This window comes from Stutzerimonas nosocomialis, from assembly GCF_005876855.1.
Lineage (GTDB): Bacteria > Pseudomonadota > Gammaproteobacteria > Pseudomonadales > Pseudomonadaceae > Stutzerimonas > Stutzerimonas nosocomialis.
Genome location: NZ_QLAE01000008.1, coordinates 54,847 through 112,319, shown reverse-complemented (window position 1 = coordinate 112,319; position 57,473 = coordinate 54,847). Strand labels below are relative to the sequence as shown.

The window sequence follows — 57,473 nt, the reverse complement described above, 5'->3', positions numbered from 1 at the left end:
AGCGTGCAGCTCGCTGGCCGCATCGTCGAGCTGCCCGGCTTCCACCGCGATCTTGGCCATGAACAGGCTGCCGTACTGGGCGTAGTGAGTGCCGCCGTAGTTGTTCTTCAGTTCGGTGCCCAGGCGCGCCACTTCGGCTGCGTCGACGCTGCCCGTATTGAGCGAGGCATCGAGCAATTGCTGATAGAGGGCCGAGGCGCCCTGGGCCTTGTTGACCTGATGGTTCTGCCAGGCCTGCCAGCCGAAAACCAGGGCCAGCGCCAGTACCGCGCCAACCAGCAGCGGCATTCCGTTACGGCGCCACCATTCCTTGATCTGCGCGATTTGTTCGTCTTCAGTACCCGAGGTCACACCGTCACTCCTTTTGTTCGCTTAGTCTCAGTCTGCTCGAAGCAGACAGCCAGACGCTCGGGTAGAGCATCCCAGGCAATGTTTTCCTGCTCGCTATCGTCGCGCAGCGGCTTGCAACCTACCACGCGACCCGCCAGCTCGTCCTCTCCCAGAATCAGGGCGAAGCGCGCGCCGCTCTTGTCGGCCTTCTTGAACTGGCTCTTGAAACTGCCGCCGCCGGAATTGAGCAGCAGCCGGAGCCCCGGCAACGCATCGCGCAACCGCTCGGCCAGGGCCACCGCAGCGAGCTCCGCCGCCTCCCCAAAGGCGCAGACATAGGCGTGCGCCGGGCGGGTCAGGTGCTCGGGCACCAGCGCCAGGGTTTCGAGCAGCAAGACCAGCCGCTCGACCCCCATCGCGAAGCCGACACTCGGCGTGGGCTTGCCACCGAACTGGGTGATCAGGCCGTCGTAGCGACCACCGGCGCAGACCGTGCCCTGGGCCCCCAGGCGATCGGTGACCCACTCGAAGACCGTTCTGCCGTAGTAGTCCAGACCGCGGACCAGCTTGGGATTGATCTCGTAGGCGATACCGACCGCGTCCAGGCGCGCCTTGAGCCCCTCGAAATGCACCCGCGAGTCGTCGTCCAGGTAATCGTGCAGCGTCGGCGCATCGGCCAGCAGGGCCTGCGTCTGGGCATTCTTGCTGTCGAGGATACGCAGCGGATTGGTGGTCAGACGACGTTGGCTGTCTTCGTCGAGCTGATCGAAGCGCTGCTGAAGATAGACCACCAGGGCGTCCCGGTAGGTCGCGCGGGCTTCGCTGGAGCCCAGGCTGTTGAGCTGCAGGGTCACCGCGTCGGCCAGGCCCAGCTGCTTCCACAGACGGGCCGTAAGGATGATCAGCTCGGCATCGACATCCGGCCCGGGCTGGTTGAACACCTCGACGCCGATCTGGTGGAACTGCCGATAGCGGCCCTTCTGCGGCTTTTCGTAGCGGAACATCGGGCCGGTGTACCAGAGCTTCTGCACCTGCCCGCCGCCGGTCATGCCATGCTCGAGCACCGCGCGCACGCAGCCTGCAGTGCCTTCGGGGCGCAGGGTCAGCGACTCTTCGTTGCGGTCCAGGAAGGTGTACATCTCCTTGTCCACCACGTCGGTGCCTTCACCGATACCACGGGCGAAGAGTTCGGTGAATTCGAGGATGGGAAGGCGGATCTCGCTGTAGCCGTAGGCATCGAGCAATTCGGCGAAGGTGCTTTCCAGGTAGCGCCAGACGGGCGTCTGTCCGGGCAGGATGTCGTTCATGCCACGGATGGCTTGCAGGGACTTGCTCAAGTGTCTTCCTTAGGTCAGCTGCGCAGGATCAGTGCCGCGTCGGCTTCGACCTTTTCGGCGGCCTTGCGCCGGATCAGTTGTTCCAGCTCGTCGACCAGGTTGTCGTTGGTAAGCTTCTGGGCCGGCTTGCCGTCGATATAGATCAGGTTGTTCGGTGTGCCACCGGTCAGGCCGATATGGGCTTCCTTGGCTTCGCCGGGGCCGTTGACCACGCAGCCGATCACCGCCACGTCCAGCGGGACCAGCAGATCGTCGAGCCGGCCCTCCAGCTCGTTCATGGTCTTGACCACATCGAAGTTCTGCCGCGAACAGCTCGGGCAGGCGATGAAGTTGATGCCGCGCGAACGCAGGTGCAGCGACTTGAGAATATCGAAGCCGACCTTGATCTCTTCCACCGGATCGGCAGCAAGCGAGATGCGGATGGTGTCGCCGATGCCCTCGGCCAGCAGCATGCCCAGGCCGACCGAGGATTTCACGGTACCCGAGCGCAGCCCGCCAGCTTCGGTAATGCCCAGGTGCAGCGGCTGCTCGATCTGCCTGGCCAGCAGACGATAGGCTTCGACCGCCATGAACACGTCGGAGGCCTTCACGCTGACCTTGAAATCCGGGAAGTTCAGGCGATCCAGGTGCTCGACGTGACGCAACGCCGACTCGACCAGCGCCTCGGGCGTAGGCTCGCCGTACTTCTTCTGCAGGTCCTTTTCCAGGGAGCCCGCGTTGACGCCGATACGAATCGGAATACCGCGGTCACGCGCCGCTTCGACCACTGCCCGGACACGATCCTCGCGCCCGATGTTGCCGGGGTTGATGCGCAGGCAGTCCACGCCCAGCTCGGCAACCCGCAGCGCGATCTGGTAATCGAAATGGATGTCGGCCACCAGCGGCACGCCGGCACGCTGCTTGATCCGGCCGAACGCCTCGGCGGCATCCATGTCGGGCACCGACACCCGCACGATGTCCGCGCCGGCATCCTGCAGACGTTTGATCTGCGCGACGGTCGCGTCGACGTCGCAGGTATCGGTGTTGGTCATGCTCTGCACGGCGATCGGGGCGTCCCCACCCACGGGCACGGGCCCCACCCAGATCTTGCGCGACAGGCGTCGTTTGATACGAGACTCGGAATGCATGCTCATTGGCCGACCTTGAAGCGCGCCGTCTCGCCACGCATGTAGGACGCGAGGTTGACGGACTCGCCGTTGTAACTGACTTGGGCACCGCGGGCGTATCCCAGATGGACATCCAGCGGCGCACGACCGGTAACGGTACGGGTGGTCCCGGCGCGGATCAGCGCGCTGACCAGTACACGGCCATCGGCATCGATGACCCGCGTCCAGCAATCGGCGGTGAACGACAGCTCCAGCTGCCCTTCCCCCGCAGTGATGGCGGGCGCCGGAGCCTCGGCGGCGGCAACGGGCGCTTCGGGCGCGGCCGCCGGGGCGGCCGGCTCGCCTTGCGAAGGCGATGGCGCTGGTGCGTCGGCGCCTGGGGGCGTCTGCTCCGGCGCAGCAGCCATATCGGGCTCGGAGGCGACCCCTTCGGCCGCCTCGCTGCCCTGATCGAGTTCCGCAGGCGGCTCGCCTTCGACGCCGGGCTGAGGGTCGACCAGCGGCGGCAGCGAAATCTCCTCGCCCTGGCGCCCCGCTACGACCGCCTGGTCCTCGGGCTCGTCAAAGACATGTATCTGGGTCGTGCCGTCGGCACCTTCCACTTCGATGTGCTCGAGCGACGAACTCGTCGGCGACCCGGTATTGCGAGAGGACTGGTCCTGCCACCACATGAACCCGGCGCCGATGAGCACCAGGAGCAGCACGAAGCTGAAGAAGCGCAGCACGTTGTGCGACATCCTGACCGGCTCTTCGATGCGGCCGAGCGCATGCACGCTGCTGCCGCTCGCGTCGGTGCCGGTGTAGCGATCGAACTCGCCGACCAGTTGCGTCTGGTCGAGCCCGACCAGCTTCGCGTACGCCCGCACGTAGCCACGCGCGAAGGTATGGCCCGGTGCCTGGGAGAAATCGCCCGCTTCGATCTGGCCGATCAGCCGTTCCGAAAGATTGAGCTGGGAGGCCACCGCCGCAACGGACCAGCCCCGAGCCTCACGAGCCTGGCGAAGCGTTTCCCCCGGGTTGCCGGCGGCCGGCACAACAGCTTCGGGTTGTGAAACTTTCATCGTTGCTCCGAAAGATATTGCTGATATTCCGGCGAGGCCGGATACAGGCGCCGCAGCTGGAGCGCCAGCGTCGCTGCACGATCGCGGTCGTCGTGGATGTTCGCCAGTCGAATACCCAGCAGCAGGCTGCGCGCGTTCTGCTCGGCCAGTCGGCTGTAACGTTCATAGTAGCTGCGGGCGGGCACGTAGTTCTTCGACTGGTAGGACAGCATCGCCATCTCCAGCAGCGCACCGGGCTGGCGCGCATTGAGCCGCAGGGCGCGCTCGAAATACGCCTCGGCCTGCTGCGGCTGATTCAGCCGCAGCGCCGTCAGCCCCATGTTCTCGAACACACGGGAGCGCTCGGTATAGAGGTTGTCGGCCGACGCCTGGGTGAAGCGCTGCATGGCCTCCTCGTAACGCCCACGCTCGAAGAGGAAGCTGCCGTAGTTGTTGAGAATGCGCGGATCGCTGCGAATCGACAGCGCATCACGGTAATGCTTGTCGGCCAGGTCATATTCCATCTCGGTCTGGAATACCAGGGCCAGAGCGGTGTGTGCATCGGCACTGCGCGAATCGAGATCCAGCGCCTGCCTCAGCGGGACCTTGGCGCGTGCGGTATCGCCCTGCTGCAGGTAACCGATACCGAGCTGAATGTAGGCATCGCGCGCCTCTTCTCGACCGGAGGCGGTCCTCATCGGGTCGACGTTACCCGTGGACACGCAACCGTGGAGCAGACCGGCAAGCAGAAGAAGCAGCGCAACGCGCGAAAACATGGATTTCCCCCTCAGGAACGGTTCGTAGCGAGATGTGTCGCACCTGCCTCGCTCTGCAGCTCACGTACAGCGATGTATCGCTCGCTTCGACGTGTACGGTCCATCACCTGACCGACCAGCTGGCCACAGGCGGCATCGATGTCTTCGCCGCGGGTGGTACGCACCGTCACATTGTGCCCGGCTTTGTGCAGGATGTCCTGAAAACGGCGAATGGCATTGTTGCTGGGCCGCTCATATCCCGAATGAGGGAAGGGATTGAACGGGATCAGATTGATCTTGCAGGGGATGTCCGCCAGCAGCTCGATCATCTGCGCGGCGTGCTCGGGCTGGTCGTTGACGCCCTTGAGCAGGGTGTACTCGATGGTCAGCACCCGCTTTTCGCCGAGCCTCGAGATGTAACGCTGACAGGCCGCCAGCAACATTTCGAGCGGATATTTCTTGTTGATCGGGACCAGGACGTTGCGCAATTCATCGTTGGGCGCGTGCAGCGACAACGCCAGCGACACGTCGATGACCTTGGCCAGCTCGTCGATCATCGGCACCACGCCAGAGGTCGAGAGCGTCACCTTGCGCTTGGAAATGCCATAGCCCAGGTCGTCCATCATGATCTGCATGGCCGACACGACGTTGTCGAAATTGAGCAGCGGCTCGCCCATGCCCATCATCACCACGTTGGTGATGGCGCGGTCGATCTTGGCGGGTACGGAGCCGAACGACTTGTTGGCGATCCACACCTGACCGATGACTTCGGCGGCAGTGAGGTTGCTGTTGAAACCCTGCTTGCCGGTGGAGCAGAAACTGCAGTCCAGCGCGCAGCCCGCCTGGGACGACACGCACAGCGTGCCACGCCCTCCCTGGGGGATGTACACGGTCTCGACGCAACTGCCGGAGGCCACGCGAACCACCCATTTGCGGGTACCGTCGCTCGAGATGTCCTCGCTGACGATCTCGGGGCCGCGGATTTCGGCGCGGGCCTTGAGTTTCTCGCGCAAGGCCTTGCCGACGTTGGTCATGGCGTCGAAGTCATCGACGCCGAAGTGGTGAATCCACTTCATGATCTGACCGGCACGGAAGCGCTTCTCGCCCATGGACTCGAAGAAGCTTTCCAGCTGCGGCTGGGTCAGACCCAGCAGATTAACCTTACCGGTCGATTCACTCATGGATTCACCCTCGCTCGGAGATCAGCGAATGCGGGCACACACTTCGGTGGCAGCGAAGAAGTAGGAGATTTCGCGCGCGGCGGAGGCTTCGGAGTCGGAGCCATGCACGGCGTTCTCGTCGATCGAGACGGCGAAATCGGCGCGGATGGTGCCGGCGTCGGCTTTCTTCGGGTCGGTAGCGCCCATCAGCTCACGGTTCTTGGCGATGGCGCCCTCGCCTTCGAGCACCTGAACGACCACGGGGCCGGAGGTCATGAAGGAAACCAGATCCTTGAAGAACGGACGCTCCGCGTGCTCGGCGTAGAAGCCACCGGCTTCGCGCTCGGACAGCTGGACCATCTTGGCGGCTACGACGCGCAGGCCAGCCTTCTCGAAACGGGTGACGATTTCACCGATCACGTTCTTCGAAACGGCGTCAGGCTTGATGATGGAAAGGGTACGTTCGACAGCCATGAAAAGCTCCAGAATACTGATTGTTAAAGCGGAAAATTAAACCCGCGGATTATACGCGGGTTCAGGTTAAATGCGAGGGCATGCGCCGAACGCGGGGCATACGCCCCGACATGCCGGATGAAACGTCAGTCGGCTTCTTCGATCCACGCCGCCTGAATCGCCTCGAGCACTTTTTCACCGCCTCGCTGCGGCGAATCGGCGAACTCCGGAAGGCCCGTCACCCAGCGGTGCAGCTCGACGAAGTTGACGTAGCGCGGATCGACGTCCGGCTTCTGCTCGGCGAGCTGGATGGCGATTTCCTGTACGTCCGCCCACATGAGAGTCATATCCCTGCTCCTCAATGCCCTTCGGAAACCTGGTTGATGGTGTAGCGAGGGATCTCGACCACCAGATCCGCATCGGCCACCACCGCCTGGCAGGACAGACGCGAACTCGGCTCCAGCCCCCAGGCCTTGTCGAGCATGTCGTCCTCCAGCTCGTCGGACGCCTCCAGCGAGGCGAAACCTTCACGAATCACGACATGACAGGTGGTGCAGGCGCAGGATTTCTCGCAGGCATGCTCGATATCGATGCCATTGCGCAGCGCCGCGTCCAGCACGGTCTCGCCAGCCTGCGCCTCGACTACCGCCCCTTCGGGGCAATGCTCGGCATGGGGAAGAAAAATGATCTGGGGCATCAGGGGTCAATCCTCGAGTTCGTTCAGCCGCCGTCCGGCCAGGGCGGCCTTGACGGTGGTATCCATGCGCCGCGCGGCGAAAGCGTCGGTGATCTGGCTCAGCCGCCTGGTCTGACGCTCCAGCGAATCGACATCCGAGCTGTCCAGCAGCGCACGCAGCTGATCGAGCTGCTCGTCGATGGCGGCACGCTCCTCGGCGTCGAGCAGGCGCTCGCCGTCGGCCTGCAGCGCGGCGTCGACCGCCTCCACCAGGCGCCGGGCGTCGACCTGCTGCTCGCGCAGGGTGCGCGCCGCCATGTCCTCGTCAGCCTTGTGGAAGGAGTCTTCGAGCATCCTGGCGATTTCGCCGTCGGTGAGGCCGTAGGACGGCTTGACCTGGATGCTCGCCTCGACGCCGGAAGCCAGCTCGCGCGCCGATACGCTGAGCAGACCGTCGGCATCGACCTGGAAGGTCACCCGGATCTTGGCCGCACCGGCCACCATCGGCGGAATGCCGCGCAGCTCGAAACGCGCCAGCGAACGGCAGTCGGCGATCAGCTCGCGCTCGCCCTGCAGGACGTGGATCATCATGGCCGTCTGGCCATCCTTGTAGGTGGTGAAGTCCTGGGCGCGAGCCACCGGAATGGTGGTGTTGCGCGGGATGATCTTCTCCATCAGCCCGCCCATGGTTTCCAGACCGAGCGAGAGCGGAATGACGTCCAGCAGCAGCAGCTCGTCGCCACCGCGATTGTTGCCCGCCAGGGTTTCGGCCTGGATCGCCGCACCGATGGCCACGACTTCGTCCGGGTCGATGTTGGTCAGCGGCTCGCGACCGAAGAGCTCGCCAACCTGCTCACGCACCCTGGGCACGCGGGTCGAGCCGCCGACCATCACCACCGCACCGATTTCTTCGAGCTCGATGCCCGAGTCGCGCACCACCCGCCGGCAGGACTTGAGGCTACGGGCGATCAGCGGATCGATCAGCGCATCGAATGCCTCGCGGCTGAGCACGCCCTGCCAGCCGGCATAGGCGACATCCACCTGATCGACCTGGCTCAGTCGCTCCTTGGCATCACAGGCCACCTTGAGCAGAGCGCGCTGGGCACCTGGGTCGAGATCCGCCGAAAGGCCGGCCTGCTGGAGAATCCAGGCCGCCAGCGCATGGTCGAAATCATCGCCGCCAAGGGCGGTATCGCCGCCCGTGGCCAGCACTTCGAACACGCCCTTGGACAGGCGCAGAATGGAAATGTCGAAGGTGCCGCCGCCCAGGTCGTAAATCGCCACGAGCCCTTCGGCCTGGCGGTCGAGCCCGTAGGCGACAGCCGCGGCAGTCGGCTCGTTGAGCAACCGCAGCACGCTCACGCCGGCCAGCCGCGCCGCATCCTTGGTGGCCTGGCGCTGCGCGTCGTCGAAGTACGCCGGCACCGTGATGACCGCCCCGACGAGCTCTCCACCCAACGCCGCCTCGGCACGCTCGCGCAGGCTGCGCAGGATTTCGGCGGACACTTCGACCGGGCTCTTGGGTCCCTGCACGGTTTCGATGAAGGGCATTTGCGATTGCCCTTCGCTGAAGCGATAGGGAAGCTGCTCACCCAGCTGGATGACATCCTTGATGCCGCGCCCCATCAACCGCTTGACCGACAGGATGGTGTTGAGCGGATCGCTCGCGGCGGCCGACTTGGCCTCCCGCCCCACGATGACCGACGCCTGCGTATAGCGAACGGCAGATGGCAGGATGACGTCGCCGTTTTCATCGGGCAACGGCGCGGTGATCCCGCTGCGCAAGGCAGCGACGAGGGAATTGGTGGTGCCCAGGTCAATCCCGACCGCCAGGCGACGCTGGTGTGGCTGGGGGCTTTGCCCGGGTTCGGCTATCTGGAGTAAGGCCATGTCTGTCTGATGTCGGGCGCGACGCCGAGGCGCAGCGCGAGGTTAATCGTCGAGGCGCTCTTCCAACTGGCGCACTTCATGGGACAGCTTGTCGAGAAACTGCATGCGACGCACCAGGCGCTCGGCCTCGTGGTGAGCCTGCTGGTCCTGCCAGCACCGGGCAAACGCGTCGTTGAGCTGCTGCTGAGCACGCTTGAGGCGCGACTTGAACGCGGCAACCCCGTCGAGATCGGCGCTGTCCTGCAGCTCCTCGAGCTCTTCGCGCCACTGCATCTGCTGCATCAGAAACTCGGGGTCCTGGACGGTCGCCTCGAGCGGCATGTCATGACCGCGCAGCGTCAGCAGGTAACGCGCTCGCCGAGTAGGGCTGCGCAACACCTGATACGCCTCATTGAGATTGGCGGACTGTTCGATCGCCTGACGCTGTTCGCGCTCGCCGGCATCGGCGAAACGATCCGGATGGACCGTGCGAGCCAGCTCCCGGTAACGCGCCGAGAGCTTTTCCAGATCGAGCTCGAAGGCCGGCTGCAGGTCGAACAGCGCAAAATGACAGGGATTACCCACAGCAACCTCAGATATTGAAGCTTTCGCCGCAACCGCATTCGCCGCGTACGTTCGGGTTATTGAACTTGAAGCCTTCGTTCAAGCCCTCGCGCACGAAATCGAGCTCGGTGCCGTCGAGATAGACCAGGCTCTTGGGATCGATGATGACCTTCACACCGTGGTTCTCGAATACCTTGTCCTCGGCAGCCGTCTCGTCGACGAACTCCAGAACATAGGCCAGCCCCGAACAACCCGTGGTGCGCACACCCAGGCGAATACCCTCGCCCCGCCCGCGCCCCTCCAGGGAGCGACGGATGTGCTGGGCCGCGGCGGGTGTCATGGTGATAGCCATCTAGACCTCCTTCAGAGCAGCCCTTTCTTCTCACGGTAATCGCGAACCGCCGCCTTGATCGCATCTTCGGCGAGCACCGAGCAGTGGATCTTCACCGGCGGCAGCGCCAGCTCTTCGGCCAACTGGGTGTTCTTGATGGTTTCGGCCTCTTCCAGCGTCTTGCCCTTCATCCACTCGGTGGCCAGAGAGCTGGACGCGATCGCCGAACCGCAGCCGTAGGTCTTGAACTTGGCGTCTTCGATGATGCCCTGCTCGTTGACCTTGATCTGCAGGCGCATCACGTCGCCACAGGCGGGCGCGCCGACCATGCCGGTGCCGATGCTCGGGTCCTCGGCGTCGAACTTGCCGACGTTGCGCGGGTTCTCGTAGTGGTCGATGACCTTTTCACTGTATGCCATGGTGCAATCCTCTTTAATTCAGGCGATGCGGCTTCGCGACAGGAGGGATCAGTGGGCTTGCCACTCGACCTTGGAAATGTCGACGCCGTCTTTGAACATGTCCCACAGGGGTGAAAGCTCGCGCAGCTTGTTCACCGCCTCGCTGATCTTCTGTGCGGCGTAATCGACCTCTTCCTCGGTGGTGAAACGACCGAAGGTGAAGCGGATCGAGCTGTGCGCCAACTCGTCGTTGCGGCCCAGCGCGCGCAGCACGTAGGACGGCTCCAGCGAGGCCGAGGTACAGGCCGAACCGGACGAAACCGCCAGATCCTTGAGCGCCATGATCAGCGACTCGCCTTCCACGTAGTTGAAGCTCAGGTTCAGGTTGTGCGGAACACGGGCGGTCATGCTGCCGTTGACGTACAGCTCTTCGAGGTGCTCGACCTGCTTGAAGAAGCGATCACGCAGCGCGCGGATGCGCTCGTTTTCCTCGGCCATTTCCAGCTTGGCGAGGCGGAAGGCCTCACCCATGCCGACCAGCTGATGGGTCGCGAGGGTGCCCGAACGCATGCCCCGCTCGTGGCCGCCACCATGCATCTGCGCTTCGATGCGCACGCGCGGCTTGCGGCGAACGTAGAGGGCGCCGACGCCCTTGGGGCCGTAGGTCTTGTGCGCCGAGAACGACATCAGGTCGACCTTCATCTTGTCCAGGTCGATTTCGACCTTGCCGGTCGACTGCGCGGCGTCGACATGGAACAGCACGCCCTTGGAGCGCGTCAGTTCACCGATCGCGGCGATGTCGTTGATGGTGCCGATCTCGTTGTTGACGTGCATCACCGAGACCAGAATGGTGTCCTCGCGCAGCGCCGCCTCGACCATGGCCGGCGTGACGATGCCGTCTTCGCCGGGCTCGAGATAGGTCACTTCGAAGCCTTCACGCTCCAGCTGACGGGCCGTATCCAGGACCGCCTTGTGCTCGATCTTGGTGGTGATGATGTGCTTGCCCTTGGAGGCATAGAAATGCGCGACACCCTTGATCGCCAGGTTGTCGGACTCGGTGGCACCGGAGGTCCAGACGATTTCGCGCGGGTCGGCGTTGACCAGATCGGCCACCTGCCGGCGGGCATTCTCGGCGGCTTCTTCAGCGCGCCAGCCGAAGGCGTGGGAACGCGAGGCCGGGTTGCCGAAATTGCCTTCCTGGGTCAGGCATTCGATCATTTTTTCAGCGACGCGCGGATCTACCGGTGTGGTAGCGGAATAGTCGAGATAAATCGGTAATTTCATCAGATGCTCCTAATCAGGCGATCGCCCGTCTCACTCGATGGCGGACGTTTCGATCTTATCCAGTTGCGGTGCGTGGCCGTTCGCGCGGCGCAGGTCCTGCCGCATGGCGACCTCCTGCACCTCACGGCGCTGCACGAGGTCGGCCAGACTGATACCACTGAGAAACTCGTGGATCTGCTGGCTCAGATCGCACCACAAATGGTGGGTCAGGCAGGTATCGCCGGAATGACAATCGCCGAGCCCCTGACAGCGGGTAGCATCGACGGATTCGTTGACTGCATCGATCACTTCCGCCACCTGGATGCCGGACATCGACCGGGACAGCTGATAGCCGCCCCCCGGCCCTCGCACACTGGTGACCAGACTGCCACGGCGCAGCTTGGCAAATAGCTGTTCGAGATAGGACAGGGAAATACCCTGTCGCTCGGAGATATCGGCCAGCGAAACCGGTCCGCGCTGGGCATGCAGCGCCAGATCGAGCATCGCGGTTACGGCATAGCGGCCTTTAGTAGTCAATCGCATCGGCTTGCACCAAAGCATTACGGTCGTGGTGCAATTATGCTATTTCCGAGTATTTATATCAACTATAAGACCTATTGAATTACTAGGTCTTTACCAGGACGGATGCACAGCCAGGACCGACAGCCGCCCATGATACATCAAGCTTTGCCGTCTGATCCCTGATCCTTCACTTCGGCGAAGTCTTCCTCGCGCAAGGCCGGCAGCTCCTTGGCGCAATAGTCGCTGCCGAGCGCCTTCAGCGCGCCGCACATGCCCTCGAGCCGCTCTTCCACCGCCTGGACATGATCCAGCAGCTGGCCGATCGCCCGCGCGACGGGATCGGGCATGTCCTGGGTGACCCCGTAGGCGTCGAATCCGATCTTCTCGGCAATCGCCTTGCGGCGCGCCTCCTGTTCGTCGTCGGACTTGACGATGATGCGCCCGGGAATACCGACTGCCGTCGCGCCCGCCGGCACCGCCTTGGTGACCACTGCGTTGGAACCGATCTTCGCTCCGGCGCCCACGGTAAAGGGACCGAGCACCTTGGCGCCGGCACCCACCACCACGCCGTCCTCCAGCGTGGGGTGACGCTTGCCCTTGTTCCAGCTCGTGCCGCCAAGGGTGACGCCCTGGTAGATGGTCACGTCGTTGCCGATTTCCGCCGTCTCGCCAATGACGATGCCCAGACCGTGATCGATGAAGAAGCGGCGACCGATGCGGGCACCCGGATGAATCTCGATGCCGGTCAGCCAGCGTCCCAGATTGGAGAACATCCGCCCCAGCCACTTGAAACCGTTGCTCCACAGCCAGTGAGCCAGGCGGTGAATCCAGATCGCATGCAACCCCGGGTAGCAGGTCAGCACCTCGAAGGCGTTACGCGCCGCCGGATCGCGATGGAATACGCTCTGGATGTCTTCGCGCATGCGTTCGAACATCAATCCTTTCTCCGCTTGTGGGGTTCGCCGCGAGCAGCCTTCTGCGTCTCGGTGAGAATGCCCCGCAGGATGTTCATTTCAAGCTTGGTGATGCCGCTGCGGCCATAGAGCCGACGCAACCGCGGCATCAGGTGGCGCGGCTTTTCCGGATCGAGAAAGCCGATCTCCACCAACGTATGTTCCAGATGCCCGTAATAGAGCTCGAGCTCTTCGCTGGTCACAGGCTTGGTATCGAGAATCGCCGTCGTTTCCAGCTTTTCCATCTTGGTCGGCTGCCCCTGGGCCGCCAGCCAGGCCATACGGACTTCATAGACCAGCACCTGGACGGCCGCCGCGAGGTTGAGCGAGGCGAACTCCGGGTCCGATGGAATATGCACATGGTACTGGCAGCGCTGCAGTTCTTCGTTGGTCAGCCCGGCATACTCGCGACCGAACACCAGCGCCACCTCGCCACCTGCCGCGACCTGATCGAGACAGAGCGACGCGCATTCGCGCGGATCGACCAGCGGCCAGGGTATGCGACGATCCCGGGCGCTCGTCCCCAGCGCGACGGTGCAGCCCACCAGCGCCTCCTCCAGCGTCCCGACCACCTGGGCGGCATCCAGGATATCGGTCGCACCCGAGGCACGGGCAATGGCATCCGAGCTGGGGAAGTCCATCGGATCGACCAGGACCAGCTTGCTCAGCCCCATGTTTTTCATGGCGCGGGCAGCGCCGCCGATGTTGCCCGGGTGACTGGTGTTGACCAGTACCACGCGTATATTCCCAAGCAAGTGCAAAGTCTCGAAGCAAAAAAGAAACGAAAGCTTACAGGAACGCCGTCGGCCTGCGCCACGAGCCCGATTCGCTGCCACAGCCAGGCTTCATGAATCAACGCTTTCTGCTAGAATTGCCGGCTTTCTTTAACGACCAGGTAAACACATCCATGCAGCCCATGCTGAATATCGCGCTGCGCGCCGCCCGCGGCGCCGGCGAACTGATTCTTCGTTCCATCGAGCGCCTGGACGTGATCTCGGTCAACGAGAAAGAAGCGAAGGACTACGTCACCGAAATCGACCGCGCCGCAGAGCAGAGCATCGTCAACGCGCTGCGCAAGGCCTACCCGAATCACGGCATCCTCGGCGAAGAAAGCGGCCTGAGCGAAGGCAGCGGCGAAGGCACCGACTACCTCTGGATCATCGACCCGCTCGACGGCACCACCAACTTCGTACGGGGCGTGCCGCACTTCGCGGTGAGCATCGCCTGCAAGTATCGCGGACGCCTGGAGCACGCCGTGGTGCTCGACCCGATCCGCCAGGAAGAATTCACCGCCAGCCGCGGCCGTGGGGCGGCGCTCAACGGCCGCCGCCTGCGCGTGAGCAGCCGCAAGAGCCTCGAAGGCGCCCTGCTCGGCACCGGCTTCCCGTTCCGCGACGGGCAGATGGACAACCTCGACAGCTACCTGAACATGTTCCGCAGCCTGGTGGGCCAGACCGCCGGCCTGCGCCGCGCCGGTGCAGCCAGCCTGGACCTGGCCTACGTCGCCGCCGGTCGCTACGACGCGTTCTGGGAGTTCGGCCTGTCGGAATGGGACATGGCAGCGGGCGCCCTGCTCATCCAGGAAGCCGGCGGCCTGGTCAGCGACTTCAACGGCGGCCACGACTTCCTCGAGAAAGGCCAGATCGTCGCGGGCAACACCAAGTGCTTCAAGGCCGTCCTGACGGCCATCCAGCCGCACCTGACGCCGTCGCTCAAGCGCTGAGACAAGCGACAAGCCAATAAAAAGCCCCGGCATGCCGGGGCTTTTTATTGGGCGGAATCGATTGCCACAAACGAAGCGCCCCGCATAAGCGGGGCGCCGGGGCGATGCCGAGGCGATTACTGCGCGGCAGGCGCCTCTTCTTCCTGATCAGCCGACTCGTCGCCGTCCTGACCCTGGATGCCGAGCAGCTCCAGGTCGAACACCAGCACCGAGTTGGCCGGAATCATCGGGCTCGGGCTCTGCTCGCCATAGGCCAGCTCGCTCGGGATGTAGAGCTTGTACTTCTCACCGACATGCATCAGCTGCAGGCCTTCGACCCAGCCCGGGATCACGCCGCCGACCGGCAGATCGATCGGGCTGCCGCGCTTGATCGAGGAGTCGAACACGGTGCCGTCGGTCAGACGACCTTCGTAGTGCACGGTGACCACGTCGTCAGCGGTCGGCTGAGGGCCTTCGGCCTTCTCCACCACTTCGTACTGCAAGCCGGATTCGGTGGTGATCACGCCGTCGCGCTTGCCGTTTTCCTCGAGGAACTTGCGACCCGCTTCGGCGGCTTCCTTGTTCATCGCAGCCATGCGCTCTTCCGCGCGCGTCTGCAGGTAGGTGAAGGCTTCCATCAGCTCTTCGTCGGTGATGCGCTGGTCCTTCTTGGCGATGGCGTCTTCGATGCCCTGGGCAACAGCCTTGGAATCGAGATCATCCATGCCCTCCTGCGAAAGGCTCTTGCCCATGTTCAGACCGATCCCGTAGGAAGCCTTCTGCGCGGGAGTGTCCAGTTTGACACTGGTCTGAGAATCGCAGCCGGCCAGTACCAGACCGACCAAAGCGACCGCAGGCGCCAAACGATGATGTCTCAACTTCATGCTGTTTCCTTATTACGCTGGAGGGACGCGCCCTTAAAGGTTTCGAGCTTAGCAGCCGTTCCGGAACCATGGCTACCGCACGCTGCGCCCGGAAGCGTAAAGACATTGCAAAGAAAACGAAGTGCGGCAGCGCGCGAAATAAACATCGCGCACAGGACGAACAGCACAAAACATGACGGGAAAAGGCAGGAGGGGCTTGAAACGAAAAAAAGCGGCCATTGGCCGCTTTTTCGTGCTTCCGAGCGTTCAGTGGACTCAGGAAGCGAATGTGGCGCAGCGGACGGGACTCGAACCCGCGACCCCCGGCGTGACAGGCCGGTATTCTAACCGACTGAACTACCGCTGCGCGTAACCTCAAGATGGTGGGTGATGACGGGATCGAACCGCCGACCCTCTGCTTGTAAGGCAGATGCTCTCCCAGCTGAGCTAATCACCCTTCACTCTCGAAGTGGGGCGCATTCTAGAGAGCCTTCCTGACCTTGGCAACCCCCAGATGAAAAAAAATTTTGAGAAGTTCCAAAGACTTAGGAAACGCACCTTTGTAATGAGGACGAAACAGGGATTCATTCGGCTTTGAAGGACTCCAGGGTTGGCCTATGCCGCCCCGATAGCAATAATGCGCGCTTTGCTTTCTCCGGAGTTTCCCAAGCCATGTGGTTTCGCAACCTGCTCGTCTACCGCCTCACTCAGAATGTCCCGTTCGATGTCGAGGCACTCGAAACCGCGCTGGCCGCCAAGCCTGCCCGCCCCTGCGCCAGCCAGGAGCTGAGCACCTATGGTTTCGTCGCGCCGTTCGGCAAGGGCGAGGATGCGCCGCTGGTCCATGCCAGCCAGGGCTTCCTGCTGATCGCCACCCGCAAGGAAGAACGCATCCTGCCGGGCAGCGTGGTCAAGGACGCCGTGAAGGAAAAGGTCGACGAGATCGAGGCCGAGCAGATGCGCAAGGTCTACAAGAAGGAGCGCGACCAGATCAAGGACGAGATCGTCCAGGCCTTTCTCCCGCGCGCCTTCATCCGCAAGTCGGGCACCTTCGCCGCCATCGACGCCGAGCGCGGCCTGATTCTGGTCAACTCCGCCAGCCCCAAGCGCGCCGAGGACCTCCTTTCCACCCTGCGCGAAGCGATCGGCTCGCTGCCGGTGCGTCCGCTGACCGTGAAGATCGCGCCCGCCGCGACACTGACCGAGTGGGTCAAGGCGCAGAAGGCGGCCGATGACTTCTTCGTGCTCGACGAATGCGAACTGCGCGACACCCATGAAGATGGCGGCGTGGTGCGCTGCAAGCGCCAGGACCTGACCAGCGACGAGATCCAGCAGCACCTGGACGCCGGCAAGCAGGTCACGCAGCTGTCCCTGGGCTGGCAGGACAAGCTGTCCTTCGTCCTGGATGACAAGATGGTGATCAAGCGCCTGCGCTTCGAGGACCTGCTGCAGGACCAGGCCGAGCAGGACGGCGGCGACGATGCGCTGAGCCAGCAGGACGCCAGCTTCACCCTGATGATGATGACGTTCGGCGAGTTCCTCCCGGCGCTGTTCGAAGCGCTCGGCGGCGAAGAACTGCCTCAGGGCATCTAACCTCAGCCTGCCGGGGCGCGCCTCGGCAGGTCACGCCACGCCCTTCGGAGGTCATCCGCCATGCGCGCCCTCGCCGCCCTCAGCCGGTTCGTCGGTAACACCTTCGCCCTCTGGGTGCTGCTCTTCGCGGTACTGGCGTTCTTCGCGCCCGCGCCGTTCCTGCCGGCCACCGGCTGGATCGTGACCCTGCTCGGGCTGATCATGTTCGGCATGGGCCTGACCCTCAAAGGCAGCGACTTCACCGAGGTCGCCCGCCGCCCGCTGTGGGTCGCCCTCGGCGTGGGCGCGCAGTTCCTCATCATGCCGGCGCTGGCCTGGCTGCTCTGCCAGCTGCTCGGGCTGCCGCCGGAGATCGCGGTCGGCGTGATCCTCGTCGGCTGCTGCCCGGGCGGTACCGCATCCAATGTGATCACCTGGTTCTCCCGCGGCGACGTGGCGCTTTCGGTGTCGATCACCGCGGTCACCACCCTGCTCGCGCCACTGGCGACACCGGCGCTGATCTGGCTGCTGGCCTCGGCGTGGCTGCCGGTCAACTTCGCCGCCCTGTTCACCTCGATCGTCCAGATCGTGCTGCTGCCGATCGCCCTGGGCCTGATCGCCCGGAGGCTGCTCGGCGCACGGGTTCGCCATGTGGTGGAAATCCTGCCGCTGGTCTCGGTGGCCAGCATCGTGATCATCGTCGCGGCGGTGGTGGCGGCCAGCCAGGCGAAGATCGCCGAGTCGGGCCTTCTGATCATGGCCGTGGTGATCCTGCACAACAGCCTCGGGCTCGGCATCGGCTATTTCGCCGCGCGCCTGTTCGGCCTGCCGCTCGCCCAGCGCAAGACGCTGTCGATCGAGGTCGGCATGCAGAACTCGGGGCTGGGCGCGGCGCTCGCCAGCGCTCACTTCTCGCCGCTGGCCGCCGTGCCGAGCGCGCTGTTCAGCGTCTGGCACAACCTGTCCGGCGCGCTCCTGGCGACCTTCTACCGCCGCCTGGGCGAGAAGCCGGACGCCTGATCGTCGGCCGGCTCAGCCAAACAGGGCCGGCTCTCTATAATGACGGGGGCAGGCCTGCCCCTCGGCGCGGAACAGATGACACTTGTCGGCCATCAGACCGGCCGCATAGGGCTGGCCGACAGCGATCCGGCGATTGCCGTCGCAGCGCAGCGTCACCATCGCCTCCAGCCCTTCCTGAGTGAGGTAGAGCAGGTTGTGATCGCCGAGCCGCTCGGCCACCGCCACCTCTCCATGCAGGACGAAATCGGCCTGCTCCGGTTCGACGAAATGCTCGGGGCGGATGCCGAGCGTAAGCTGCTCGCCTTCGCTTACCCCGCTGCCATCCACCGGTATCTTCAGCGCGCTGCCGCCCGGCAGTTCCACCTCGACGCCGTCAGCATCGGCGCGCAACGCCCGCACCGGCAGGAAATTCATCTGCGGCGAGCCGATGAAGCCGGCCACGAACTGGTTCTGCGGGTAATGGTAGAGCTCCAGGGGCGGCCCGACCTGGGCGATGCGCCCGGCGTTGAGCACGACGATCTTGTCGGCCAGGGTCATGGCCTCGACCTGGTCGTGGGTGACGTAGATCATCGTCGCCTTCAGCCGCTGGTGCAGCCGGGAAATCTCGATGCGCATCTGCACACGCAGATAGGCGTCGAGGTTCGACAACGGCTCGTCGAACAGGAAGACCTTGGGCTCGCGCACCAGCGTCCGGCCGATCGCCACGCGCTGGCGCTGCCCGCCGGAGAGATCCTTGGGCTTTCTGGACAGCAACGGATCGAGTTGCAGGATCTTCGCCACCACCTCCACGCGCCGGTTGATGTCGGCCTTGGACATCTTGGCCAGCTTCAGGCCGAACGCCATGTTCTCCGCCACGTTCATGTGTGGATAAAGCGCGTAGGACTGGAACACCATGCCCACCGAGCGCTCCATGGGCGGCCGTTCGTTGACCCGCTCGCCGTCGATCAGCAGCTCGCCATCGGTGATGTCCTCGAGCCCGGCGATCAGGCGCAGCAGGGTCGACTTGCCGCACCCGGACGGCCCGACGAAGACGACGAACTCGCCGTCGGCGATGTCCAGGTCGATGCCGCGGGTGATGGGGATCTCGTCATAACTCTTGCAGATGTTGCGTAGCGTCAGACTGGCCATTGTTATTGTTCTCCTCTATCGAGCGCCGCGACGGCGAATCGCGGCGTGATCCCTACCGGTTCAACCGCGCACGCGGGCGAAACCGAATCCATGAGCGGGCACCTGAACGCCAGCCGGCTCGAACGAGGCGGTCGCCGAAGGTACGTCCAGCGCTTCGACCGGCACCGGCAGGCTGAAGTGCCGCGCTGCCTCGCCGAGATTGAACAGGCACAGCCAGACCTCTTCGCCCAGGCGGCGCTCGAACACCAGCAGGGTATCGTCATGGTGCAGCACCCGCATCGCGCCCTCGATCAGGATCGGCTGACGCTGGCGCCACTCGAGAAAACGCCGGTAGGTGTTGAGCATCAAATCGGCGTCCCGCTCCTGGGCCGCGACCGACAGCGGAAGATGGCCCGCGCCCAGCGGCAACCAGGGCCGTTCCCGGCTGAAACCGCCGTGCGCGTCGCCGTCGTGCCAGGGCATCGGGGTGCGGCAGCCGTCGCGTCCCTTGAATTCCGGCCAGAAACGAAGGCCGTACGGATCGACGAGCTGGTCGTATTGCAGCTCGGCCTCGTCCAGCCCGAGCTCCTCGCCCTGATACAGGCAGACGCTGCCGCGCAGCGACAACAGCAGGGCCATGAACATCCGCCCACGCGCCAGGTTGGGTCGCCCATCCAGGGCCCAGCGGCTCATCACCCGCACCACGTCGTGGTTGCCGATCGACCAGCAGGGCCAGCCGTCGCCCAGCTCGCGCTCGACGCATTCGATGGTGTGGCGCAGGAATGCCGGGCTGCACTGCTCGGTCAGCAGGTCGAAGGAATAGGCCATGTGCAGCCTGTCGCCGCCACCGGTATAGGCCGCCATGGTCTTGAGCGACTGATCGCAGCCGATCTCGGCGACGGTCGCACTGCCGGGGTAGCGCTCGAGCAGCTGGCGAATGCGTCGCAGGAACTGCAGGTTCTCCGGCTGGGACTTGTCGTAGAGGTGCTTCTGGAACGCATAAGGGTTGTCGGCGCGCACACCGATGCTGCCCTCGCGTATGTCGTGGTTCGGCGGGTTGTCGCGCAGTTGGCGGTCGTGGAAATAGAAGTTGGCGGCGTCCAGGCGAAAGCCGTCCACGCCCAGCTGCAGCCAGAACTCCATGTCGTCGAGCAACTGCTGCTGAACCGCCTCGCAGTGGAAGTTGAGGTCCGGCTGGCTCGACAGGAAGTTGTGCAGGTAGTACTGCCTGCGCCGACTGTCCCAGGTCCAGGCCGGGCCACCGAACACCGACAGCCAGTTGTTCGGCGGCGTGCCGTCATCCCTGGCCTCGGCCCAGACGTACCAGTCGGCCCGGGCGTTGTCCCGGCTCGAGCGGCTCTCCTTGAACCAGGGGTGCTGGTCGGAGGAATGGTTGATGACCTGGTCGATGAGAATCCGGATGCCGCGCCCGTGGGCCGTCTGCACCAGCAGCTTGAAATCGTCCAGCGTGCCGAACAGCGGGTCGACGTCGCGGTAATCGGAGACGTCGTAGCCGAAATCCCTCATCGGCGAGGTGAAGAAAGGCGAAAGCCAGATGGCGTCGACGTTCAGGCTGGCGATGTAGTCGAGCTTCTCGAGCACCCCGCGCAGGTCGCCGATGCCATCGCCACTGCTGTCAAAGAAGCTGCGTGGATATACCTGATAAATGACGCCGCCGCGCCACCAGTCGTTGCGATTCATACGGCCAACCTTCGAGCTTGAGGGGAACACGCCGCCACTCTAGGGTCGCCCCGGGGCAGCAACATCCTCCCGCCCGGTTATTTGTCAGGAGGACGGCGCCGGCGTAGGACCCATCCCCCGGGGGCGGATCACCCGCGCAAGCGGCCGTCCGCAGCACGGTGACGGTGGCACGAGTCCGTCCCCGTGGGAGCGGTCCTGACCGCGAAGGGATGCCGCTGCGACAACGCCCACACGCCGCGGGCCTCACTCTCCCTGGATCTTGCTCAACAGGCTGCGCGCCAGCTGTACCGCCTCGTTGCGATGGGTGATGTTGAGCTTCTGGTACAGGCTGCGGATATGGGTCTTGATGGTGGTGGGCGCCACGTTCAGGTGTTCGGCGATCTGCTCGTTGGACTGCCCGGCATGGATCAGGCTCAGCACCTGCCATTCACGGCGCGTCAACGGGGAATGGCGGATCAGCTCCGGCACGTCGGGACGGTTGATGATGTCCTGGATCACCGCCTCGTCGAGGGTGATGCGGATCGCGCGGCTGAAATCCCGTTGCTGCTGCGCCAGCTGGATCAGCCGGTCGGCGCGCTGGGCTTCGAGTTCGTCCAGGCGGCGCTCGTGCTGCAGCGCCTTGAGCATGGAAATGATGAGCTTGCCGATACGCAGGAAGCTGCCGATCGCCCCGGTGCCCGATGCCAGGCTCAACGCTTGGTGCAGGTGGTCCAGCGCCAGCTGGCGGTCCTCGCGCAGCCAGTGCAGCTGCGCCTGGAGGATGTGGTTGCGATTGAGGTCCATCACCAGCCCGTGGTGCTCGGCATCGACCTGCAACTGCCGCAGGATCGGCGCGGCCTTTTCCGGCTGCCTGAGCGCCAGGTAGGCCCGGGCGTGGTTGCGCCCGTTGTACTGGGCGAAGTGATTGGAGCCGGGCGCCAGCGGTGGCGCGGTGCCCAGCCATTGCTGGATGGCCTCCTTGTCCTGGGTCGAGTCCCAGTAGGTCAGCATCACCGCATGGGCGTTGGCCAGCCAGTCGATGTGGTAGCTGTCGTCGGCGAGCATGCTCTGCAGCTTGCCGACGTAATCGGCGCACACGCTCTGCTGCCCGCGCGCATGGGCGATGCCCGCCAGCAGCGCGTAGCACTGCAAGAGCCATCGATCGCCCAGGCCCTCGAGGATCTGGATACCCTGCAGCGCGCACTGCTCCGCCGCGTCCAGGTGATGCCACTCCCAGAGCACCTGGCCACGCACGCGCAGGATGAACTCCATCACCGGCATGGCCGTCAGCTGTTCCTGCTCGATATAGCGCAGCGCCCGCTCCTGCACGCTGTAGGCCTTTTGCAGCAGCCCCTGGGCGATGGCGATTTCCGACAGCTGGCCCATGCTCCACAGCGCCGGCTGCGAGGCGTGGATTTCCCGCGCCCGGCGTTCGGTCTCCTCGTGCTGTCGCTGCGCCTGCGGCAGATCGCCCTGGACGAAATGCGCCTCGGCCAGCACCGACATCGCCACCACCCGAGAGGTGCGCATCACCAACGGCTCGCAGGACAGCGCCTCCTGCACCAGGGCGATCGCCTGGGGACGGTCGCCCTGGGCGATGGCGATCTGGGCGCGCACCGCCTTGAAGTCGGCGTCGATGCGCAGCCATTCCTGGTCGGTGTAGCGATGACGCAGTTCGGTTTCGCCCGCCATCAGCCACTGCTCCGCTTCACCGAAGCGCAGCTGGTTCTGCAGTACCCACGCCTGCAGCAGGGTGAACAAGGGGTTCTCGGCAATGCTCGCCGGCGGCAGCAGCTCCAGGCAGTGCTGCAATAGGGTCAGCCGCCCCTGACGGTAGAACTGGCGGCCATGGCTCTGCAGGATCAGCCCGAGCCGCTGCGGATCGCGCGCGAGCACCGCGTGGCGGGCGGCCTCCTCCGGCGCGCCCTCCTCCAGCAACGCCTCGGCCGCACGCAAATGAAGCTCGGGCAGGCGGCGTGGCTGGCGCAAGCGCAGCTCGCCCTGCAGGAAACCGGCGAACAAGGGGTGGTAGGCGTACCACTGGCGCTGGGTATCCACCGTCTGGATGAACAGGCCGCCGCGCTCGAGCCGCTCGAGCATTTCCCGGGCGTTGCTGCCCTGGGTCAAATGGTCGGCCAGCGGGGCGCTGAAGCGCTCCAGCAGGCAGGTCGACTGGAGGAAGTCGAGCGTCGCCGGCGGCAGGTTCTCCACCACCTGCTCGCGCATGTAGTCGCGGATGCAGGGATGGCCGAGCTGGAGGCTTTCCAGGAACAGGTCCATGCCACGGCCGGTCTGCACCTCCTGCAACGCCAGTTGCAAGGCGCAGGGCCAGCCGCCGATGCGCCGGTTGAGCCGCTCGACCTGTTCGCGGTTGATCGCCACCGGCAGGCCGAGTTCGAGCAATGCCTGGACCTCGTCGGTCTCGAACGCCAGCTGCCCGGCATCGAGGGCGAGCATCTGGTGCTTGACCCGCAGCTCGGCGATACCGAGCGCGGGCAGGCTGCGGCTGCAGACCAGCAGGGTCAGCCAGGGAGGCGTGTTGCGCAGGAAGAAACGCAGCGCGCCGATCACGTCCAGGTCGTGCAGCGCCTCGAATTCGTCGAGCACCAGCAGCAGGGGCTCGTGCTCGCTCGGCAGCTCGGCGAGCACGTGGGTGAGCAGCGCCTCGACCCCTTCGCCGCCCTGCTCGGCCAGCAGCAGGCTCAGCGGGCAGCCGTGCTCCAGCTGCCGGTCGAGCGCATGGGTGAAATAGCGGCCGAACTGCCGTGGCTGGTTGTCGCCGGCATGCAGCTGCAACCAGGCGACCCGCCCGGCGAAGCCCCTGGCCCACTGGCAGGCCAGGGTGGTCTTGCCGAAGCCGCTGGGCGCCTGCAGCAGCGCCAGTCGCACCTCGGGCAGGCGATGCAGCCACTCGTCCAGGCGTGGGCGCGCCAGCAGCCCGCGGGGCAGGCTCGGCATCGTCAGCTTGGCCGGGATCAGCGGCAGTGGAGAAGGTATTACGGCGTTCATGGACGTCTCCCGTCTTCTTGTTGTCGTGATGCAACGCCTGGTCGGGCTCAGCCCTTCACGCCCCCGGCGGTCAGGCCGCCGACGATCCACTTCTGGCAATACAGGAACACCAGGGTGATCGGCAGCCCCGACAGCACCGCCGCCGCCGCGAAGTCGCCCCACAGGTAGTTCTGGTCGTACAGGTACTGCTGCGCACCGACCGACAGGGTCAGCTTGTCGACGTCCATCAGCAGCACCGAGGCGATCGGGTACTCGGTGATGCTGGTGATGAAGGCGAGGATGAACACCACCGCCAGGATCGGCACGCTCATCGGCAGGAGGATGTGGAAGAACGCCTGCCAGGTCGTCGCGCCGTCGACGATGGCAGCCTCTTCCAGCGAGGCATCGATGCTTTCGAAATAGCCCTTGATCGTCCAGATATGCAGCGCCATGCCGCCAAGGGAGGCGACGATGACCGCGCCGTGGGTGTTCACCCCGAGCCAGCCGACGTGCTTGCCCAGCTGGTCGAACAGCGCGTAGATCGCCACCAGCGAGAGCACCGGCGGGAACATCTGGAAGATCAGCATGCCCTTGAGGATCGGGCCCTTGCCGGCGAAGCGCATGCGGGCGAAGGCATAGGCGCTGGTGGTCGAGAGCATCAGGATCAGCGCCGAGCTGATCAGCGCGATCTTCACCGAGTTCCACAGCCAGGTGAGCACCGGAAACGGCGGGTTGCTGACCTGGCCGTCCGCGTGCACGTAGGGGATGCCCAGCGCCAGCGACCAGTGCTCCAGCGTCGGGTTTTCCGGAAACAGGCTGCCGGTGGCGAAGTTGCCTTCCCGGAAGCTGATCGATACCACCATCAGCAGCGGGAAGACGATCAGCGCGATGAAGCCGAGCAGCGCGGCGTGGGTCAGCCAGAGGCGGTATCTGACGGATCGGGGTTGGACCATGGCCATGTGCGTATTCCTCAGACCTTGACCTTGGAAAGCTTCAGGTTCAGCCAGGCCATGGCGCCGACGACGATGAAGATCAGCGTGGCGATGGCGGCGGCCAGGGCGAAGTTCTGCCCCGAATCCTGGAAGGCGATGCGATAGGTGTAGCTGACCAGCAGGTCGGTGGTGCCCGCCGGCGTGGTGGTGCCGAGGATGTCCGGCCCGCCGCGGGTGAGCAACGTGATCAGCACGAAGTTGTTGAAGTTGAAGGCGAAGGTGGCGATCAACAGCGGTGCCAGCGGCTTGATCAGCAGCGGCAGGGTGATCTTCAGCAGGTTGTCCAGCGGCGTCGCGCCGTCCATCGCCGAAGCCTCGTAGAGGTCCCGGGGGATCGCCTGCAGCAGGCCCATGCACAGCAGCAGCATGTAGGGATAGCCCAACCAGGTGTTGACGATCAGGATCATGCTGCGCGCCAGCGTCGGGTTGCTGAACCAGTCCGGCCGGATGCCGAACAGGGCGTCGAGCATCAGGTTGATCTCGCCGAAGTTCTGGTTGAACAGCCCCTTGAACACCAGGATGGAAATGAAGCCCGGCACGGCGTAGGGCAGGATCAGCATGACGCGATAGAAGGCCTTGCCCCGGACCATCTCCCACTGCAGCAGGCTGGCCAGCACCAGCCCCACCGTCAGGGTGAAGAGCACCGTCAGCGCGGCGAAACAGACCGTCCAGATGAATATCTGCACGAAGGGGCCGCGAATCTGCGGATCGGTGAGTACCCGGGCGAAGTTGCTCCAGCCGGCATAGACCGTGAAGCCCGGCGACACCCGCTGGCCCTGGCTGTCGACGTAGTAGCCGATGTCGTGATCGGCGGTGAGGCGTTCGCCGGTCTGGTTGTCGAGCAGCGAGCCGTCGTCCTGCAGGCGATACAGGGGCTGGACGGCGGCGACCTCGCGCAGGCCGAACAGGCGCAGCAACTCACCCTGGCGGCTGCGCATCACCCATTGCTCCAGCTCGCCACGGCGCTGGATCACCTCGCGCAGCGGCAATGCCTCGCCGATATCGCCGGCCTCGGCGAGGGGCGCCATGCCCAGCGGCTCGGCTTCCAGCGGCTCGCCGTCGAGCGGCGCCGACACCCACACGCCTTGCGCACCCTTGTCGACGCGCATGCGCAGCTGCCCCTCGGCGTCCCGGTGCAGGCTGAAGCCGTAGCGCTCACCGGCCAGATAGGTCTGGCGCAGGTGATAGCGCTGGACCTGCTCGAAGCTGAGGAGGTTGGTGCCACTGAAGTTGGTGAAACCGATTCCCACGGTGTACAGCAGCGGGAAGATCACGAAGATCAGCATCCCGGCCATCGAGGGGAAGATGTAGCGGTGCGCATAGGCGCGGCGGCTGATGAAGACGAAGCTGGCGATCGCGCAGACCACCAGCCCGAGCAGGGCGAACGCGGTCTGGCCCTGGGCATAGAGCGCGATCACCAGATACAGGGCAAAGGCATTGCAGAGCGACCAGATCCCCCAGCGCAAGGCGGTGGGCATGCGGGGAAACGACAGCGTTTTCGACATGGCGGCGGTCGGCAGCTCGGCTGGAGGGTTCGCGGCAGGCATCCTGGTCTCGGCCTCATGGCGCGCGGCCGGCGACCCCGAGGGCCCGGCCGAGGGTTTCACTTGACGATGCGCTTGGCGGCGTCGTTCAGGGCGGCGTCGACGGTCTGCCGGCCGGAGGTGATGTTGGTCAGCGCCGGCTCCATGGCCGACCAGAACGAACCCATCTCCGGGATGTTCGGCATCGGACGGCCCTGTTCGGCACTTTCGAAAGTCGCCTTGATCAGCGGATCGTCGGCCAGCTCGGCCATGAACGCCTTGTTCGGCACCGCCCCGAGCGGCACGTCGGCATTGACCGTCTTCAATCCCTCGACCTGCAGCAGGTAGTTCTCCAGGAACTCCACCGCCAGCGCCTGGTTGGGGCTGGCCGCGTTCAGCGTCGCCGCCATCACGCCGGAGAACGGCTTGGCGCTGCCCTTGCCCACCGCAGGAATGGGCGCCACGCCGAAGTCGACCCCGCTCTTTCGGATGTTCGACCAGGCCCAGGGGCCGCTGATGAACAGGGCCGACTCACCCTTGTTGAAGGCCGCCTCGGCTGCGCTGTAGTCGGCGCCCCTGGGCATCACGCCCTCGTCGATCAGGCGCTTGAGCAGCTCCGCGCCCTGGCGCGCGCCCTCGTTGTTCACGCCGGTGTCGCTCACGTCGTAGCCCGAGCCGCTCTCGGCGAAGGCATAGCCGCCGTTGGCCGCCAGTAGCGCCCAGGTGAAGTAGGTGTTGTTGTAGTCCCAGAGAATCGCGCGCTTGCCCTGGCTGGAGAGCTTCTCGTTCAGGGCGAAGACTTCGTCGAAGGTCTTCGGCGGGGTTTGCACCAGCGCCTTGTTGTAGATCAGCGCGGGCGCTTCGACGGCCATGGGGTAGCCCCACAGCTTGCCCTGGTAGGTGACCGCCTCCCAGGCGAAGTCGGCGATCTCGCCCTTGGTCGTCGCGCTCGGCGTGATCGGCGCCAGCAGGCCGCTCTGGGCCCACTCGCCCAGCCTGTCGTGCGCCCAGATGAAGATGTCGGGCCCGTTACCGGTTGCCGCGGCCTGCTGGAACTTGTCGGTGGCGCTGTCGGGATGGGCGACCTCGACCGCAATGCCGGTGTCGGCGGTGAATTTCTCGCCGACCTCGGCCAGGCCCCGGTAGCCCTTGTCGCCATTGATCCAGATGACCAGCTTGCCTTCCTCAATGGCGGCCTGGGCCGACAACGGCAAGCCCAGGGCTGCGGTGAGGCCGATGGCGGCTGCCGCGAACAGCTTCTTATTCATGGGTAACGTCCTCGTGGCTTCTTATTGTTGATCCACACGTGCTGCGTGCCGCAGCGCGGTCTTGCAGTCGACTCATACTCGGCCAGCCAGCGGGCCGAGACATCCTCCCTGAAACGCGCTCGAGGGGCGTAGAAGCGGGGGCGTAGAAAGCCCCTTCGGGCTCGCCGGGCACAGCGCACGGACCTATCGGTCTTACGCCTGCACATGGCTCGGCGAGCCCCGGATGAATGGGCTCGTTCCACTCATACGAAGCAGGATGTGAGCCCATGCAGCCCCTTAGTCCCTCGATCCTGACGCTTTGTTTCACGCTGGCGGTAATGGCGGTCCCGGCCGATCCGAAGGTCACGGCGCGACTCGATGGTCAGCCGCTGCCCCTGGGCTGGCGATACCTTGAGCGTAGTGGTCGATGGCGGTATTTGCCGAAGGCCAACGGCCGCGCGATGCCACAGCGGACAGACCGCCTCGGTCGAAGGCGGCCGGGTCCCGGCAGCTGCCCGAACGGACCCGGCACGGTTGATTCAGCGGTTACAGGCGACCCACGGTGGTCACGCCCGCCGCGCTGGTGAAAGTGGTGTTGCTACCCGGCTGCCAGCGCCTCACCTGGCTCGGCTCGGCCTCGCTGCGCACGATGCACTTCCATTCCACGGCCTGCCCGGCCGGCAGGCTGATGGTGCCCCGCCAGGTCGGATAGGCGCTGACATCGGTCAGGCGCACCGCGCCCGCCGGGCTCCAGTTGCCGAGCTGCGCCAGGTTGCCGACGGCGTACACGCTGTCACCCGGCTGGGTGGTCCCGTTGTCGCAACGGAAGTTGACGCCGACCTGCATGCCGGTCCCGCCGTCGCCGCCGCCCGTGCTGCCCGTGGTCCAGATGCGCAGCTGGCCGCCGTCCTGGGTCAGCGCCTGGTTGAAGCTGCCGCCGGCCACCTGACCCGGATTGGCCAGGTTGGAGTTCAGCGCGATGACCAGCGTCTGGCTGGCACCGCTCACCGTCGCCACCAGGCCCGAGTAGCTCGTGTGGAACTGGATCGCCGAATCGGCGCGGATGCCGGCCGCGCGGCGGATCTGGATCAGCTGGCGGATCAGCGGAGCGTGCCCCCAGTCGTACATGTGCGACCAGTACACCACCGGCGTGCCCGGGCTCGAGAGGATGTAGGCGTAGGCCTGGCGGACCAGGCTGTCGTTCAGCGGCCAGTGGTGCTGTCCGCCGTTCTGGCCGGGGGAGTAGCCGGTGTCATGGTTGTCGACGAAGGTCACTGCCACTTCGCGCCAGCGCGGGTTCGGGTTGCCGTTCAGGCCGTTGCGCCAGTCGGCGATGGAGCCGTTCTGCATGCGCTCCTTGAGGGCGAAGTCGAACACCGGGCACTTGGCGCGATCGGACCAGTCCTTGATCACCTCCTGCCAGCTGGCGGTGTTGCGCCAGTCCCAACTCGGGTACTCGGACGGCGCCTTCCACAGCTCGCCGACGCAGAAGGCGTTGTCGTGGCTGTCGGTCATCCAGCTGTCGACCCGCTCGGCGGCGTAGCCCCGCACGAAATCGAACCGAAAGCCACCGGCCGAGTACTGGCTCCGCAGGTTGGAAAACTCGTCGCGGAACATCGCGTAGATCTGCGGGTGTCCGGTGTTGAGGTCCGACTCGCCGCCGATGAAGCGGTCGCCGTCGTCGCAGTCGTTGGCGTAGTTGCCGAAGTCGGCGCAATCGTTGCGCCAGAAGCCCTGGCCCGCCGGCAGGTTGATCTCCTTGTTCGGATAGCCGCGGTTCATGTGGTTGGGCACCGCATCGTAGAGCACCTTGACGCCGGCGCCGGTCAGCGCGCCGGACGCCTGCCTGAGCTGCGCATCGGTGCCGTAGCGACCGTTCTTGTTGAAGTCGTGCCAGAAGTAGCCTTCCCCTCCGCCGGAATTGCGGCCCTCGCTCCAGCTTGAAAAGTCACGCCAGGGCACCGGCATCCAGATCGCGCTGAAGCCGTCGGCGGCGATGGTCGGCGCCATCTCGCGCAGCCGGTTGTACCAGTCGTTCGGGGCCTCGCGGACCACGTTCCAGTGGAACCCCTGGAGGATGATCTCGTCGCCGCCGTGGTAACGCACGCCCGCCGGGCTCTTGCCGGTGAGGTCCGCGGCATGGGCGATGGCCACGCTGAACAGCAGGGATGACGCCGCCAGGGCCAGGCGGCAGGGAAGCAGTGTTTTCATCGGGTGAGCTCCAACGTGTCGTTGTTGTCGAGCATCGGGCCGTGGACCGCTCCACGGCGACCGGGAGAGGCGCCGGGCCGATACGCCCGGCGCACCCGGCAGCCTGCGCCGCGAAAACGCCTCGCCAAACCTCCCTCCGCGCTTTTTTGCAGGCGTAGTGGCCAGGCGTAATCCGCCCCTGCGCCACCCCGCCGCAGGCCGATGCCGCAACGCCCTGCGAAAGGAAGCGATGAAGCCGTGGGGCCCATGCCTGGGCCGCTCAGGGACAGGCTCTGCCCAGGCGCCAGCGAACGCAGCGCCCGACAAGAATGAAAAAGACCCCAAGCCCCTGCGCCTGGCCGGCGAGGCCGCGCAGGGGGACGATGACGGCGCCCGGGCCGCTGCAGCGCACCAGCCCGGATGCGTCACCGCGGCGTCCGGCTCAGCGCCGGTCGCCGCGCAGCAGGCTGACCTGCACCTGCAAGTGCTGGCGACTGGCATCAGCCGCGGCGATCGGAGCGCTGGCGATCAGGTCGATCCTGGACCACACGCGGCGGAAGAACCCCTTGGCCGGGTCGCGACTGAAGAAGCTCCCCCAGAGCCCACGCAGCGCCATCGGCACCACCGGCACCGGGTTCTCGTCGAGGATGCGTTCCACCCCGGCCTTGAACTCGTTGATCTCGCCGTCGGCGGTGAGCTTGCCCTCGGGGAAGATGCATACCACCTCGCCGTCGCGCAGGTAACGGCCGATGCGCTCCAACGCCTGGGTGTAGATCGCCTCGTCCTCGTGACGCGCGGCAATGGGCACCGCGCCCGCGGTGCGGAAGATGAAGTTCAGCACCGGGATGCGGAAGATCTTGTAGTACATGACGAACCGCACCGGCCGCCGCACGGCCCCGGCGATCAGCAGCGCATCGACGTAGGAGACGTGGTTGCAGACCAGCACCACCGGGCCTTCCTCGGGAATCGCCTCGAGCCCCTGCTGGCGCACCCGGTACATCGAGTGGCCGAGCAGCCACACCAGAAAGCGCATGCCGAATTCCGGCACGATGCTGAAGATGTAAGCGCTTACCGCCACGTTCATCAGCGACACCACCAGGAACAGCTGCGGGATGGACAGCTGCACGAGGCTCAGGAAGAAGATCGCGATCAGCGCCGACACCACCATGAACAGTGCATTGAGGATGTTGTTCGCCGCGATCACCCGCGCCCGCTCCTGTTCGGCGGTGCGCGACTGGATCAGGGCGTAGAGCGGCACGATGTAGAAACCGCCGAACACGCCGATGCCGAGCACCGCGGCGAGAATCCACCAGGCCTGGCCGATGCCGAGCAGCGCCAGCCAGTCATGCGGCACGGCACCCTGCGGGAAGTCGCCCGAACTCCACCACAGCAGCAGGCCGAACAGGGTCAGGCCGATGGAGCCGAACGGCACCAGGCCGATTTCCACCTTGTGCCCCGAGAGCCGCTCGCACAGCAGCGAGCCTAGCGCGATGCCCACCGAGAAGACGGTCAGGATCAGCGTGACGACCGTTTCGTCGCCATGCAGCAGGTCCTTGGAATAGGCCGGGATCTGCGTCAGGTAGGTCGCCCCGACGAACCAGAACCAGGAGTTGCCCACCAGCGAGCGCGACACCGACGGCCGCTGGCCCAGCCCCATGCGCAAGATCACCCAGGTCTGGCGAAACAGGTTCCAGTCCAGTCGCAGGCTCGGCAGCGAGGCGCCCGTGGCCGGCACACCGCGGCTGGCCAGATAACCGAACACCGCGACCAGCACCACGCTGCCGGCGACCAGCGCCGCGTAGGACTCGCTGGCCATCATCACCCCGGCGGTGATGGTCCCGGCGAGGATCGCCAGGAAAGTGCCCATCTCCACCAGCGCGTTACCGCCGACCAGCTCATGTTCTTCGAGCAGCTTGGGCAACACCGAATACTTGACCGGACCGAACAACGCCGACTGGGTCCCCATGCAGAACAGCACCACCAGCAGCAGCGGCAGATTGCCCAGCAGGATGCCGAGGCCGCCGGCCAGCATGATCAGGATCTCGCCGGCCTTGATCGCACGGATCAGCCGCTCCTTGGCGTACTTTTCGCCCAGTTGGCCGCCAAGCGCGGAAAACAGGAAGAACGGCAGGATGAACAGCAGCGCGCAAAGGTTGATCAGCAGGCTGGTATCGGCCTGGACGCCGATCCGGTAGAGGATCGCCAGGATCAGCGCCTGCTTGAACAGGTTGTCGTTGAAGGCGCCCGACAGCTGGGTCAGGAAGAACAGCAGGAAACGCCGCTTGCCGAACAGGGCGAACTGCGAATGCTCACGGGTCATCGATCCGGTTCCATGGAAAAGACATCAGTGTTTGGAGCGTGGCGGGCAGCGCCAGGACACATCCGGTCATCACCGACGCTGCGCACTGGGCCGTGGATCACATCGGCAACTGGCCCAGCCACCAGCGCAACAGGAAGAACGCCAGCAAGCCCCCCGCGATGGTCGCCAACAGATTACGGGTCAGCGCGGCGATGGCAATCGCCAGCAGACCGGCGAGCAGGTAGGCGTTGCGCCAGTGCAGCTCGAGTTCGCCGCTGGGCATCAGCATGGCCGGCACCACGATCGCGGTGAGCACGGCCACCGGCACGTAATGCAGCCCCTGCTCCACCACCTTGGGGAAGCGCAGGTTGGGCCAGGCGAAAAAGCTGTAGCGGATCGTGAAGGTGATGGCCAGCATGCCGAGGATCATCAGCCAGGTATTCATGGCGCCACCTGCGGATTCAGGTGAGCGTCCGCGCGGCGCTCCAGCCACACGCCGACCACGATGCCCGCCAGCGCCGCGGCCACCAGCCCCAGCTTGTAAGGCAGTTCCCAGCAGAGCAGCGCCACTGCGCCGGCGACCACGGCCGAGGCGACCTGCGGCCGGGTGCGCATCATCGGCACCGCGATGCCGACGAAGGTCGCGATCATGGCGAAGTCCAGCCCCCAGGCGGCGATGTTCGGCACGGCCTGGCCGAAGGCGATGCCGGCCAGGGTCGACAATTGCCAGTTCAGGTACATGGTCAGCGCCGCCCCGAAAAAGTACCAATGCTTGTGCGCGGCGCTGTCCGGCTCGGCATAGCGCTTCTGCACCACCGCGTAGGCCTCGTCGGTGAGGACGAAGGCCAGCGGCAGCCGCCAGCGCACCGGCAGATGACGGACGAAGGGCTGCAGGGAAGCGCTATAGAGGGCGTGTCGCAGGTTGACGACGAAGGTGGTCAGCAGCACCACCAGCGCACCGGCACCGCCGGTGATCAGGGTCACGGCGATGAACTGGGCAGAGCCGGCGAACACCAGCGCGGACATGCCCATGGCCTGCCAGCTGGAAAGCCCGGCGCCGATCGACAGGGTGCCGAAGATGATGCCGAACGGAATCGCGCCGAGAATCAGCGGCAGGATATCGCGACAGCCGTGGAGAAATTCCTGTGAACGGGACATCGGCAGCTCGTGGACGAGAGAAAGGACGAATCGTTCGCCGCGGCAGAACGCCGCGCCGGCGAGCCGACAACCTTAACCGCTCCAGCGTCGTTTTGCAGCCCGTCCCTCAGCCGGTGCCCGCCTCGAGCCGCGCCTTCACCGCCGGCCATTCGCGGTCGGTGATGCTGTAGAGCACCGTGTCGTCCAGGCGACCGTCGGCCAGGCGCCGATGGTTGCGCAGCAGCCCCTCGCGCTGGGCGCCGAGCTTCTCGATGGCGCGCTGCGAACGCAGGTTGCGCGCCGCCGTCTTGAGCTGCACCCGCACCAGTTGCCATTCCTCGAACGCATGGCGAAGCATCAGGTACTTGATCGAGTTGTTCAGGCCCATGCCGTGCTGTTCGCGGTCGATCCAGGTCCAGCCGATTTCCGCGGCCGGCAGCACCGGCATGAAATCGGCGAAACGGGTCGTGCCGACGATGCGGTCGGCCAGGCGGATGGTGAACACCAGCGCCAGGTCGTCGCGCTGATCGGCCAGCCCGTTGCGATACCAGTCCGGACGCAGCGGGCCGTTGAGGTAGGCGAGTTCGTCGCGATTGTGCTCAGCCAGGCTCACCAGTTCGGAGATGTCCGACTCGACCAGCGGGTCCAGGCGCAACGCGCCCCGCTGCAGAGCGACCGGTTGTGGCTTGAACATGTCTACCTCCTGCCTTCATCCACGGCTCGGGCTTCCTGTGCCGGCTGCCGACGCAGAGCATCGGGACGACTGTCTTCAGATCACCTGCGCGCCGGTTAGTGCCCGGGCGCGAGCATGGGCAGAGCCTGCGCCCAATCGCCACATGCGACCATGGTCGCAGCCATGGGTTGCATGGAATATTTGCTGCGAAACTTTAACCACTTTTCATGCTACAAGCCGCTGCACGCCACCGCGTATCGCAACGGTGCCGCTCGATGTCCTTCTGCCTGGAGTTCGCATGTCGCTGTCCGGTGGGCTGATCGCTCTGGTCGCCCTCATCTATATGGCCGTCCTGTTCGCCATCGCCTTCTATGGCGATCGCCGCCGCGAGCCCATGTCGCCGCGGACCCGCGCACTGGTCTACAGCCTGTCGCTGGCCGTCTATTGCACCAGCTGGACCTTCTTCGGCGCGGTCGGCCAGGCCGCCGAGCAGCTCTGGACTTTCCTGCCCATCTACCTCGGCCCGCTGTTGCTGCTGATCTTCGCGCCGCAGGTGATCCAGAAGATGCTGCTGATCAGCAAGCAGGAGAACATCACCTCGATCGCCGACTTCATCGCCGCCCGCTACGGCAAGTCGCAGCCGCTGGCGGTGGTGGTCACGCTGATCTGCCTGGTCGGCGTGCTCCCCTACATCGCGCTGCAGCTCAAGGGCATCGTGCTGGGCGTGAACCTGCTCAGCGGCGGCAGCGCCGAACGCGTCGACACCCGCGCGCTGGACACCGCGTTGATCGTCTCCCTGGCCCTGGCGCTGTTCACCATCCTGTTCGGCACCCGCAACCTGGATGTCACCGAACACCATCGCGGCATGGTGCTGGCGATCGCCTTCGAATCCCTGGTCAAGCTGCTGGCCTTCATGGCAGTCGGCGCGTTCGTCACCTTCGGCCTCTACGACGGCTTCGGCGACCTGCTGGAGAAGGCCCGCGCCGCGCCGGAACTCAGCGGCTACTGGCAGGAAACGGTCAGCTGGCCCTCGCTGCTGGTGCAGACGATGGTGGCGCTGATGGCCTTCATCTGCCTGCCGCGGCAGTTCCACGTCGCCGTGGTGGAAAACACCGATCCGTCGGATTTCCGCCTGGCGCGCTGGGTATTCCCCTGCTACCTCGCGCTGGCGGCACTGTTCGTGGTGCCGATCGCCCTCGCCGGGCAGATGGGCCTGCCAGCCGGCATCGTGCCGGACTCCTTCGTGATCAGCCTGCCATTGGCGCACGAGAACGGTTGGCTGGCGCTGCTGGCCTTCATCGGCGGCGCCTCGGCGGCCACCGGCATGGTCATCGTGGCCAGCGTCGCGCTGTCGACCATGGTCTCCAACGACATCCTGCTGCCCTGGCTCCTGCGCCGCCAGAACACCGACCGGCCGTTCGAGGCCTTCCGCTACTGGATGCTCACGGTGCGCCGCGTCAGCATCGTGGTGATGCTGCTGCTGGCCTACGTCGCCTATCGGCTGCTGGGCTCCACCGCGAGCCTGGCCACCATCGGCCAGATCGCCTTCGCCGCGATCGTCCAGCTGGCCCCGGCGATGTTCGGTGCGCTGTACTGGAAGCCGGCCAACCAGCGCGGCGTCTTCGCCGGGCTCGCGGCCGGCGCGCTGATCTGGGCCTACACCATGGTGCTGCCGCTGGTGGCACTGCGCCTGGGATGGCCGCTGCACCACTTCCCCGGCCTGGAGTGGCTGCAGAACAACGCCCTGCGCCTGTCCATCAGCCCGCTGACGCAAGGCACGGTGCTCTCCCTGTCGGGCAACGTGGCGCTGTTCTTCTGGGTCTCGATCCTCAGCCGGACGCGGTTCTCCGAGCACTGGCAGGCAAGCCGCTTCATCGGCCAGGAGATCCATACCCAGCCGGGCGGGCGCAGGCTGCTCGCCGTGCAGGTGCAGGACCTGCTGGCGCTGGCCTCGCGCTTCGTCGGCGCCGAGCGGGCGCAGCAGAGCTTCCACCGCTTCGCCTATCGCCAGGGCAACGACTTCGTGCTCAAGCAACCCGCCGACGCCCAGTGGATCGCCCATACCGAGCACCTGCTGGCCGGCGTGCTCGGCGCCTCTTCCACCCGCGCGGTGGTCAAGGCGGCGGTCGAGGGGCGCGAAATGGAAGTCGAGGACGTGGTGCGCATCGTCGGCGAGGCGTCCGAGGTGCTGGAGTTCAACCGCGCGCTGCTGCAGGGCGCGATCGAGAACATCAGCCAGGGCATCAGCGTCGCCGACAAGGCGCTGCGCCTGGTGGCCTGGAACCACCGTTACCTCGAACTGTTCGACTACCCCGAAGGGCTGATCGTGGTGGGCCGGCCGATCGCCGACATCATCCGCTACAACGCCAGCCGGGGCCTGCTCGGCCCGGGCGACATCGAAGAGCACGTCAGCAAGCGCCTCTACTGGATGGAAAAGGGCGCGGCCCACACCTCCGAGCGGCTGTTCCCCAACGGCCGGGTGGTGGAGCTGATCGGCAGCCCCATGCCCGGCGGCGGCTTCGTCATGAGCTTCACCGATATCACCGCCTTCCGCGAAGCCGAACAGGCGCTCAAGGAGGCCAACGAAAGCCTCGAGCAGCGTGTACGCGAGCGCACCCATGAGCTTTCGCAGCTGAACCAGGCGCTGACCGAAGCCAAGAGCAACGCCGAGGCGGCCAACCAGTCGAAGACGCGCTTTCTCGCCGCCGTCAGCCATGACCTGATGCAGCCGCTCAACGCCGCCCGGCTGTTCTCCGCCGCCCTCTCCCACCAGCAGAACGCCCTGCCGGACGAGGCCCAGCAGCTGGTGCGCCACCTCGACAGCTCGCTGCGTTCGGCCGAAGACCTGATCACCGACCTGCTGGACATCTCGCGCCTGGAAAGCGGCCGGATCACCCCCGAGCGCAACCCCTTCCCGCTCGCCAAGCTGTTCGACACCCTGGGCGCGGAATTCACCGCACTGGCCCAGGAGCAGAACGTCGACTTCCGCTTCCACGGCAGCCGGCTGCGGGTGGAAAGCGACATCAAACTGCTGCGCCGGATACTGCAGAACTTCCTCACCAACGCCTTCCGCTACGCCAACGGCCGGGTCCTGCTCGGCGTGCGTCGCACGGGCAATGCGCTGCGCCTGGAAGTCTGGGACAGCGGCCCGGGCATCCCGGAAGACAAGCGCAGCGAAATCTTCGAGGAGTTCAAGCGCCTGGACAGCCATCAGACCCGCGCCGAGAAAGGGCTGGGACTGGGGCTGGCGATCGCCGACGGCCTCTGCCGGGTGCTCGGCCACAGCCTGGAGGTCCGCTCCTGGCCGGGCAAGGGCAGCGTCTTCAGCGTGACCGTGCCGGTCGCCCGCAACCCGACCCTGACCAAGCCCAATGGCGGCCTCGACACGATGCACGAAGCGCTGACCGGCACCCAGGTGCTGTGCATCGACAACGAAGACAGCATCCTCACCGGCATGCACAGCCTGCTGTCACGCTGGGGCTGTCAGGTCTGGACCGCGCGCAACCGGCTCGAATGCGAGCATCTGCTGGACGACGACGTGCGGCCGCAGCTGGCGCTGGTGGACTACCACCTGGACGAAGGGGAAACCGGCACGGAGCTGATGGCCTGGCTGCGCACACGCCTGGGCGAGCCGGTGCCGGGCGTGGTGATCAGTGCCGACGGCCGGCCCGAGCTGATCGCCGCGGTGCACGCCGCGGGGCTTGAATTCCTCGCCAAGCCCGTCAAGCCGGCCGCGCTACGCGCCCTGATGAGCCGTCACCTGACCCTGTCGTGAGCTAGGGCTCGCTGGAGTCCACCGGCGCCTCGGCCCCGGCGCGCTCCAGCCAGTCCGACGGCAGGCGCTTGCTGGCGCGGGCGCCGAGCAGCTTGAGCTGTTCGGCCCGACCGACCAGGTTGCCGCGGCCATCGGTGAGCTTGTTGCGCGCGGCGAGGTAGGCCTTGTCGAGTTGCTGCAGGCGCCCGCCGATCTCGTCCAGATCCTGGATGAACGCCGCGAACTTGTCGTACAGCGCACCGGCCTTTTCGGCGATCTCGCGGGCGTTCTGGCTTTGCCGCTCCTGCCGCCAGAGGCTGTCGATCACCCGCAGCGTGGCCAGCAGCGTGGTCGGGCTGACGATCACCACATGGCGCGCATAGGCTTCCTGGAACAGCTGCGGATCGGCTTGCAGGGCCGCCGCGAAGGCCGCCTCGATGGGCACGAACATCAGCACGAAATCCAGGCTCTGCAGGCCTTCCAGACGCTGGTAATCCTTCAGCGAGAGGCCCTTGAGATGACTGCGCAAGGAGAGCACGTGCTGCTTGAGCGCCAGCGTCCGGTCGCCATCGGACTCGGCACAGGTGGACGCCTGATAGGCGGTGAGGCTGACCTTGGCATCGACCACCACCTGCTTCTCGCCGGGAAGATGGATCAGCACGTCCGGCTGGAAGCGCTGCCCGTCGGGGCTCTGCAGGCTGACCTGGGTGTGGTATTCGCGGCCTTTCTCGAGCCCGGCATGTTCGAGCACACGCTCGAGGATCAGCTCGCCCCAGTTGCCCTGGGTCTTCTGGCCCTGCAGCGCGCGGGTGAGATTGGTGGCCTCGTCACCGAGGCGCTGGTTGAGCTGCTGCAGCCGCTCCAGCTCCTTGGCCAGGGAGAAGCGCTCGCGCGCCTCGCTCTGGTAGCTTTCGTCGACCCGTTTCTCGAACGCCTGGATGCGCTCCTTGAGAGGGTCGAGCAGCTGGCCGAGGCGCTCCTGGCTGGATTCGGCGAAACGCTGCTCGCGCTCGTCGAAGATACGCCCGGCCAGCTCGGCAAACTGCGCGCGCAGGTCGTCGCGGGCGGCCTGCAGATCCTGCAGGCGTTGCTGGTGAGCGTTCTGCTGTTCCTTCAGCTCGGCGGCCACCGCCGCGTGAGCGGCCCCGAGGTCGCGCAATTCGACCTGCTGCCGGCTGCGCTCGGCCTCCAGGGCTCGCAGGCTTTCGCGCGCCTCCTGACGCTGCTGCTGCAGCAGTTCGGCTTCGCGGCGCAGCGCGGCCAGTTCGGCCTGCTGCGCGGCCTTGATCTCGTTGACTTCTTCCTGCTCGAGGCGGCTGGATTCCAGCTGTGCGCTGAGCCCTTCCTGGGCGAGCTGCGCCTGGGCCAGTCGTTCCTCGAGCAATGCCTGCCCGCTGCGCAGACTGGCGAGGCGGCGCGCCAGCACCCAGGCGAATCCACCCAGCACTGCGCACAGGGCGCCGAGGCCGGCGGCTAGAAACAGCGGATCGAATGACATGGGCAACTCCCGCGCGTTAGCCCGGCAGTATACCCAGCAGGCGCAAGGGGGTCAGGCGCCGGGCTTGAGGCGGTTGAGCAGAACCCGCGCTTCACTGGAACCCTGCGCGGCGGCCAGCTCCAGCCAGTGACGCGCCTGCGCCGGCTCGTGGTGCCGGGGTTGGGCATAGAGCTGGCCCAGTTCGAACTGGGCCTGGCGATCGCCGGCACGCGCGGCCTGGCGAAGCAGCTCGAAACCGATGCGCCGATCGCGCTTGCTGTCGCACTCGCGGCACAGCAGACGCCCCAGGCGGCTCTGCGCCTCGACCACGCCTTCGCGGGCAGGCTGCTTGAGCAACCGGCCGGCGATGCGCTTGACACTGTCGGTCTGCCCCAGGCGCTGGCTGTCGAGCAGCCACATCGCCATGCGCAGGCGTGGCGAGGTGGATTCCGAAGCGGCGTTGGACGAAGCGGCGGAGCTGAAGGAACGCGTTCTCATGGAAGTCGAGTAGGCGGCTGGCTGAACAGGGCACGCACTCTACTCCTTTTTTTCAGGAGTAAAAGACTTGTCAAACGGCCCGAAACGCGATCCACATCACACCCATTTTTAATCCACAGAACCTGTGGATAACTCTGTGGGCAAACCGGTGGCAACTGCCGCCATCCCCGATGCAACGGGGCCCCCAGACAATCTGGCGCTTTTTTCACCAGCCTTAAAAGTCCTTATTTTTCAATAATTTATATAAAATTCTAATAACGCCTGGTGCTTGCGTCAGTTTGTCATATGCGCTTGACAGGGCTTTTCGTAAATGTGCACAAGTCGAGGGCATTGGCTGCGAGCGCCCGTTCTAGCGGGCTCCGGCGTTTCCGACGAACGGCAAGCAGGGAACTTTGCGGGGTTGCGAATGTCCTCCGTGCCCGAAATCCGTGCATGTCGCCAACCGGCGAACGCCTGCTTATGCTGTCGTCTTTGTCTCCACGGAGCAGCAATGACTCGGCGGCGTCGCATCCTGGTTTCCCTGCTCGGACTGCTGATCGCGCTCACCCTCGCAGCCGGATGGTTCGGGTGGAGCCAATGGCAGTTGCTCAAGCAGCGGAACGGCATCGAACACCTGGACTGGCGCGGCCTTTCCCTTTCCTTGAGCGGTCTGCGGCTGGATGCGTTGGACATTCGCCAGCGCGGCGAAAACGGCGCGCTGATCGAGGCCCGCCTGCAGGGTATCGAGCTGCGCATGGACCACTGGCGCTCCCCCCTTCCGATTCGCTCGCTGACGGTATCCGAGCTGTCCCTCGCCTGGCAGCCCGGCAGCGAGGCCGAACCGGCCGACGATGATCCCCTGATGCTGCCGGACCGCGAACAGCTGCGGTCGATTGCCGCATGGCTGCCCGAGCGCGGCCGTGTCGAGCGCCTGACGGTCACCCTGCCCTGCGCCGAACGACAGCCCTGCTCCGAGACCGGCACGCTGCAATGGCACCGACAGGAGACGCAGCTGGTCGCCGATCTCGGCCTCCAACGCGATGCCCACCGCGTCGCCCTGGCCGCACAGATGAGCGAACAGCCGGACGGCTATGCGCTGGACCTGCAACTGGCGCTGGACGAACAACCCCGGCTCACGGCCACCAACAGGCTTGCCCGGCTCGACGATGACCTGCGCTGGACCGGCACCCTGGCCATGTCCGAACTGCCCGAGGCCGCCTGGCTGCTGTCCTGGCTGGAGCGCTGGACGGCAAGCGCGGCGATCGAGCTGCCTGCCACGCCGGGGGAAATGCGGCTCGGCGCCGGCTGGGCGCTGCATCCCAGGTCGCAAGGCGAACTTCCCACCGAGCCAAGCGCCTGGAGCGGCGACCTCAGCCTCGCCGCCACGCTGCCCGCCGCCTGGCCGATCGTCGGCGTCGGCCAGGTGCAGGGCCGGCTGGAGCTCGCCGCCAGCGGCACTGACGGCCAGTGGGCACCCACCTCGCTCTCCGCCGACCTCACTCTGGCCCCTGAAGCTTCGCTTTTGGAGGCCCTGCCGCCCGAGCTGCGCAGCAATCGCCTGCGACTCACGGCCGAACCGCTGCCCGACGAGCAGGCGGAGGATCGGCTGCCCGTCGCCATCAGGCTCGTCGCCGAGGGGCCGCTGGCCGGCGAACTCGACGCCCGGCTGCGCTTCTCGGCGCGGGCGCCTTATCGCACGGACATCAGCCAGGGCAGACTGCGCCTGAAGGCCAAGGCCCTGGCGCTGCCGCCCGCCACGCTCACGGGCCTCACCGCCGACCTGCGCCTGAGCGGGCAGGCCAGCAGCGAGCAGCTCGCCCTGACTCTGGGCAAGACGTCCACCCTCGCGGCGCAACGGGTCCACCTCGCCGCGGACAGCCCGGTCAGCCTGTCCGGCGTGCTGGCGGACCTGTCCGGGCTGGCGATTCAAGCCCGCTTCCCCGCCGAGGGCACCCTGCACGCGCAGGCGAAAGGCCCGGCGCACCTGCAGGCCAAGGAGCTGCAACAGGCGCAGCTACGCCCCCAGGGCTGGCGCTGGCAAGCGACCCTCGATGCGGACCAGACGCGACTGCTGCTGGACGGACCGCTCTCCAATGACAGCGGCCTCGCGCTCGTCACCAGCCTGCGCAACCCCTGGAACGGGCCGCTGACCCTCAACGCCAGGCTTCAGGACCTGTTCTTCCGCGCCAGCAACCCGCTGGCGTCGACCTTCAGCGACTGGCCCGCGCTGCTGGAGCTGAACAGCGGACGCCTGCAGGGCGATCTCTCGCTGACCGTGCCCCCTGACGCCGCCCCGCTGCAGGCCAACGCCCGGATAACCGCCGGCGGACTGGCCGGCATCTACGACCGCACCGAACTGACCGGCCTCGACGCGCGCCTGGAACTGGCGCTGGCCGCCAATCGGCTGCGTGTGGATGTCGCCCCGCTGCAGCTGGAACAGGCCAATCCGGGCATCGCCTTCGGTCCGCTGCAGGCACAGGGTCGCTACGAGGCGAGCCTCGATAATCCGACCGCCGGTACGCTCAGCTGGCAGCAGGCCCAGGGCCGGGTCCTCGGCGGCACGGTATCCCTCAGCCCCGGCCGCCTGGATCTGGCGGCGCCGCAACAGAAGGTCGATGTCGCCATCGAGGGGCTGCAACTGTCGCAGCTGTTCATCGCCTACCCCGCCGAGGGGCTGCAGGGCAGCGGACTGGTGGATGGGGGATTCGAAGTGCACCGCAGCGGCGAGGGCCTGCGCATCGAGGGCGGCAAACTGGCGGCACGCGAACCTGGGGGCGTCCTGCAGTTCCGCTCGCCGCAGATCCAGGCGCTCGGCCGTTCCAACCCGGCCATGGGGCTGGTGACCGAGGCGCTGGATGATTTCCACTACTCAGTCCTGGACAGCGACGTTCGTTATGATGAGCGCGGCAAGCTGCAGCTGGGCTTGCGCCTGCAGGGGCGCAACCCCGCCCTGGAGGGTGGACGGCCGATCAACTTCAGCATCAATCTGGAAGAAGACATCCCCGCCCTCCTGACCAGCCTGCAACTGTCCGACCGAGTGAGCGAAACCATCCAGCAGCGTGTGCAGGAGCGTCTGCAACGCGGCAATGCACCGACAACGACACCCTGATACAGGAGACACCGCATGCGGTTGCGCCAACCTCTGACCATCCTGCTGCTGGCCTTGCTGGCCAGCGCCTGTACCCCCAGGGTGGAACTGGCCGTGCCCAACGAGCCGATCAACATCAACCTGAACGTGAAGATCGAGCACGAAATCTATATCCGTGTGGACAAGGCTCTGGACTCGATCATCAACGAAAACAGCGGACTATTCTGAGGCCCCCGATGAAAACCACCGTAAAACTGGGAACCCTGCTGCTAGCCCTGTGCCTGAGCCTGCCCGCGGCAGCCTTGAGTCTCAACGAAGCGATGTCGGCCCTGGGCGAGGCGAAAGCCGCCGGCCGGCTCGGCGAAAAGCCCGACGGCTACCTGGGCGTGGTCAAGCCCGGCGGCCAGGCCGAAGAGATCGCCGCACAGATCAACCAGGCCCGCCGCGCCGAGTATCACCGTGTCGCGCAAAAGAACGGCATCAGCCTGAGCGACGTCGAAGCCATCGCCGGCAAGAAAGCCATCGAAAGGACCCCACCCGGCCAGATCATCCAGCTCAACGGCACCTGGATTCAGAAATAATTGCACGCGCCCGCAGCGCATCGACCGACGAGAAAGCCCCGCCCTTGAGCGGGGCTTTCCTTTTCAGCCCCGCCAACCGGGGCCTCCAGATAAAAGGGCCCAGCACCGGTAACGCAACGGAAACAAATGAGGTCTACAATTTCGAATCAGTGATCACGCCCAAAAACCCAACAACAACGATGGCGAGGGACTGTCATGGAAAACGTCGAGATCAAGAACTGGCTGCTCGGCGCCTGCGCCAATCGCAGCGACGAGGCTGGCGTCATGTTGCGCACCGCTCACGAAACCATCGAGCGGCTCGAGCGACAACTCGAAGAAGGCCGCTGCGCCATCGCCGAAGCGCAGCAGAACCAGATCCGGATCCAGGAGCTCGAACAGACGCTCTGGGACATCCTCATCACCGCCTCCGGTCTCGCCGGCGAAGACCCGACCAGCCGCGACGCGCTGAGCTCCATACGCAGCGACATCCACTCGATGCTCTCCGCGCCTGAATGACCGGCCGCTAGAGCGATACCTCGCCGAACGCACCACTTTGATAGTCGCGAATCGCCTGGCTGATTTCTTCGCGGCTGTTCATCACGAAGGGGCCATGGGCCACCACCGGCTCTCCGATCGGCTCGGCGTGCCCGTAGAGCAGTACCGCCTCGCTATCGGCCTGCACGCGAACGCCCTCGCCCTGGTCGTCCAGCCGGACCAGATGATGGGGCTCGCAGGCCACGCCTGCGACCTGCATCGCCCCGCGCACCCCATAGCAAAACACCGAACGCCCCACCGGGGCCGGCAGGATCAGGCTACCGCCAGCCTGCATCTCCACCGTCATCATCGCGACACCGGTCAACGACTCGATCGGGCCGGTGCGCCCGTCGAACTCACCGGACACCAGGTTGACCCGCACGCGTCCCTCATCGAGGGCAATGACCGGAATCTCGTCACGGGTCAGCCCGCGATAGGCCGGCCTGGTCATCTTCAGCCGGGACGGCAGATTCACCCACAGCTGCAGGATTTCCAGCGGCCCACCGCTGCGTTTGAACGACTCCGGCGACACTTCGGCATGAACCAGCCCGGACCCGGCGGTCATCCATTGCACCCCGCCGGCGCCGATGACGCTCTCGTGACCACCACTGTCCAGATGCGCCAGCTCGCCCGCGAGCATGAAGGTCACCGTCTCGAACCCGCGATGAGGGTGCGGACCGAAGGGCAAGCCGCGATTGCCCGGCGCATAACGCTGCGGGCCGTGATGGTTGAGAAACAGGAAGGGATCGAGCTGATCGATGCCCGGCCCCGGCAGCGGCCGGCGCGTCACCAGCTCGCCGATATCGTCACGGTAGGCCGGGTATTGGCGGATAACGGAACGCAAGGTCATGGCTTTCCCCTGGTCGGGTCGCAGGGCTGGAACCGGGCGCCGTACTGAATCCATACCCGTGATCCGTGCTCAAAGCTTCAGGCACACCGGCATACGGAGACAGGCATGAGCGCCGATTTCAATCTGCAACGCTTCGTGAAGGCTCAAGAGGCGGACTATGCCCGCGCACTGTCGGAACTGCGCGCCGGCCGCAAACAGAGCCATTGGATGTGGTACATCTTTCCACAACTCGCCGGCCTTGGCCGCAGCGAAATGGCACGCCGCTACGCGCTGTCGGGGCGGGAAGAAGCCCTCGCCTACCTCGAGCACCCCCTGCTGGGCGCCAGGCTGGAGGAATGCACCCTCGCCCTGCTGTCACACGACACCCTCACCGCACACCAGATCCTGGGCTCCCCCGACGACCTCAAGCTGCACTCCTGCATGACCCTGTTCGCCCGTGTCGCCCCGGAAAACCCCTTGTTTCAGCAAGCGCTGGACCGCTACTTCGCAGGCAAGCCGGACGAGGCGAGCCTCAGGCTGCTGGGTGGCGGAGCCCGGTAGTGCGCCGTAACGAGAAAAAGCCCCTGACGCCGCCTGCCTGTCAGGCATCGCGTGCCGACGCGTCTGCCAGCACGGGCTCCGTCTGACTCAGCGCGAGGTACAGCGCCTGCTCCGGACTGTGCTCCTCGAGGCGCCGACGGATCTGCTCCACGGTCATCGGACGGTCGAGCAGGAAGCCCTGCAGGGTGTCGCAGCCGAGTTCGGTGAGAAAGCGCTGCTGCTCGACGGTCTCCACGCCCTCGGCGACGATCGACAGGTCGAGCGCCTTGGCCAGGGCGACGATGGCCGAGACGATCACCGAGTCCTCGCTGCCCAGGCTCAGCTCGCGGACGAACGCCCTGTCCACCTTCAGTTCGGTGGCCGGCAGTCGCTTGAGGTAGAGCAGGCTGGAATAGCCGGTGCCGAAGTCGTCGATCGAGGCGCGCACGCCGAGGCCGGCCAGCTTGTTCAGGGTGTCGATGGTGGTTTCCGGGTTGCGCATGGCCACCGTCTCGGTGATCTCGACGGTCAGCATCTGCGGCGCTATGCCGTGCCGAGCGATCGCCCGGGTGATCACCTCGGCCAGGTCGGCCTGCTCGAACTGGATCGCCGACAGGTTCACCGCCATGGTCCAGGTGGTGAAACCCTGATCGTGCCATTCGCGCAGCTGCCGGCACGCCTCGTCGAGCACCCAGTTGCCCATCGGCACGATCAACCCGGTCTTCTCGGCCAACGCCAGGAACATGTCCGGGTAGAGCAACCCGCGCTGCGGGTGCTGCCAGCGAAGCAGGGCCTCGAAGCCCCGCACCGGGCCGTTGGGCGCCTGGAACTTGGGCTGGTAATGCAGACGCAGCTCCTCACGCTGGATCGACAGCCGCAGGTCCTGCAGCAGTTGCAGGTGCTCGGCGGCATTGGCGTTCATCGAGGCCTCGAAGAAGCTGTAGCCGTTCCGCCCGGCATTCTTGGTGTGGTACATGGCCGCGTCGGCGTGCAGCATCAGATCGCGGGCGTCCAGGCCGTCGTCCGGATACACCGCGATACCGATGCTGACGCTGACCCGCAATTCGTAGCGCGAGACCTGGAACGGCTGCTCGATGCATCGCACCAGCTTGTCGGCCAGGGCGGCGGCATCGTCCGGGCCGGTGATCTCCACCAGCAGGACGAACTCGTCGCCGCCCAGGCGGGCCAGCGTGTCCTGGGCGCGGATGTCGCTGCGGATGCGCTCGGCCACCTGCACCAGCAACTGATCGCCGATGTGGTGACCGAAGGCATCGTTCACCGCCTTGAAGCCGTCCAGGTCGAGGAACATCAACGCGAAAGCGCCCTGCTCGCGCTGCGCGGCCTTCAGCGCCTGACTCAGGCGATCCTCCAACAGCAGGCGGTTGGGCAGCTTGGTCAGGTTGTCGTGCAGCGCCAGCTGGATCAGCTCGCTGTTGGCCTTCTCCAGTGAGCTCGCCAGCGTCGAGGTACGCGACTGGAGGCGGGCATCGAGCACCGACACCACCAGGGTGATGCCCAGCACCGCCATGGTCACCACGATCACCAGCAGCGCCAGCCAATGGGTGTCCACCCCGACGCCCGCCGCGCCGCACCAGCTGTCGTCCGGAAAGCTCGCCGCGGCCATGCCGGTGTAATGCATGCCGACGATCGCCAGGCCCATGACCATCGCCGCGGCGATGCGCCAGAGGCGTACCCGGGTGGTGCCGCCGCGCAGGCGGAACGCCAGCCACAGCGCGGCGGCCGAGGCCGCGACCGCCACCAGCACCGAAGCGACGAACCAGGCACGGTCATAGATGATGCCCGGCTGCATGCGCAGGGCGGCCATGCCGCTGTAGTGCATCGCGGCGATGCCACCACCGATCAGCAGCGCCCCGAGGGCCAGCCGCCCCCAGGGCAGTGCAGGCTGGCAGACCAGCCAGAGCGCGAGCATCGAGGAAGCGATGGCGATCAGCAGCGAGCCGACAGTGATGCCCAGGTCGTAACCCAGCGGGATCGGCAGGCTGAAGGCGAGCATGCCGATGAAGTGCATCGACCAGATGCCCAGGCCCATGGAGAAGGCCCCGCCGACGAGCCACAGGCGAGCGGCGCGCCCCGACGTCGAAGTGACCCGCGCGGCCATGTCCAGCGCCGTGTAGGCCGCCAGCGCGGCCACCACGAAAGAAAAGAACACCAGAACGAGGTTGTAGCTGCCGGGAAGCATGGGTCGACCTGTAATGCGAAGAACGGAATCCGGAAAGGATCAGGACGCCACAGGTGACCCGCGATGACGGGCAGCAGCGTAGTGCTCAAAAAACAGGCATTTTGCCATTACCACAACCAAAGGACCACTGTAAGCGACTCCGTTCACGCTATCGGCTCGATAGCGGCATTTATTAGCCCCACAACCAAAGCACCGCCGCGACAGGTTGCCTGCAGCGGTCGTCGGACGTCATCGAGCGGCCGACACCTGGCGGGCGATCCCTCCATCCACCGCAATCAGACTCCAGGGCAAATTTCCCGACTCCAGCGCAGAACCTCGTAGCCCGGGGCAAGGCGGCGCGCCAGGCAAATGCAGAGAATCGGGGGCATCGCTTCATGCATAAAAACAAGAGTTCACAAAATGAACATGCACCAGAGCACTGCCGAGGCCGCTACCGGCCACATCGGGCGGCGCCAGGCCCGCGTCGAGGACGCCGCCCTGCTGCGCGGGCTCGGCCGCTACGCCGACGACGTGGCCACGCCACCCGGCACCCTGCATGCCGCCATCGTCCGTTCGCCCCATGCGCATGCCCGTGTCATCTCCGTCGACGCCTCCGCCGCCCTGACCATGCCCGGGGTGCACGGCGTGCTCACCGGCGAGGACGTCAAGCGCTGGGCCAATCCCTTCCCGGTCGGCGTGCGCGCGCCGATGGAGCACTGGTGCCTGGCGGTGGACAAGGTCCGCTACGTCGGCGAGCCAGTCTGCGTGGTGATCGCCGACGACCGCTACCTGGCCGAGGACGCGCTGGACGCGGTGAAGGTGGAATACGAGCCGCTGCCGGCGATCGTCGATCCGGAAGCGGCCACCGCCGAGGACGCGCCGGTGCTGCACGAGGCGGTCGGCAGCAACGTGGTCAACGAGCGGCACTTCCGCTACGGCGAGCCCGAGGAGGCCTTCGCCAAGGCCGCGCGGCGGGTGGCGATCAAGGTCCACTACCCACGCAACTCCTGCACCCCGATCGAGTGCTACGTGGTGCTCGGCCAGTACCAGCCGGCCACCGGCACCTACGAGGTGCTTTCCAACTTCCAGGGCCCCTACGCGCTGCATTCGGTCATGTCGCGGGCGCTGAACGTGCCCGGCAACCGCCTGCGCCTGCGTACCCCGCCGGATTCGGGCGGCAGCTTCGGCATCAAGCAGGGCGTGTTCCCCTACATCGTGCTCATGGGCCTCGCGGCGCGAAAGGTCGGCGCCCCGGTGAAGTGGGTCGAGGACCGCCTCGAACACCTGCAGGCCTCCTCCAGCGCCACCAACCGGGTCTGCGAGATCGAGGCGGCGGTGGAAGCCGACGGCCGCGTGCTGGCGCTCAGATACGACCAGATCGACGACTGCGGCGGCTACCTGCGCGCCCCCGAGCCGGCCACCTTCTATCGCATGCACGGCAACCTCACCGGCGCCTACGCGATCCGCAACCTGCTGGTGCGCAACCGCGTGGTACTGACCAACAAGGTGCCGAGCGGGCTGAACCGCGGCTTCGGCGGGGGCCAGGTGTACTTCGCCCTGGAGCGGCTGATGCACCAGGTCGCCGTCGAGCTGGACCTCGACCCGCTCGAGGTGATCCGCCGCAACCTGGTGCCGACCGGCGCCTTCCCCTACCGCGCCGCCGCCGGCGCGCTGCTCGATTCCGGCGACTACCCGGCGGCGATCGAACTGGCGGTGCGCGACGGCGGCCTCGACGAGCTGCTGCGCCGCCGCGAGCAGGCGCGCGCCGAGGGCCGGCTCTACGGCATCGGCTACACCGCGGCGGTGGAACCGTCGATCTCCAACATGGGCTACATCACCACCGCGATGACACCCGAGGAGCGGCGCAAGGCCGGGCCGAAGAACGGCGCGGTGAGCACCGCCACCGTCAGCGTCGGCCCGCTCGGCGACGTCTCGGTGCACGTTTCCTCCACGCCGCAGGGCCAGGGCCACCAGACCGTGGTGGCGCAGATCGTCGCCGAGGTGCTCGGCGTGGCGCTCGACGGCATCAGCGTCAACGTCGAGCTGGACACCGGCAAGGACGCCTGGTCGATCGCCTCGGGCAACTATTCCAGCCGTTTCGCCGGCGCCGTGGCCGGCTCGGTCTACAACGCCGCGATGCGCATCCGCGAGCGCATGGCCGGCATCGCCGCCGCCATGTGGCAGGTGCAGGCCGAGGACGTGCGCTTCGCCAGCGGCAAGGTGTTCGTCGAGGGCGGGCCGAGCCAGCCGTTCCACCGCATCGCCGGCGCCACCCACTGGTCGCCCGGCCTGCTGCCCGAAGGCGAGCTCGGCGGCCTGCGCGAGACCGCCTTCTGGAGCCCGCCGCAACTGACCGCGCCGAGCGACGAGGACTGCATCAACAGCTCGCTGTGCTACGGCTTCATCTTCGATATCTGCGCGGTGGAGATCGACCGGGTCACCGGCGAGGTGCACATCGACCGCTACGTCACCTGCCACGACGCCGGGCGCATCCTCAACCCGATGCTGGTCGACGGGCAGATCCGCGGCGGCTTCACCCAGGCCCTGGGCGTGGCGCTGATGGAGGAATTCGCCTACGCCAACGACGGCAGCTTCCTCTCCGGCACCTTCGCCGACTACCTGGTGCCGACCGCGCCGGAAGCGGTGGAGCCGGTGATCCTGCACATGGAGACGCCCTCCCCGTTCACCCCGCTGGGCGCCAAGGGCGTCGGCGAGGGCAACAACATGAGCACCCCGGTGTGCATCGCCAACGCGGTGGCCGATGCCCTCGGCCGCTCGGACATCCGCCTGCCGCTGACGCCGTCGCGGGTGCGCACGATGATCGGCATCGACGAGCCGCCGGCCCCCGAGGGCATGGTGCTCGACGCACCCCGGGTGGCTGGCGGCTCCAGCCTGCAGGCCGAGGACGCGGTGGAGATCCCCGCCTCGCCGCAGCAGGTCTACGACGCCCTGCTCGACCCGGAAACGCTGAAGGCGATCATCCCTGGCTGCCACGCGCTGGAACTGGAGAGCGAGAACCACTACCGCGCCGACGTCACCGTAGGGGTCGGCATGATCCGCGCGCGCTTCGCCGCCCGGGTCGGCCTGACCGACCTCGACCCTCCGCGCTCGCTGAAGCTGTCGGGTTCCGGCAACAGCCCGATGGGCTCGGCCACCGGCAGCGCGCGGGTGCGCTTCGTCGAGCTGGACAACGGCCACACCCGCCTCGAATACGTCTACGACGCCGCGGTCAGCGGCAAGGTCGCCGCGGTCGGCGGGCGCATGCTGCAAAGCGCCTCGAAGGTGATCATCGGGCAGATCTTCACCCGCCTGGCGCAGCGCCTGACCGGCGCGCCGGTGCATACCGGGCTGTGGCAGCGCCTGCTCGGTCTGTTCGGCAAGGGAGGTGCGCAATGAAACCGGCCCCATTCGATTACGTGCGCGTCGCCAGCAAGCGCGAGGCGCTGGAGATCCTCGCCGAGCACGGCGAGCAGGCGCGCATCATCGCCGGCGGCCAGTCGCTGATGGCGGTGCTGAACATGCGCCTGGCACAGCCCAGGGTGTTGGTCGACATCAACCACGCCGGGGACCTGCACCGCCTCGAGGTCGAGCGCGGCCATCTGATCGTCGGCGCCGCCGTGCGCCAGGTCGAGCTGATGGACCGCGCCAGCCTGGCCGACGAGGTGCCGCTGCTGGCCCGCGCGCTGCCCTGGATCGGCCACTTCCAGACGCGCAACCGCGGCACCGTCTGCGGCTCGGTGGCGCACGCCGACCCCAGCGCCGAGATCCCGCTGTGCCTGGTCACCCTCGGCGGGCGCGTGGTGCTCGAATCGCTCAAGGGCAAGCGCCGCGAAGTGCCGGCGGCGGAGTTCTTCCAGGGCGTACTGACCACCGCGCGGCGCCCGGACGAGCTGGTCAGCGCGGTGCACTTCCCGCTGGCCGACCCGGCAGTGCGCTATCGCTTCCGCGAAGTGGCCATGCGCCACGGCGACTTCGCCCTGGTGGCGCTGGCCGCCTGCATCCGCGACGACGCGGTCGAGCTCGGCATCGGCGGCGTCTCCGACCGCCCGGTGCTGCGCCGCCTGCCGCGCGGCGCGGAACTGCCGGACGCACTCAACGCTTTCGCCTGGTCACTCGGCGCACAGGACGACGTACACGCCAGCGCGGCGTACCGGCGTCACCTGGTGCGCGAGCTCGGCCGGCAACTGATCGAGGAACAGGACCATGCGCGCGCCAGCTGACCAACGTTTTCCCGTCCGTCTGCAACTCAACGGGCGCACGCGCCAGGGGCATGCCGAGCCGCGCATGCAGCTGTGCGACTTCCTGCGCCACGAACTCGGCGCCACCGGCGTGCACGTCGGCTGCGAGCATGGCGTCTGCGGCGCCTGCACGGTGCTGGTGGACGGTGTCGCCTCGCGCTCGTGCCTGATGCTCGCGGTGCAGGCCCATGAGCGACGCATCGACACCGTCGAGTCGCTGGCCCGCGACGAGGTGATGAACGACCTGCAGCAGGCCTTCGCCCGCCATCACGCGCTGCAGTGCGGCTTCTGCACCAGCGGCATCCTGATGTCCTGCGTGGAATTCCTCGAGCGCGTGCCCGAGCCCGACGAGGTCCAGGTGCGCGACATGCTGTCCGGCCACCTGTGCCGCTGCACCGGGTACACCGGCATGGTCCAGGCGGTCCTCGAAGTGGCGCGCCAGCGCGGCGCCCAACAGCAAGCCCCACAACAACAAGAAGCCTTGGAGAACACCCATGTTTGATTTAGGACGCAGCTTTCTCGCCGCGGTCGAACGCCGCCCGGGGGCGGTGGCGATCAGCGACGGTGCGCTGAAGAAGACCTACGAGCAGTGGTTCGCCGACATCCAGCGCGCCGCCCATGGGCTCGAACGCCTCGGCCTCGGCAAGGGCGACCACCTGGTGGCGGTGATGCAGAACCGCTGGCAGATGGCGACGCTGCACTGGGCCTGCCAGTTCAGCGGCATCGTCATGACCCCGCTGAACTGGCGCTGCACCACCGACGACCTGAACTGGTGCCTGGCCGACGCGGACGCCCGCGCGCTGGTGCACGACGATTCCTGCGCCGAGGCGGTGAATGCCTGCGGCCGGCTGCAGGTGCCCTGCGTCAGCGTCGGCCAGTCATCTGTCGAAGGCGCGCTGAGCTTCGAGCAGCTGTGCGCCGAGGCGCCGGGCGAGACCATCCTGCGCGCCGGCCCCGAGGACTGGTCGCTGATGCTCTACACCTCCGGCACCACCAGCCGGCCCAAGGGCGTGCCGCGCCGGCACCGCGCCGAGCGCGCGGCGGCGGTGGCGCACGTGGCGCAGAACCTCTACGGCCACGAGGAATGCACCCTCGGCGTGATGCCGCTGTACCACACCATGGGCGTGCGCTCGCTGCTGTCGATGACGCTGATCGACGGCCACTTCGTCTGTGTGCCGAAGTTCGACGTGGAGGCGACGCTGGACGCCATCGAGCGCGAGAAGATCAGCAATCTCTACCTGGTGCCGACGCTCTACCACATGCTCATCGAGCACCCGGCGTTCAGCCCCGGGCGGGTCGCCAGCGTGCGCAAGATCGGCTTCGCCGGCGCGCCCATGAGCGACGGCCTGATGCGCCGGGTGGAGGCCGCCTTCCGCCCCGAACTGTTCGTCAACCACTACGGCAGCTCGGAGATCTACACCTTCACCATCGACCAGAGCGCCGCGCGCAAGCCCGGCTCCTCCGGCCGCTGCGCGCTGAACCAGCGGATTCGCGTGGTAACGCTCGACGCCCAGTCGCCGACGCAGCTCGCCAGGCCCAACGAGGAAGGCCAGATCATCGCCGACCTGGCCAGCGACGAAGCCTTCGAAGGCTACTGGAAGCGCCCGGACTCGGACGCCAAGTCGCTGCGCGAAGGCTGGTACTTCACCGGCGACACCGGCTATTTCGATGAGGAGGGCGACCTCTTCGTCACCGGTCGGGTCGACGACCTGATCATCACCGGCGGCGAGAACGTCAGCCCGGCGGAGATCGAGAACGCCCTGTCGCTGCATCCCGCGGTCGAGGAAGTCGCCGTGGTCGGCCTGCCCGACGAGCAGTGGGGCAAGCTGATCGCCGCTTTCATCAAGCTGCGCTACCCCGTCGGCGAAGAAGAACTCGACGCCCACTGCGTCGCCTCGGGCCTGGCCCGCTTCAAGCGCCCGCGCCGCTACGAATTCATCGAGCAGATTCCCAAATCCCCGGTCGGCAAGATCCTGCGCCGCGTGCTGGTGGCCCAGTACGGCGGCGAGCTCAAGGCTGCCAGCTGACCCCCGATCAACAAGAGGAAAGACCATGAACACCACTACGCCCGAGCAGTTTCTGGACAACGAATTCGACGGTTTCACCGTCGAGGTCGATACCGCCCGCGAACGCGCCGACATCATCCTCGGCCGCCCGCCGTACAACGTCATCGCCATGAGCCAGCGCGAAACGCTGCGCCAGGTGTTCGAGGCGCTGGACGCCCACCCCGGCGTGCGCGTGATCGTGCTGCGCGCCCGGGGCGAGCACTTCTCCAGCGGCGGCGACATCAAGGGCTTCCTCGAGGCCTCGCCGGAACACGTCTCCAAGCTGGCCTGGAACGTGGCCGCACCCGAGCGCTGCAGCAAGCCGGTGATCGCCGCCAACCGCGGCTACACCTTCGGCGTCGGCTTCGAGCTGTCGCTGGCCTGCGACTTCCGCATCGCCTCGGAAACCGCGCGCTACGCGCTGCCGGAGCAGAACCTCGGGCAGATCCCCGGCTCCGGCGGCTCGGCGCGCCTGCAGAAAATGATCGGCATCGCCCGCACCAAGCACATGGTCATGCGCGCCAAGCGCGTCACCGGCCAGCAGGCCTACGACTGGGGCTTCGTCACCGAATGCGTGCCGGATGCCGAGCTGGAAAGCACGGTCGATGCGCTGGTGGACGAACTGCGCCGCTTCTCGCCGCTGGCCCAGCGCACCGCGAAGAAGCTGATCAACGACAACGAGGACGCCCCGCTGAAGGTCGCCATCGAGATGGAAGGCCACTGCTACAGCCGCCTGCGCAGCTCGGCCGACTTCAAGGAAGGGGTCGAGGCGTTCCACGCCAAGCGGCCCGCCGTCTTCCGTGGGGAGTGAGTTGCGCGGCGCCTGAGCCGCACCCTGCACGCGTGCCGCCCACGGGGCGGCATTCGGCGAACGACCGGACGCAAACAACAACAAGCGAAGGCGTTGCCATGACCCAGAACCTGTCCCATCCGGCAGTCGACATCCCGCCTGCCGCCGGCGAGCCCTCGCTGCGCCGTGCACTCAACTCCAAATCCATCAGCGCCGGGGTGGTCGCCGCCCTGTTCGGCTGCACCGGCCCGGCGCTGGTGGTGATCAATGCCGCCGAGGCCGGCCGCCTGAGCAACGCGCAGACGGTGGCCTGGCTGTTCGCCATCTACGTCCTCGGCGGGCTCATCAGCCTGTTCCTGGCGTTGCGCTACCGGCAGCCGATCTGCGGCGCCTACACCATCCCCGGCGCCGCGATCCTGTCGGCGTCGCTCACCGTCATCCCGTTCAGCGACGCGGTCGGCGCCTTCATCATGAGCGGCGTGCTGGTCTTCGTGCTCGGCATCACCGGGCTGATCGGCCGGCTGATGCGCTGGCTGCCGATGCCGATCGTGATGGCGATGATCGCCGGGGCGATGATCCGCTTCGCCACCGGCTCGGTGGATGCCATCGTCAGCGCGCCGCTGATCGCCGGGGCCGCCGCCCTGAGTTTCTTCCTGGTCACCCGCTTCTCGCGCTCGGTGCCGCCGGTGCTGGTCGCCGGCGTCGTCGGGTTGGCGATGGCCTTCGCCCTCGGGCAGTTGCAGCCGGCCAACGTGAACATCGCCTGGGTGATGCCGACCCTCACCGCGCCCAGCTTTTCCATCGACGCCTTCCTGGCCATCACCATCCCGCTCACGGCGCTGGTGATCGGGGCGGAAAACGCCCAGGCCACCGGCGTGCTGATGGCCGAGGGGTATCGCCCGCCGATCAACGCGATGACCATCATCAGCGGCATCGGCGGCACCCTGGCGGGCCTGCTGGGCGGCCACAACGCCAACATCGCCGGACCGATGACCGCCATCTGCTCGTCGGAGCAGGCCGGCGACGATCCGCGGCTGCGCTACGGCGCGGCGCTGGTCAACGGCGTGCTGTTCGCCCTGTTCGGCCTGTTCGCCGGATTGGCGGTGCCCTTCATCCTGGCGTTTCCCAAGGCGCTGATCGTGGTCATCGCCGGGCTGGCGATGATCGGCGTGCTGCTCGGCTCGCTGCAGCAGGCGTTCCAGAAGGGCGGCGCCTGCCAGATCGGCGCCTTCGTGGCGCTGGCGGTCGCGATGAGCCAGTTCACCCTGCTGGGCATCAGCTCGCCGTTCTGGGCGCTGCTGTCGGGCGTCGCGGTGTCCTGGCTGCTCGGCGAGATCAAGCGCTAGCGCGTTTGCGGCTAGAGCTGCGCCTGATGGCGCGTATCAAAATTCGTTAATGGCCAGGTGCTCCGGCAGCCCCATAAGATGAAGCCGAAGCACCCGGTCCGGAGACATCCACCGGACCGGCACGCTACCGACAAAAACAACAACGGTGAATCGCCATGCCTACCCATCTTCTCCGTGGGTGCCTCCCCGGCCCTGCCACCATCGCCCCGCCGGTGGAACCTCCGCGCCCACGGGCGCCCGCCGCGCGCACCCGTCCCGCCGAAGACGCCTGACAGCCATGCCCTGCACGGACCCCGTGCAGCGAAGCTTCGCGCCTCCGGCCTCGGCCACCACCCGATACGGCAGACAATCATGAAAAATCTCGCCAACCCCGCCTCGATCGTCGCGCTCTGCTGGGCGGCCTTCCAGATCTACATGGTCTACGGCACACCGCTGGACCTGATCGTCGCGGTGCCGATCCACATCATGTTCGGCGTCGTGCTGACCTTCATCACCCATCCGCTGCGCAAGGGCGATGTCGGCCGCTTCACCGTGGCGCGCCTTTCGGACTACCTGCTCGCCGCCGTGGCGGTCGCCATCGCGCTGCACTACCTGCGCAGCGGCGAGATGCTGAACATGCGCATCGCCATGGTCGACCCGCTCACCACCCTGGACATGGTGGTCGGTATCGCGGTCATCCTGCTGGTGATCGAGTCCGTGCGCCGGGCGCTGGGCATGGGCCTGACCGTGGTGATCCTGGTGTTCCTGGTCTACCAGTTCATCGGCCCGCAACTGCGCGACATCCCGATGCTGGGGCTCATCGGCCACGACGGCGAGCCGAGCCGGCTGTTCTTCGAGACCTTCCTCGACATGCAGACGATGCAGAACGAGGGCGTGTTCGGCATTCCCAGCATCGTGTCCTACAACCAGGTCTTCTACTTCCTGCTGTTCGGCGCCTTCCTCCAGCTGTTCGGCGGCGGCCAGCTGTTCATGGATCTGTCGGTGCTGCTGGTGGGACGCTTTCGTGGCGGCATGGCCAAGGTCTCGATCGTCTCCTCCACGCTGTTCGGCTCGGTCAGCGGCAGCGCCACGGCCAACGCCGCGGTGATGGGCATGTTCACCATCCCGGCGATGAAGAAGTCCGGCATGAGCGCCGAGGAAGCCGCGGCGGTAGAGGCGACTTCCTCCACCGGCGGCCAGATCATGCCGCCGGTGATGGGCGCGGCGGCCTTCCTGATCGCGCAGTTCATGGGCATTCCCTATGCGGAGGTGGCGATCGCCGCGCTGATTCCGGCGCTGCTGTTCTACGTCGCGCTGTACTTCGTGGTCGATCTGCTGGCGCGCCGCAAGGGCTTGGCCGGGCTGAAGCGCTCGGAACTGGGCACGAACTGGAACAGCGTGCTCAAGCGCCTGTACCTGCTGATCCCGGTGTTCGTGCTGGTGTACCAGATCATGGCCGGCCGCGCGCTGAGCTCGGCGACGCTGCAGGCCATCTGGATCACCCTGGTGTTCGGCCTCTGCACCCGGGCCTGGGAAGGCTTTCGCGCCGAAGGCGGCAACGGCGTGCTGAAGGCCGCCGGTTCGGTGGTCAGCGACTCGCTGCAGGCGCTGGATTCCGGCGCGCGCGGCGCCATCGCCGTGGCGATTCCCTGCGCCGGTGCCGGCATCGTGGTCGGCATCGCCTCGGTCACCAACCTCGGCCTGACCTTCGGCACCTTCGTCGCCGCGCTGTCCGGCGGCATGCTGATCCCGGCGCTGCTGCTGGTGATGTTCATGGTCATCGTGATGGGCATGGGCATGCCGACCACCGCCGCCTACATCATGGGCGCCATCCTCGCCATCCCGGCGCTGGACAAGCTGGGCGTGCCGGCCCTGTCAGCGCACTTC

General features: G+C 66.3%; 49 protein-coding genes and 2 tRNA genes (2 of these 51 only partly in view). 16 read left to right on the top strand and 35 right to left on the bottom strand.

What is annotated here, in order from left to right; translation table 11 throughout:
- The 17 genes from DN824_RS07250 to trmJ all read right to left on the bottom strand — a co-directional run.
- A protein-coding gene (locus tag DN824_RS07250) for a YfgM family protein (RefSeq protein ID WP_138407676.1) crosses the window boundary here: on the bottom strand, window positions 1-351 show its 5' portion. It extends 291 nt beyond the left edge of the window; only the first 351 of its 642 coding nucleotides appear in the window; the start codon lies at window positions 349-351; its stop codon lies beyond the left edge, outside the window.
- The gene (gene hisS / locus DN824_RS07245) at window positions 348-1,667 is read right to left on the bottom strand and encodes a histidine--tRNA ligase (protein WP_138407675.1); all 1,320 of its coding nucleotides are present in this window, start codon (window positions 1,665-1,667) and stop codon (window positions 348-350) included. The genes DN824_RS07250 and hisS overlap by 4 nt, the downstream gene beginning before the upstream one ends.
- 14 nt (window positions 1,668-1,681) lie before the next feature.
- A complete protein-coding gene (gene ispG / locus DN824_RS07240) occupies window positions 1,682-2,794 on the bottom strand; it encodes a flavodoxin-dependent (E)-4-hydroxy-3-methylbut-2-enyl-diphosphate synthase (RefSeq protein ID WP_138407721.1) in 1,113 nt (370 codons plus the stop codon).
- A gap of 2 nt (window positions 2,795-2,796) precedes the next feature.
- Entirely contained in the window at window positions 2,797-3,834 is a 1,038-nt protein-coding gene (locus DN824_RS07235; RefSeq protein WP_138407674.1) for a RodZ domain-containing protein, read from the bottom strand.
- Window positions 3,831-4,589 carry a type IV pilus biogenesis/stability protein PilW gene (gene pilW / locus DN824_RS07230; protein WP_138407673.1) on the bottom strand — a complete coding sequence of 253 codons (759 nt, stop codon included), beginning with the start codon at window positions 4,587-4,589 and terminating at the stop codon, window positions 3,831-3,833. The genes DN824_RS07235 and pilW overlap by 4 nt, the downstream gene beginning before the upstream one ends.
- Window positions 4,590-4,600: 11 nt before the next feature.
- Entirely contained in the window at window positions 4,601-5,749 is a 1,149-nt protein-coding gene (gene rlmN / locus DN824_RS07225; protein WP_138407672.1) for a dual-specificity RNA methyltransferase RlmN, read from the bottom strand.
- Between the two features lie 21 nt (window positions 5,750-5,770).
- Window positions 5,771-6,202, bottom strand: coding sequence for a nucleoside-diphosphate kinase (gene ndk / locus DN824_RS07220; RefSeq protein WP_138407671.1), 432 nt, complete (start codon window positions 6,200-6,202; stop codon window positions 5,771-5,773).
- A gap of 125 nt (window positions 6,203-6,327) precedes the next feature.
- Window positions 6,328-6,528, bottom strand: coding sequence for a Fe-S cluster assembly protein IscX (gene iscX, locus DN824_RS07215; protein ID WP_138407670.1), 201 nt, complete (start codon window positions 6,526-6,528; stop codon window positions 6,328-6,330).
- A gap of 11 nt (window positions 6,529-6,539) precedes the next feature.
- Window positions 6,540-6,878, bottom strand: a complete 339-nt coding sequence (fdx, locus tag DN824_RS07210; RefSeq protein WP_138407669.1) for an ISC system 2Fe-2S type ferredoxin — start codon at window positions 6,876-6,878, stop codon at window positions 6,540-6,542.
- Window positions 6,879-6,884: 6 nt separating this feature from the next.
- Window positions 6,885-8,747 carry a Fe-S protein assembly chaperone HscA gene (gene hscA, locus DN824_RS07205; RefSeq protein WP_138407668.1) on the bottom strand — a complete coding sequence of 621 codons (1,863 nt, stop codon included), beginning with the start codon at window positions 8,745-8,747 and terminating at the stop codon, window positions 6,885-6,887.
- A 42-nt stretch (window positions 8,748-8,789) separates the two neighbouring features.
- The gene (gene hscB, locus DN824_RS07200; RefSeq protein ID WP_138407667.1) at window positions 8,790-9,311 is read right to left on the bottom strand and encodes a co-chaperone HscB; all 522 of its coding nucleotides are present in this window, start codon (window positions 9,309-9,311) and stop codon (window positions 8,790-8,792) included.
- 7 nt (window positions 9,312-9,318) lie between these two features.
- Window positions 9,319-9,642, bottom strand: a complete 324-nt coding sequence (gene iscA / locus DN824_RS07195; protein WP_138407666.1) for an iron-sulfur cluster assembly protein IscA — start codon at window positions 9,640-9,642, stop codon at window positions 9,319-9,321.
- An 11-nt stretch (window positions 9,643-9,653) separates the two neighbouring features.
- A complete protein-coding gene (gene iscU / locus DN824_RS07190; protein ID WP_008568055.1) occupies window positions 9,654-10,040 on the bottom strand; it encodes a Fe-S cluster assembly scaffold IscU in 387 nt (128 codons plus the stop codon).
- A gap of 48 nt (window positions 10,041-10,088) precedes the next feature.
- Complete coding sequence (locus tag DN824_RS07185; protein ID WP_138407665.1) at window positions 10,089-11,303, bottom strand: IscS subfamily cysteine desulfurase; 1,215 nt, start codon at window positions 11,301-11,303, stop codon at window positions 10,089-10,091.
- Window positions 11,304-11,333: 30 nt separating this feature from the next.
- Complete coding sequence (iscR, locus tag DN824_RS07180) at window positions 11,334-11,825, bottom strand: Fe-S cluster assembly transcriptional regulator IscR (protein WP_138407664.1); 492 nt, start codon at window positions 11,823-11,825, stop codon at window positions 11,334-11,336.
- Between the two features lie 137 nt (window positions 11,826-11,962).
- A complete protein-coding gene (gene cysE / locus DN824_RS07175) occupies window positions 11,963-12,739 on the bottom strand; it encodes a serine O-acetyltransferase (RefSeq protein WP_138407663.1) in 777 nt (258 codons plus the stop codon).
- The gene (gene trmJ / locus DN824_RS07170; RefSeq protein WP_138407662.1) at window positions 12,739-13,512 is read right to left on the bottom strand and encodes a tRNA (cytosine(32)/uridine(32)-2'-O)-methyltransferase TrmJ; all 774 of its coding nucleotides are present in this window, start codon (window positions 13,510-13,512) and stop codon (window positions 12,739-12,741) included. Before trmJ ends, cysE begins: the two co-directional genes overlap by 1 nt.
- A gap of 152 nt (window positions 13,513-13,664) precedes the next feature.
- On the opposite strand from trmJ, the gene suhB reads away from it, so the two are divergent.
- A complete protein-coding gene (gene suhB / locus DN824_RS07165; protein ID WP_138407661.1) occupies window positions 13,665-14,480 on the top strand; it encodes a type III secretion system regulator SuhB in 816 nt (271 codons plus the stop codon).
- A gap of 116 nt (window positions 14,481-14,596) precedes the next feature.
- Here the strand turns inward: suhB and DN824_RS07160 are convergent, their stop codons facing one another.
- From DN824_RS07160 to DN824_RS07150, 3 genes are all read right to left on the bottom strand, one after another.
- The gene (locus DN824_RS07160; RefSeq protein WP_138407660.1) at window positions 14,597-15,343 is read right to left on the bottom strand and encodes a BamJ family beta-barrel-assembly machinery protein; all 747 of its coding nucleotides are present in this window, start codon (window positions 15,341-15,343) and stop codon (window positions 14,597-14,599) included.
- Between the two features lie 269 nt (window positions 15,344-15,612).
- Window positions 15,613-15,689 (bottom strand) — tRNA-Asp (locus DN824_RS07155).
- Between the two features lie 14 nt (window positions 15,690-15,703).
- Window positions 15,704-15,779: transfer RNA gene (locus DN824_RS07150), tRNA-Val, on the bottom strand.
- Between the two features lie 215 nt (window positions 15,780-15,994).
- On the opposite strand from DN824_RS07150, the gene rdgC reads away from it, so the two are divergent.
- Together rdgC and DN824_RS07140 are read left to right on the top strand one after the other, a co-directional pair.
- Window positions 15,995-16,915, top strand: coding sequence for a recombination-associated protein RdgC (rdgC, locus tag DN824_RS07145; protein ID WP_138407659.1), 921 nt, complete (start codon window positions 15,995-15,997; stop codon window positions 16,913-16,915).
- A gap of 60 nt (window positions 16,916-16,975) precedes the next feature.
- Entirely contained in the window at window positions 16,976-17,914 is a 939-nt protein-coding gene (locus tag DN824_RS07140) for a bile acid:sodium symporter family protein (protein ID WP_138407658.1), read from the top strand.
- A 12-nt stretch (window positions 17,915-17,926) separates the two neighbouring features.
- On the opposite strand, the gene malK is transcribed toward DN824_RS07140, so the two are convergent.
- The 11 genes from malK to DN824_RS07085 all read right to left on the bottom strand — a co-directional run bounded on the left by malK (window position 17,927) and on the right by DN824_RS07085 (window position 33,771).
- Window positions 17,927-19,042: a maltose/maltodextrin ABC transporter ATP-binding protein MalK gene (malK, locus tag DN824_RS07135; RefSeq protein ID WP_138407657.1), complete on the bottom strand. Its 1,116-nt coding sequence runs from the start codon at window positions 19,040-19,042 to the stop codon at window positions 17,927-17,929.
- A gap of 60 nt (window positions 19,043-19,102) precedes the next feature.
- Window positions 19,103-20,722, bottom strand: a complete 1,620-nt coding sequence (locus DN824_RS07130) for an alpha-glucosidase (protein ID WP_138407656.1) — start codon at window positions 20,720-20,722, stop codon at window positions 19,103-19,105.
- Between the two features lie 243 nt (window positions 20,723-20,965).
- Window positions 20,966-23,710, bottom strand: coding sequence for an HTH-type transcriptional regulator MalT (gene malT, locus DN824_RS07125; RefSeq protein ID WP_138407655.1), 2,745 nt, complete (start codon window positions 23,708-23,710; stop codon window positions 20,966-20,968).
- 47 nt (window positions 23,711-23,757) lie between these two features.
- A complete protein-coding gene (malG, locus tag DN824_RS07120) occupies window positions 23,758-24,648 on the bottom strand; it encodes a maltose ABC transporter permease MalG (protein WP_138407654.1) in 891 nt (296 codons plus the stop codon).
- 11 nt (window positions 24,649-24,659) lie between these two features.
- On the bottom strand, window positions 24,660-26,228 hold the full coding sequence (gene malF, locus DN824_RS07115) for a maltose ABC transporter permease MalF (protein ID WP_138407653.1): 1,569 nt from the start codon (window positions 26,226-26,228) through the stop codon (window positions 24,660-24,662).
- Window positions 26,229-26,284: 56 nt separating this feature from the next.
- Window positions 26,285-27,472: a maltose/maltodextrin ABC transporter substrate-binding protein MalE gene (gene malE, locus DN824_RS07110; RefSeq protein ID WP_138407652.1), complete on the bottom strand. Its 1,188-nt coding sequence runs from the start codon at window positions 27,470-27,472 to the stop codon at window positions 26,285-26,287.
- 525 nt (window positions 27,473-27,997) lie between these two features.
- Window positions 27,998-29,662: a glucan 1,4-alpha-maltotetraohydrolase domain-containing protein gene (locus DN824_RS07105; protein ID WP_138407651.1), complete on the bottom strand. Its 1,665-nt coding sequence runs from the start codon at window positions 29,660-29,662 to the stop codon at window positions 27,998-28,000.
- A 421-nt stretch (window positions 29,663-30,083) separates the two neighbouring features.
- Complete coding sequence (locus tag DN824_RS07100) at window positions 30,084-31,961, bottom strand: MFS transporter (RefSeq protein WP_138407650.1); 1,878 nt, start codon at window positions 31,959-31,961, stop codon at window positions 30,084-30,086.
- Window positions 31,962-32,058: 97 nt separating this feature from the next.
- Window positions 32,059-32,385 carry an AzlD domain-containing protein gene (locus DN824_RS07095; RefSeq protein WP_138407649.1) on the bottom strand — a complete coding sequence of 109 codons (327 nt, stop codon included), beginning with the start codon at window positions 32,383-32,385 and terminating at the stop codon, window positions 32,059-32,061.
- Window positions 32,382-33,098 carry an AzlC family ABC transporter permease gene (locus DN824_RS07090; protein ID WP_138407648.1) on the bottom strand — a complete coding sequence of 239 codons (717 nt, stop codon included), beginning with the start codon at window positions 33,096-33,098 and terminating at the stop codon, window positions 32,382-32,384. Before DN824_RS07090 ends, DN824_RS07095 begins: the two co-directional genes overlap by 4 nt.
- Before the next feature lie 106 nt (window positions 33,099-33,204).
- Window positions 33,205-33,771, bottom strand: a complete 567-nt coding sequence (locus DN824_RS07085) for a GNAT family N-acetyltransferase (protein ID WP_138407647.1) — start codon at window positions 33,769-33,771, stop codon at window positions 33,205-33,207.
- Window positions 33,772-34,048: 277 nt separating this feature from the next.
- Here DN824_RS07085 and DN824_RS07080 point away from each other — a divergent pair, with 277 nt between their 5' ends.
- Entirely contained in the window at window positions 34,049-37,525 is a 3,477-nt protein-coding gene (locus DN824_RS07080) for a hybrid sensor histidine kinase/response regulator (protein ID WP_138407646.1), read from the top strand.
- A gap of 1 nt (window position 37,526) precedes the next feature.
- Here the strand turns inward: DN824_RS07080 and DN824_RS07075 are convergent, their stop codons facing one another.
- Window positions 37,527-39,002, bottom strand: a complete 1,476-nt coding sequence (locus tag DN824_RS07075) for a DNA recombination protein RmuC (protein WP_138407645.1) — start codon at window positions 39,000-39,002, stop codon at window positions 37,527-37,529.
- Window positions 39,003-39,053: 51 nt separating this feature from the next.
- Window positions 39,054-39,407 (bottom strand): tetratricopeptide repeat protein, encoded by a 354-nt coding sequence (locus tag DN824_RS07070; protein ID WP_138407720.1) that lies wholly within the window; start codon window positions 39,405-39,407, stop codon window positions 39,054-39,056.
- A 562-nt stretch (window positions 39,408-39,969) separates the two neighbouring features.
- On the opposite strand from DN824_RS07070, the gene DN824_RS07065 reads away from it, so the two are divergent.
- The 4 genes from DN824_RS07065 to DN824_RS07050 all read left to right on the top strand — a co-directional run bounded on the left by DN824_RS07065 (window position 39,970) and on the right by DN824_RS07050 (window position 43,622).
- On the top strand, window positions 39,970-42,567 hold the full coding sequence (locus DN824_RS07065) for an intermembrane phospholipid transport YdbH family protein (protein ID WP_158295371.1): 2,598 nt from the start codon (window positions 39,970-39,972) through the stop codon (window positions 42,565-42,567).
- 15 nt (window positions 42,568-42,582) lie between these two features.
- Window positions 42,583-42,774, top strand: coding sequence for a YnbE family lipoprotein (locus DN824_RS07060; protein WP_138407643.1), 192 nt, complete (start codon window positions 42,583-42,585; stop codon window positions 42,772-42,774).
- 8 nt (window positions 42,775-42,782) lie between these two features.
- Entirely contained in the window at window positions 42,783-43,127 is a 345-nt protein-coding gene (locus DN824_RS07055) for a YdbL family probable chaperone protein (RefSeq protein ID WP_138407642.1), read from the top strand.
- Window positions 43,128-43,322: 195 nt separating this feature from the next.
- Window positions 43,323-43,622 carry a hypothetical protein gene (locus DN824_RS07050; RefSeq protein ID WP_138407641.1) on the top strand — a complete coding sequence of 100 codons (300 nt, stop codon included), beginning with the start codon at window positions 43,323-43,325 and terminating at the stop codon, window positions 43,620-43,622.
- 7 nt (window positions 43,623-43,629) lie between these two features.
- Here DN824_RS07050 and DN824_RS07045 read toward each other — a convergent pair whose 3' ends face one another.
- Window positions 43,630-44,490 carry a pirin family protein gene (locus DN824_RS07045; RefSeq protein ID WP_138407640.1) on the bottom strand — a complete coding sequence of 287 codons (861 nt, stop codon included), beginning with the start codon at window positions 44,488-44,490 and terminating at the stop codon, window positions 43,630-43,632.
- 105 nt (window positions 44,491-44,595) lie between these two features.
- Between DN824_RS07045 and DN824_RS07040 the strand changes: the two genes are divergently transcribed.
- Window positions 44,596-45,030 carry a DUF1810 domain-containing protein gene (locus tag DN824_RS07040; RefSeq protein WP_138407639.1) on the top strand — a complete coding sequence of 145 codons (435 nt, stop codon included), beginning with the start codon at window positions 44,596-44,598 and terminating at the stop codon, window positions 45,028-45,030.
- 40 nt (window positions 45,031-45,070) lie between these two features.
- Here DN824_RS07040 and DN824_RS07035 read toward each other — a convergent pair whose 3' ends face one another.
- Window positions 45,071-47,209 carry a putative bifunctional diguanylate cyclase/phosphodiesterase gene (locus DN824_RS07035; protein WP_138407638.1) on the bottom strand — a complete coding sequence of 713 codons (2,139 nt, stop codon included), beginning with the start codon at window positions 47,207-47,209 and terminating at the stop codon, window positions 45,071-45,073.
- A 399-nt stretch (window positions 47,210-47,608) separates the two neighbouring features.
- On the opposite strand from DN824_RS07035, the gene DN824_RS07030 reads away from it, so the two are divergent.
- The 7 genes from DN824_RS07030 to DN824_RS07000 all read left to right on the top strand — a co-directional run.
- On the top strand, window positions 47,609-50,584 hold the full coding sequence (locus DN824_RS07030; protein WP_138407637.1) for a xanthine dehydrogenase family protein molybdopterin-binding subunit: 2,976 nt from the start codon (window positions 47,609-47,611) through the stop codon (window positions 50,582-50,584).
- A complete protein-coding gene (locus DN824_RS07025) occupies window positions 50,581-51,408 on the top strand; it encodes an FAD binding domain-containing protein (protein ID WP_138407636.1) in 828 nt (275 codons plus the stop codon). Before DN824_RS07030 ends, DN824_RS07025 begins: the two co-directional genes overlap by 4 nt.
- Complete coding sequence (locus DN824_RS07020) at window positions 51,392-51,928, top strand: (2Fe-2S)-binding protein (RefSeq protein WP_138407635.1); 537 nt, start codon at window positions 51,392-51,394, stop codon at window positions 51,926-51,928. Before DN824_RS07025 ends, DN824_RS07020 begins: the two co-directional genes overlap by 17 nt.
- Window positions 51,921-53,453, top strand: a complete 1,533-nt coding sequence (locus DN824_RS07015) for an AMP-binding protein (RefSeq protein WP_138407634.1) — start codon at window positions 51,921-51,923, stop codon at window positions 53,451-53,453. Before DN824_RS07020 ends, DN824_RS07015 begins: the two co-directional genes overlap by 8 nt.
- A gap of 25 nt (window positions 53,454-53,478) precedes the next feature.
- Entirely contained in the window at window positions 53,479-54,282 is an 804-nt protein-coding gene (locus tag DN824_RS07010; protein ID WP_138407633.1) for an enoyl-CoA hydratase/isomerase family protein, read from the top strand.
- A 98-nt stretch (window positions 54,283-54,380) separates the two neighbouring features.
- Complete coding sequence (locus DN824_RS07005; protein WP_138407632.1) at window positions 54,381-55,607, top strand: benzoate/H(+) symporter BenE family transporter; 1,227 nt, start codon at window positions 54,381-54,383, stop codon at window positions 55,605-55,607.
- 351 nt (window positions 55,608-55,958) lie between these two features.
- On the top strand, window positions 55,959-57,473 hold the 5' portion of the coding sequence (locus DN824_RS07000) for a TRAP transporter permease (RefSeq protein ID WP_138407631.1). The gene runs 441 nt beyond the window's last position; only the first 1,515 of its 1,956 coding nucleotides appear in the window; it begins with the start codon at window positions 55,959-55,961; the stop codon falls past the right edge of the window.

Coding starts and splice junctions, on each gene's coding strand:
- DN824_RS07005 (WP_138407632.1), top strand. CDS start 54,381: ATGACCCAGAACCTGTCCCATCCGGCAGTCGACATCCCGCCTGCCGCC.
- DN824_RS07040 (WP_138407639.1), top strand. CDS start 44,596: ATGAGCGCCGATTTCAATCTGCAACGCTTCGTGAAGGCTCAAGAGGCG.
- DN824_RS07065 (WP_158295371.1), top strand. CDS start 39,970: ATGACTCGGCGGCGTCGCATCCTGGTTTCCCTGCTCGGACTGCTGATC.
- DN824_RS07020 (WP_138407635.1), top strand. CDS start 51,392: ATGCGCGCGCCAGCTGACCAACGTTTTCCCGTCCGTCTGCAACTCAAC.
- DN824_RS07055 (WP_138407642.1), top strand. CDS start 42,783: ATGAAAACCACCGTAAAACTGGGAACCCTGCTGCTAGCCCTGTGCCTG.
- iscR (WP_138407664.1), bottom strand. CDS start 11,825: ATGCGATTGACTACTAAAGGCCGCTATGCCGTAACCGCGATGCTCGAT.
- DN824_RS07015 (WP_138407634.1), top strand. CDS start 51,921: ATGTTTGATTTAGGACGCAGCTTTCTCGCCGCGGTCGAACGCCGCCCG.
- DN824_RS07060 (WP_138407643.1), top strand. CDS start 42,583: ATGCGGTTGCGCCAACCTCTGACCATCCTGCTGCTGGCCTTGCTGGCC.
- DN824_RS07035 (WP_138407638.1), bottom strand. CDS start 47,209: ATGCTTCCCGGCAGCTACAACCTCGTTCTGGTGTTCTTTTCTTTCGTG.
- DN824_RS07025 (WP_138407636.1), top strand. CDS start 50,581: ATGAAACCGGCCCCATTCGATTACGTGCGCGTCGCCAGCAAGCGCGAG.
- malE (WP_138407652.1), bottom strand. CDS start 27,472: ATGAATAAGAAGCTGTTCGCGGCAGCCGCCATCGGCCTCACCGCAGCC.
- DN824_RS07160 (WP_138407660.1), bottom strand. CDS start 15,343: ATGAAGTTGAGACATCATCGTTTGGCGCCTGCGGTCGCTTTGGTCGGT.
- iscA (WP_138407666.1), bottom strand. CDS start 9,642: ATGGCTATCACCATGACACCCGCCGCGGCCCAGCACATCCGTCGCTCC.
- cysE (WP_138407663.1), bottom strand. CDS start 12,739: ATGTTCGAACGCATGCGCGAAGACATCCAGAGCGTATTCCATCGCGAT.
- ispG (WP_138407721.1), bottom strand. CDS start 2,794: ATGCATTCCGAGTCTCGTATCAAACGACGCCTGTCGCGCAAGATCTGG.
- fdx (WP_138407669.1), bottom strand. CDS start 6,878: ATGCCCCAGATCATTTTTCTTCCCCATGCCGAGCATTGCCCCGAAGGG.
- DN824_RS07095 (WP_138407649.1), bottom strand. CDS start 32,385: ATGAATACCTGGCTGATGATCCTCGGCATGCTGGCCATCACCTTCACG.
- DN824_RS07045 (WP_138407640.1), bottom strand. CDS start 44,490: ATGACCTTGCGTTCCGTTATCCGCCAATACCCGGCCTACCGTGACGAT.
- DN824_RS07010 (WP_138407633.1), top strand. CDS start 53,479: ATGAACACCACTACGCCCGAGCAGTTTCTGGACAACGAATTCGACGGT.
- pilW (WP_138407673.1), bottom strand. CDS start 4,589: ATGTTTTCGCGCGTTGCGCTGCTTCTTCTGCTTGCCGGTCTGCTCCAC.
- DN824_RS07140 (WP_138407658.1), top strand. CDS start 16,976: ATGCGCGCCCTCGCCGCCCTCAGCCGGTTCGTCGGTAACACCTTCGCC.
- suhB (WP_138407661.1), top strand. CDS start 13,665: ATGCAGCCCATGCTGAATATCGCGCTGCGCGCCGCCCGCGGCGCCGGC.
- DN824_RS07090 (WP_138407648.1), bottom strand. CDS start 33,098: ATGTCCCGTTCACAGGAATTTCTCCACGGCTGTCGCGATATCCTGCCG.
- DN824_RS07085 (WP_138407647.1), bottom strand. CDS start 33,771: ATGTTCAAGCCACAACCGGTCGCTCTGCAGCGGGGCGCGTTGCGCCTG.
- iscU (WP_008568055.1), bottom strand. CDS start 10,040: ATGGCATACAGTGAAAAGGTCATCGACCACTACGAGAACCCGCGCAAC.
- rlmN (WP_138407672.1), bottom strand. CDS start 5,749: ATGAGTGAATCGACCGGTAAGGTTAATCTGCTGGGTCTGACCCAGCCG.
- DN824_RS07105 (WP_138407651.1), bottom strand. CDS start 29,662: ATGAAAACACTGCTTCCCTGCCGCCTGGCCCTGGCGGCGTCATCCCTG.
- malF (WP_138407653.1), bottom strand. CDS start 26,228: ATGCCTGCCGCGAACCCTCCAGCCGAGCTGCCGACCGCCGCCATGTCG.
- DN824_RS07050 (WP_138407641.1), top strand. CDS start 43,323: ATGGAAAACGTCGAGATCAAGAACTGGCTGCTCGGCGCCTGCGCCAAT.
- DN824_RS07100 (WP_138407650.1), bottom strand. CDS start 31,961: ATGACCCGTGAGCATTCGCAGTTCGCCCTGTTCGGCAAGCGGCGTTTC.
- ndk (WP_138407671.1), bottom strand. CDS start 6,202: ATGGCTGTCGAACGTACCCTTTCCATCATCAAGCCTGACGCCGTTTCG.
- malT (WP_138407655.1), bottom strand. CDS start 23,710: ATGAACGCCGTAATACCTTCTCCACTGCCGCTGATCCCGGCCAAGCTG.
- DN824_RS07080 (WP_138407646.1), top strand. CDS start 34,049: ATGTCGCTGTCCGGTGGGCTGATCGCTCTGGTCGCCCTCATCTATATG.
- DN824_RS07185 (WP_138407665.1), bottom strand. CDS start 11,303: ATGAAATTACCGATTTATCTCGACTATTCCGCTACCACACCGGTAGAT.
- DN824_RS07130 (WP_138407656.1), bottom strand. CDS start 20,722: ATGAATCGCAACGACTGGTGGCGCGGCGGCGTCATTTATCAGGTATAT.
- DN824_RS07235 (WP_138407674.1), bottom strand. CDS start 3,834: ATGAAAGTTTCACAACCCGAAGCTGTTGTGCCGGCCGCCGGCAACCCG.
- malG (WP_138407654.1), bottom strand. CDS start 24,648: ATGGCCATGGTCCAACCCCGATCCGTCAGATACCGCCTCTGGCTGACC.
- hscA (WP_138407668.1), bottom strand. CDS start 8,747: ATGGCCTTACTCCAGATAGCCGAACCCGGGCAAAGCCCCCAGCCACAC.
- DN824_RS07075 (WP_138407645.1), bottom strand. CDS start 39,002: ATGTCATTCGATCCGCTGTTTCTAGCCGCCGGCCTCGGCGCCCTGTGC.
- iscX (WP_138407670.1), bottom strand. CDS start 6,528: ATGACTCTCATGTGGGCGGACGTACAGGAAATCGCCATCCAGCTCGCC.
- DN824_RS07070 (WP_138407720.1), bottom strand. CDS start 39,407: ATGGCGATGTGGCTGCTCGACAGCCAGCGCCTGGGGCAGACCGACAGT.
- malK (WP_138407657.1), bottom strand. CDS start 19,042: ATGGCCAGTCTGACGCTACGCAACATCTGCAAGAGTTATGACGAGATC.
- rdgC (WP_138407659.1), top strand. CDS start 15,995: ATGTGGTTTCGCAACCTGCTCGTCTACCGCCTCACTCAGAATGTCCCG.
- DN824_RS07030 (WP_138407637.1), top strand. CDS start 47,609: ATGAACATGCACCAGAGCACTGCCGAGGCCGCTACCGGCCACATCGGG.